This window comes from Streptomyces pseudoechinosporeus (genome assembly GCF_054783935.1).
This window is the reverse complement of the sequence record NZ_BAAGPS010000056.1, coordinates 1-57,671: the sequence shown is the minus strand read 5'-3', so window position 1 is coordinate 57,671 and position 57,671 is coordinate 1. Positions and strand designations below refer to the sequence as shown.

Sequence of the window (57,671 nt, the reverse complement as noted above, 5' to 3'; positions counted from 1 at the left end):
AGGTCGCCGCGGCGGCCGGTGAACGTCCGCAGGTCGTGCGGCAGTTGAGTGGGAACCGGCGCGGGGGCCGCCCACGGGGCGGAGGGCGCCGCCGCGGTCGGCGGGGTGTCCTGCAGCGCGGTACGGCGGGCCTCGCGCAGTTCCGCCCCCGGGTCGAGGCCCAACTCGTCGGCGAGCCGGGAGCACGCGGCTTCGTACGTGCTCAGCGCCTCGGGCCGACGTCCTGTTGCCGTCAGCGTGAGGATCAGCCTGGCCAGCAGAGGTTCGTCGAGCGGGTTGCCGACGGCGGCTTCCCGGAGCGCGGGCAGCATCGCGTCCGGTACACCGGCACGGAGCGCGGCGTCCGCCGCCTCCCGCACGGCCGCGAGACGTTCGCGGTCGACCGAAGCGAACCTCGCGCGCTCGCGGACTTCCAGGGGGAGCCCGGAGGCCACCGGCCCTCGCCACAAGGACAGCGCCTCGGTGAAGAGTTCGACGGCCCGCGCGGGGGAGTCGTCGACGGGCGCCTGCCGGGCCTCGTCACACAGCCGGCGGAAACGCAGGAGGTCCAGGGAGTTGTCGTCGGCCGCCCACCGATAGCCGCCCGCGTCCCGTGTCAGCCAGCGGCCGACGGCCCGGGTGGGGAGGCCGGGCTCCACGAGGCGGCGCAGCGCCCCGACATGACGGCGGATCACATTGGCGGCGCTGTGGGGTGGACGCGGGCCCCAGAGGACTCCGACGATCTCGCTCAGGGCGACGGGCTGCCCCGCCCGAACCAACAGCAGTGCCAGCAAGGCCCGTTCCTGCGGACTCCCGAGCGTCAGTTCCGCTCCCGCCCGTCGCACCGCGACCGGACCCAGGACCGCGAACCGCACCGGCTCCAGCTCCACCCCGTCTCCCTCAGATCTCTCCATCGTCACCATGACCTTACGTGACCGATCGAGTTACCCACCGTTACAGGCCGGCCGGGCTCGGCTTCGCCGCTGGGCGCTGCGGGCGTTCGGAGAGCCAGTAGAGGAGAGCGGCCAGGGGAAGGGCGGCACCGAGGACGCTGAGGCCGGTCCAGCCTCCCGCGTGGTAGACGACCGACCCCAGCTGGGAGCCTGCCGCGCCACCGAGGAAGAACGTGGCGATGAAGGCGCTGTTGAGGCGGGCACGGGCGTCGGGGTCGAGCTGGTAGACCGTGTGCTGGCCGAGGATGAGCGTGGTCTGTACGGCCATGTCGATCAGGATCGCGGCCAGGGCGAGGAGTACGACGCTGTGCCCGCCGAACCCCGCGAGCGCGAAGGCGACGGCGGCGACCACGAAGGCGACACCGGTCACGGGACGTACGAGTCCTCGGTCGGCCCAGCGCCCGGCGAACGGGGCGACGGCCGCACCGGCCGCGCCCACGAGGGCGAAGACACCGACGGCGAGCGGCGAGTAGTGGAAGCGGGGACCGGTCAGGACGAAGGAGACGGTGGTCCAGAAGGCACTGAACGCGCCGAACATCGCCGCCTGGTAGAGGCCGCGGCGCACCAGTACGGGGTGGGTGCGCACCAGCCGGACCGTGGAGCGCAGTACGTGGTGGTACGGCATGTCCGTGGTCGGAGCGTGCCGCGGCAGGGCCGCGCGCAGCAGCAGCGCGAGGACGGCCATCAGGGTGGCGGAGCCGAGGAAGACGACACGCCAGCCGGCGAGGTCGGAGACCAGGCTGCTGAGCGTGCGGGAGAGCAGGATCCCGGTGAGCAGTCCGCTCATCACCTGGCCGACGACGCGGCCCCGGGCGTGGTCGGGGGCGAGGCTCGCGGAGAAGGGCACCAGGATCTGGGCGACGACCGAGGTGGCGCCGCTGACCAGCGAGGCGATCAGCAGGACGGGGAAGTTGGGGGCGAGCCCGGCCGCCACAAGGGCGAGGGTCGTGACCGCCAGCAGGGCGGTGATCAGGTTGCGCTTCTCCAGCCGGTCGCCGAGCGGGACCAGGAAGAGCATGCCGATCACATAGCCGACCTGGGTGAGGGTGATCAGGGTTCCGGCGGTGGCCGCGCTGGTGTGGAAGACGTCGCTCAGTGAGGACAGCAGGGGCTGGGCGTAGTAGAGGTTGGCGACCGTCATGCCGGAGGCGACGGCCAGGAGTGCGACCAGTCGGCCCGGTACGCCATGAGACGCGTCCTGGGTGATGGACGGGCTCTTGGTCTGGGGTGTCGCGGACATGTGCACCTTCTTTCGTCACGCACGTCAGCACCGGCCCGACTCTCTTCCTTCCTCACCGGATGCGATGGTTCGGGATGTCAGTCATCTCGATCGGAGATGAGCACACTGTCCGGTATGTGCCGGCAGCGCACGGCTTCCGTTCCCACAGCGCACAGCCTTCCGCCAGGGCCCCGCACCCGCTCATTACGCGGTTAGCGTCGAATCCGTTGTAGGCGCCACCCGCAATGACACGAACGTCGAGGTGTGTTTGTGGAGCAATGGAAAAGGCGTGAGGACGAACGGCTTCTCACCGGCCGAGGACGCTATGTCGCCGACATGAAAGTCCCGGGATGTCTGGACGCGGCATTCGTGAGGAGCAAAGTCGCTCACGGTGTACTGCGCGAAGTGAATTGCGCCGCCGCTCGTGATGTTCCCGGCGTGGTGGGGGCCTGGTCGGCGGAGGATCTGCCGGATCTCCCCCTGGTTCCGTACACCCTGCTGGCCGGGCTGTCCACGGAGGAGGCCGTGGCCGGCCGGGAGTGGCCCGCGCTCGTGAAGGACCGGGTGCGGTACCCGGGTGAGGCGCTGGCGGTCGTCCTGGGGGAGGACCGCTACCGCGCGGAGGACGGCGCCGCCGAGGTCACCTTCTCCGTCGATCCGCTGCCCGCGGTGGTCACGCCGACTGACGCGGCGGACGACTCCGTTCGCCTCTTCGATGGCCTCGGCAACGTCGCCCTGCGCGGCGAGGCCGGGCAGCCGATCGACGACTCCGTGTGGCAGGAGGCGGCCGCAGTGGTGGAGGGCCGGTACCGCCAGCAACTGCTGATGCCGAGCCCGATGGAGTGCCGGACGATCCTCGCCGTGCCCGAGGAGGGCGGGCTGACCGTGTGGTCCGGGCATCAGATGCCCCACCGGCTGCGCCGTGAACTGGCCGCTCTGCTGGGCTGGTCCACCGACCGCGTACGGGTCGTCGTACCGGACACCGGCGGCGCCTTCGGGTCGAAGAGCGCGGCCTTCCCGGAGTTCGTCGTGGTCGCCTTTCTCGCCGTGAAACTCGGCCGGCCCGTCCGCTGGATCGAGGACCGTCTGGAGTCGATGCTCGTCGCGACCCGGGGCCGGGGCCAGGACCAGCGGGTCCGGCTCGCGTCCGACGCCGAAGGACGGCTGCTCGCCTACGAGTTGACCATCGACGCCGACATCGGCGCCTACCCGCACCTCGGTGCCGGACTGCCGATGCAGACCGCCTGGATGGCGACCGGCCCGTACACGACCCCCCAGGTCCACGCGACCCTGCGCTCGGTACTGACCAACACGATGATGACGTACCCCTATCGGGGAGCGGGCCGGCCCGAGGCGGCGATCGCCCTGGAGCGGGCGATGGACGCCCTGGCCCGCCGCCTGGAGACGGACCCCGCCGAACTGCGGCGCCGCAACTTCATTCCGCCCGAGGACTTCCCGTACGACACCCCCACCGGCCGGCGCTACGACAGCGGGAACTACACCGCGGCCCTCGACCTGGCCCTCGACACCCTCGACTACGACAAGTGGCGTGCCGAACAGGCCCGGCGCCGCGACGACCCGAACGCCCTGCCCCTGGGGATCGGGCTCTCCTGCTACGTGGAGCGCTCCGGCGGCGAGCCGGGCGGTCTGCACGAGTTCGGCGGCGTCGAGGCACACGCGGACGGCACGGTCACCGCCCGCTGCGGGACCGCCCCCAGCGGCCAGAGCCACGAGACGGTCTTCCCCGCACTGGTCGCCAAGACCCTCGGCATCGAGGAGTCACGGGTCCGGCTCGTCGAGGGCGACACCCGTGAGCAGCCCGAAGGGCTGGGCTCCTTCGCCAGCCGCTCGGCGCAGGTGGCCGGCGCGATGCTTCAGCACGCCTCCCGGCTGCTCGTCGACGAGGCCCGGGACCGGGCGGCGAAGCTGTGGCGGGTGCCCGTCGACGAGGTCGAGTGGTCGGACGGCACGGTGCACGCGGTCCACGACGGTCCGGGGTCCATGAGCATGAGCCTCGCCGAACTGGTCGAGGCCACCGGGCCGCTGCGCGTCGACGACCGTTTCGAGGCAGGCGTGGCCTTCCCGTTCGGCGCCCACGCCGCCGTGACCGAGGTCGATCCGGAACTGGGCACCGTGCGCGTCCTCCAACTGGTCGCGGTGGACGACTGCGGAGTCGTGCTCGACCCCGCTGTCGTGCACGGGCAGGCGTTCGGCTCGGCCGTGCAGGGCATCGGGCAGGCGCTGTACGAGGGCATGTCCTTCGACGAGAACGGGATGCCCGCGCTGTCCAGGGGCTTCCTCGACTATCTGCTGCCGACGGCCACCGAGATCCCGCCCATCGAGATCAAGGACACCTGTACGCCGAGCCCCGTCACGCCCCTCGGCGCCAAGGGTGCGGGCGAGTCAGGCTGCATCGGCACCCCGGCCGCCGTCGTCAACGCGGTCGCCGACGCGCTGGACCTCGCCGACCCCGACCTGCTCCAGATGCCGCTCACCCCGGACGTGGTGTGGCGAGCGGCCCGAACTCCGAAGCGAGAGAAGGAAGTCCGGTGAAACCCGCCCCCTTCGACTACGTCGTGCCGCGCACCGTCCGCGAGGCCGTGGACGCCCTCGGTGACACGGGACGCAAGGCCCAGGTGCTCGCCGGCGGACAGAGCCTCATCCTGGAGATGCATCTCCAGCGCATCAGCCCGGAGCTGGTCGTCGACATCAACCGCATCCCGGAGCTCGGTCACCTGAGCGTCGCGGACAGCACCCTGCGCGTGGGCGCCCTGGTACGCCACGCCGTCTTCGAATCGCCGGGGGCCGTTCCCGGCCCGCTCGGCACGCTGCTCGCCCGCGCCGTCGTCAACATCGCCCATCCCCCCATCCGCTCCCGCGGGACCATGGCCGGCAGTTTCGCCTGGGCACATCCCGCCTCCGAGTGGTGCGCGATCGGCGTCGCCCTGGATGCCGTGGTCGAGCTGCGAGGTCCTGACGGGGCGCGCGAGGTCGCCGCCGCCGACTACTTCCAGGGCCCCTATCGGACCGCGCGTCGCCCGCAGGAGCTGATCACCGCCGTACGTCTCCCCCTCCTCGGTGAGGACACGGGCGTGAGCTTCGTCGAGCACCGGCGCACCCACTTCACCTTCGCCCAGGTGGCCGTGGCGGCGGCGCTGACCGTGCGGGACGGAGTGATCGACGAGGCCCGCATAGGGCTGGTCAACTCGGCCGACAGGCCGGTGCGGGCACGCGCCGCCGAGCAGGCGCTGATCGGCGCGCAGGCCGACGCGCCCCCGGCCGGCCACCGTCTCCCGGAGGACCATCCGTTCGCCCTCGCGGGCCGGATCGCCGCGACGGAGGACGCCGCGCCCGTGGCCGAGCCGTACGCCGATGTCGAGTACAAGCGGCAGGCCGTCGCGGTCCTGGTCGCCAGAACGCTGCGCGAGGCGGCGGCGGACCAGCGGGCACGCGGCGCCGCACACCAGGGAGACCACCGATGAAGATCACCCTCAACGTGAACGGCGACGCCCACCCGCTCGACGTCGAACCGCGGCGCATACTCGCCGACGTACTGCGGGAGGACTGCGGCCTCACCGGTACGCATCTGGGCTGCGAGCACGGAATCTGCGGGGCCTGCACTGTCCTGGTCGACGGCCGGGCCGTACGTTCCTGCCTCATGTTCGCCGTGCAGTGCGACGGCAGCTCGGTGCGCACGGTGGAAGGCCTCGCCGGACCCGACGGAGAGCCGCACCCCCTCCAACGGGCCTTCTCCGCCGAACGCGCCCTGCAGTGCGGCTTCTGCACACCGGGCTTCCTCATGGTGGCCGCCGGCGCGCTGGAGGACGATCCCGGCCTCGGCGACGACCCGGAGGCCGTCGCCGGCCTGGTCGGCTCCAACATCTGCAGGTGCACCGGCTACGAGCCCATCAAGCGCGCCATCACGCGCGCGGCACAGGAGCAGGCACAGGCGCAAGGAGGCAGCCATGGCTCTCACCGGTGACATCCGTGCGGGCGTCATCGACGTCCACGCCCACTGGCTGCCGCGCGAACTACTCGCCCTTCCGCCCGGGAATCCCTACGGAGGCATGAACGACCGCGACGGCGAACTCTTTCTCGGCGACACCCCGTTGTCGTTCGCGACCGCGGCGATGACCGACATCGACACCGTCGCCGCCGACACCGTGAAGGCCGGCCTCGGCACCCGGGTCGTCTCGGCGCCGCCGTTCGCCTTCCCGGTCCACGCGCCGTCCGATGCCGACGCCTACGTCGCCGCGTACAACGAACAGCTCTCCCAGGCCGTGGCCGGCACCGACGGAACGCTCGTCGGACTCGGCCTGGTCCGGCTGGACGACGTGACCGCCGCCCGTCGGGAGCTGACGCGACTGGCGAGGGCCGACGGCATCGCGGGCGTCGCCGTGCCTCCCCTCGCGCAGGGACGTTCCTACGCCGACGGCACCATGCGCGAAGTCCTCGGCGTGGCCGCCGAATTGGGCCTCGCCGTGCTCGTCCACCCCATGCAACTGCCACGCCCCGAGTGGGACCACCACTACCTGGTCAACCTGATCGGCAACCCGGTGGAAACCACGACCGCCGTGGCCTCCGTGCTCCTGGGCGGCGTACTGGAGGAACTCCCGGACCTGCGGATCTGCTTCGTCCACGGCGGTGGCTGCGCGCCATCCCTGGTGGGCCGGTGGGACCACGGATGGCGTACGCGCGACGACGTACGCCGAGGAAGCAGCCGCCCGCCGAGCGAATCCTTCACCCGGCTCTACTTCGACACGGTCACCCAAGACCCGGCGGTGCTCCGGCTGCTCCGCGCCCACGCCGCACCGGACCGCATCCTGTGCGGCAGCGACTACCCCTTCGACATGGCCCAGCCGGATCCCGCCGGCTTCCCCCAGGACCACGGAATCGACGCGGCGACGCTCGAAGTGAACGGCCGCGTGTTCCTCGGCCTGACACCCTGACAGCCATTCGGAGAGACCCATGCGACAACTGGCACGCCACCTGCTCGATTGGCACGCCTCCGATGCGACGTACGCCGTCGTGAGTGTCGTGGCGGTACGGGGCAGCGCCCCGCTGCAGCCGGGATCGGCCCTGTGCGTACGCGCCGACGGCACCGCTCTGGGGAGCGTGTCGGGAGGCTGCGTCGAGGGAGCGGTGTACGAACTGGCGCGAGAGACGCTGCTCTCGGGCCGGTCGCGGCGCGCGAGCTTCGGATACTCCGACGACGACGCTTTCGCCGTCGGGCTTACCTGCGGGGGCGAGATCGACGTCTTCGTCCAGACCGTGGACGGAGAAGCGGCTCGCACCCTTGCCACCGCTCACAAGGCGGTGACCGCAGGGCGGCCGGTCGTCGTGGCCCGGGTGATCTCGGGTCACGACGACCGGGCGGGGCGAGTGATCGCCGTACGGGAGGACCGGCGCCGGGGAAGCACCGGCCGGGCGGATCTGGACGCCGCCGTCCTGGCCGACGCCCGCCTGATGCTGGGCCTCGACGGCACCCGGGTGCAGGCGTACGACACCGGGGAGGGCACCGGGACAGACGTGCTTCTGGAGGCGTGGGCACCGAGACCCCGGCTACTCGTCTTCGGAGCCAACGACCACGCCGCCGCGACGGCCGAACTCGGAGCCTTTCTCGGGTACCGGGTCACAGTCTGCGACGCCCGCCCGACCTTCACCACACCCGAACGTTTCCCCGCCGCCCACGAGGTGGTGGTCGACTGGCCGCACCGCTACCTGGCGGATACGGAAACCGATCGCCGCACGGTGGTGTGCGTGATGACGCACGACCCCAGATTCGACGTACCCCTGCTCACCGAGGCCCTGCGCAGACCCTTGGCGTACGTGGGCGCACTCGGCTCCCGTCGCACCCACGCGGCCCGTACCCAGGAACTCCGGAACGCCGGCGTATCACCGGCCGCGCTGGCCGGACTGCGCTCGCCCGTCGGCCTCGACCTCGGCGCCTCCACACCCCAGGAGACCGCCGTGTCGATCGCCGCGGAACTCATCGCCCTGCGCAACGGCCGCAGCGGACAGGCGCTCTCGGTGACCGGCGGACCGATTCGCGCCCGGCGGGAGAGCGACGCCGGGGCCGACGACGAGCGGTGCACTGTCGGGCTCCCACCGGTGCGCTGACGAGTAACTCCGCACTCCCACTCCTGCCTAGCCTGATCATCGCCCCACGCCGGACCACCCTGGAGGACCGCCATGGCCAAGCAGACCGTTGCCGAGCAGTACGTCGACCTCCTGGCCCGCGCCGGTGTGCGCCGCATGTACGGCGTGGTCGGCGACAGCCTGAACCCCGTCGTCGACGCGATCAGACGGCACGACGCCCTCGAGTGGGTCCAGGTCCGGCACGAGGAGGTCGCCGCCTTCGCCGCCGGTGCCGAAGCGCAGCTCACCGGCAGGCTGGCTGCCTGCGCGGGCTCCTGCGGACCCGGCAATCTGCACCTGATCAACGGCCTTTACGACGCCCACCGCTCGATGGCCCCCGTCCTCGCTCTGGCTGCTCAGATCCCCAGCAGTCAGATCGGCACCGGGTACTTCCAGGAGACCCATCCCGACCGGCTGTTCGCGGAGTGCAGTCACTACTCGGAACTGATCTCCTCGCCCCGGCAGATGCCCCGGGTGGTGCAGACGGCGATCCAGCACGCGGTCGGCCGACGAGGCGTGTCGGTGGTGGCCCTGTCCGGCGACATCGCCGCGGAGCGCTCCCCGGACGGCGGGGCCGACCTCGCGATACCGCTGGACCGGCCCGCCGTCCGTCCGAGCGACCACGAACTGGCCCGGCTGACGGACCTGGTGGACGCCGCAGAGAAGGTCACGGTGTTCTGCGGCCGGGGTGTCGAAGGCGCCCACGCGGAGGTGATGGCGTTCGCCGAGAAGGTCAAGGCTCCCGTGGGGCACGCGTTGCGCGGCAAGGAGCACATCCAGTACGACAACCCGTTCGATGTGGGCATGTCCGGCCTGCTGGGCTACGGCGCCGCGTACGAGGCGATGCACGAGTGCGACCTGCTGATTCTCCTCGGCACCGACTTCCCGTACACGGACTTCCTGCCCCGCGACGTCAGGACGGTGCAGATCGACATCCAGCCCGAACGGCTGGGCCGGCGCACGCAGTTGGACTTCGCCGTCTGGGGAGACGTCCGCGAGACCCTGAAGTGCCTGACGCCGGAGGTGCGCGAGAAGCCGTCCCGCCGGTTCCTCGACCGGATGCTGGACCGGCACGTCCACGCACTCGAAGGCGCGGTCGGCGCCTACACGCGCAACGTCGAGAAGCACACTCCGATCCACCCCGAGTACGTGGCATCAGTGCTCGACGAAGAGGCGGCCGACGACGCGGTCTTCACCGTCGACACGGGGATGTGCTGCGTCTGGGCCGCCCGCTACCTGACCCCGAACGGCCGTCGCCGCATCCTCGGCTCCTTCGTGCACGGCTCGATGGCCAACGCGCTGCCCCAGGCCATCGGCGCGCAATTCCTGGACCGCGGCCGACAGGTGGTCTCCCTCTCGGGCGACGGCGGATTCTCCATGCTGATGGGCGACTTCCTGACGCTTGTGCAGTACGGCCTGCCGGTGAAGGTGGTCCTCTTCAACAACTCCTCTCTGGGCATGGTCGACCTGGAGATGATGGTCGACGGTCTGCCTCCGCACGGAACCGCATACCCGCACACCGACTACGCAGCCATCGCCACCGCGGCCGGAGCGCACGGCATCCGGGTCGAGAAGCCCGGGGAGGTGCGCGACGCCCTGCGCGAAGCCTTCTCCCACGACGGGCCGGCACTGATCGACGTGGTCACCGACCCCAACGCGCTCGCCGTCCCGCCCAAGATCACCTCCGAACAGGTCACTGGCTTCGCCTTGTCCGCGAGCCGTGCCGTCCTCACCGGCGGCGTCGGGCGCATGATCCAGCTGGCCCGGGCCAACCTGCGGAATGTTCCGCGCCCTGAGCGCCCCATGCATGGATGAAGGTGTCGCGACTCCCGATCGCCCCGAGGGAGGACCCGTGCGTTCATTGCCATGGTTTTCCTCGGCGCGGCACCCGTCATCAACACGCCCCAACCTCTCGGGCTTCGGAGCCTACAACTCCTTCACTACGCGCTCACCTGCTCCTCCGTAGCTGACAAGTCGAATCCTTCCTCAGGCTGGCCGAGGCTCTTGAGGTTCCCGTCGCACCTGGCGTGTCCGACGAGCTCGATGACCTCGTGCATCGGCTTGGCCAGGCATCGGGCCATGCCCTTCTCCACGGGGACCCATGTCCCGGCAATGACCTGCACACCACCAGCGGGATCAGGTTCATCGACTTCGCACAGGCCTCATTGGGCAGCGGACTGGTGGAGCTCGCCTACCTGCGCATCGGCTTCCCGACGTGCTGGTGTGTCACCGCGGCATCCGCTCCGCTGCTGGACTGGGCGGAGACCGCCTACCGCACGGCATGGCTCACCGCGACCGGTACCGACCTCCACGGCGATCTCGCCGACGCGTGCGCCGGCTGGCTGCTACGAGGCGACGCGCTGGTCGAGAGGGCCCACCGCGGAACCACTGACCACCTGGCCCGGATCCCGGACCGGGACTGGAAGTGGGGCACCGCGACCGCCCGGCAACGGCTCGTCCACCGGCTCGGTGTCGGCCGTCGTCGCGTGGTCGGCTGGGCAACCACCGACCTTCCGCGGACCGAGCTGGTAGCCGACGCCCTGCGGGCCGCCTGCAGGCCCGCTGGCCATGAGGCTGCGATGGTGTCGGTCAAAGCGGAACAAGCTCAGCGGCCCGAGGCGTCGACCCGGAGCAGGGCGCTCCTGATACGTTCCGTCGCGCAAGAAGGACCAGTACCCCGCAAAGGGCTGCGAGGAGTTGAGAAGGACCTCGTTGCAGAGCGTGTCCCAATGCTTGCTGTAGTTCAACCCCGGGCTCGAACCTGCGGGACGTGCAGAGTTCCCGAAATCCATATCTGCCTGGGGCGATGCTCAGCAGAGCGGCGGAGGTCGTCTCCGGCCCGGTGTGCAGCGAGCTGCCATTGGAAGGGCCACCGGTAGGCCGTTTAGCCTATCTGACCTGCAGAAACACCGAGTGTAGCGGAGCGCCCCCGGCGGGGCCACCTGCAGATGGTTGCAGGGCTGACCAGCGGTTTCTTGTTGGGCGGCTGGTGGTGGAGGGGCGGTTTCGTCCTGCGGCGTGGGATGGGTCGGTGTGATGGGCGACTCAGACGTGAGGTCGGTCCCGAGCGAAGGGCTGCGCCGGACGGCGAGGGGCGGATCACCTGATCTTGATGCGTGGCTGCGGTGTGGCTGTGCGCTGGTGGTGGCGGGGGTTGCGGCGTATGCGTCGTACGTTCATCAGCGGGATTTCGCTCTGCAGGGTGGCGCGGATGAGGTGAGTGCGTCGTTGTGGCCGCTGTCGGTTGACGGTTTGTTGCTGCTGGCGACGGTCGGTCTGCTGAAGCCGTCCGGGGGCGGTGGCCGTCGGGCACGATACGCCGTGTGGCTGGCCTTTCTGCTGGGGATCGTGGTGTCCCTGGCGGCCAATATCGCGGCCGCGCCTTCGCTGGCCTGGAAGCCGGTGCTGGTTGCCGGGTGGCCGCCGGTCGCGCTGCTGCTGTCGGTGGAATTGCTGGCGCATCGGCCCACTGTTCGAGCGAGGGTTGAGCTCGGTGCTGGAGATCATGGTGAAGGCGATGCGGGCCGTGATCGCACCCAGGATGACCGACTGCTGGAGCGTGCCCGACTCGTGGACGCGCGCCACCGGGATCTGCATCAGCGCCCGGTCTCGGCTGAGTCGTTGCGCAAGGAATTGCGGATCGGTGCGGACCGGTCGAGGCAGTTGGTGGCGCTGGTGCGTGCGAGCCGCAATGGCGGTGTCCGAGAGTGAGTGCCGACGCTTCAAGACTGCCTTGACAACCTCTGATTGCACCCGTTTGGAGCGGTTTTCTCGCAGGGCCTGCAGTGCAGTTGCAGTAGCTGATGGTCGATGGCGGGTTCCGGTTGGTGCTGGGTGAGCGGGGCGATGGATGGGTAGTCCGGAGGCGATTCAGGTATGGGTTGCCTCGCGGCGTACGGACGGAGCAGAATCGCGCCGCGGCCTTGGCGACCCCTGTTCAGCTGAGGGCTCGCGGGTGGTTTTGGTGGCGTGGGTGGGCCGGACGTCGACTTTTGATCAGCAGGATCCGACGTTGTCGCTGCCCCGGCAGCTACGGGTGTGCCAGCGAGTCCTGCCGGAGGGCGCGGTCATCACGGCCCACTTCTACGACGTGGAGTCCGGGCGCATAGAGCTTGCCGAGCGCGGTGGTGGGACGGGCCATGAGCGGATAGAGATCCCGGTGCCGCGGGATGGCGGTATCGGGGATCTGCTGCGGGAGACGAGCCGTCCGGACCGGCGGTTCGATGCGGTGATCTGTGAGTCGATCGATCGGATTGCGCGGCACACGTATCTGGCGACGGAGTTCGAATACCGGCTGGAGCAGGCGGGGGTGGTGCTGTGGGCGGCGGATGAGCCGATCCGGGCAGCAGCTGGCCGGAGCCGACGGGGCCGCAGTGCGACGGAGGTGTTGATCCGCCGGGTGAAGCAGGGGGTGGCCGAGTGGTACGTCACCGAGTTGCTGGAGAAGTCCTGGGCGGGCTTCGAGACCCATGCCGAGCAGGGTTACAACGTCGGCAAGCCCTGCTATGGCTACCGTGCCCGGCGGGTGCCGCACCCGGTGCCGGCGCGCCGGGCCAAGGGCATGAAGAAGACGCTGCTCAAGGCCCATCCGGTCGAGGGCCCTGTGGTGTCCAGGTGCTTTGCCTGGCGGGTGGCGGAGGAGCTCAGCTACCGGCAGATCGCCGAGCAGCTGAACGCTGATCTGCTCACCCATCCGCCGCCGACCCCGGTGGACGCCGCGAGGGCGGCGGGGCGCTGGACCACCTCCAGTGTCCGGGAGGTGCTGACGAATCCGAAGTACACCGGGCACATGGTGTGGAACCGGCGGGCGCGCAAGGGCACCGGCCGCAACCGCCTCAACCCGGTGGAGGAGTGGGTGTGGTCCACCGCACCGGCGCACGAGGCGCTGGTCGGTCTGGAGACGTTCGTGCGGGCGCAGCAGGTCGCCGAGCGCCGTCGGCGCTCGCGCGGCGCCGCGGGCGTGAACCGGCACCCGCAGACCAACCGCATCTACCGGCTGCGCGGATACGTGTTCTGTGTCCTGTGTGGCCGCCGTATACAGGGCAAGCCCAGCGGACGGACCGTCTACTACGTGTGCGCGCCGAAGGCGGAATACCGGCCCGAAGGGCATCCGCCCAGTATCTGGATGCGTGAGGACGCGCTCCTCGGTCACCTCGCCGCCTTTCTGTGCGTCCACGTCTTCGGCACGGCACGGCATCAACTGCTCAAAGCTCACACGGGAGTGGTCGATGCGGAGCAGCGGGAGCGGCAGCAGCGGCTGTCGTCCCTGCGGACGGCCGCCGCGGACTGCGCGGCCAGGAGCCGCCGTCTGCTGCAGAACATGGAACTTCTGGACTGGCCCGACCTGGGCCTTGTCCACGAGATTGCGGCGCGCCATGCCGTTCTGCGTGCGCAGCGGCAGAACCTCCAGCAACAACTCGCCGCCGCGTTGAAAGACGTCGACGACCACGAGCGGCATCGGGCGGGGATGGTCAAGCCGCTCAGCCAGGTTCCCGTGGCACCCGCCCAGCTGTCCTGTCTGCCGGACGAGCTGTCCCGCCCGCTCTTCGACACCCTGCGCCTGGCGGTTCGCTATGACGGCCGAACCGGCGAAGCCGTGTGCAGGATCGTCCTCCCCTTCGGTGTCACGAAGGAGGCGCTGCACCAGCTCACGGGGAGCGAGGCTCTCACCGTCCGGTGTGAAGTCGCTGTCGCGGACCGGGCGGATGCTGAAGTGGTGCAGAAGCAGCAGGCCCAGGCGATGGTGAGGGTACTGGCCTGGCTGGCGGGCCAAGGGTGCGACGCGGCATAGGAGCGGGCACGACATATTTTAGGGATTCCCGGCGTACAGCCCGACTCGTCTGCCATTAGGGCTCTGACTTGGTCTTTTGGCCTGGTCGGGGCCCTTTGTCGTGTCTGGGCACATCCGCCCTGCACGCGGCCCGCAACCGCAGACTGCGCGTCGCCGAGGGCCTGGCGTTCGTGGGCTTCGACGGCATCGAGGACGCCCCGTACGCCAACTCGGCCCTGACGTCCGTCGTGCCCGACAAGCGGCAGCTCGCCGACCGAGCCCTGCAGTGCCTGGCGGACCGCATCTACAGCCCCGGCGCGGGCGTGTCGCCGCTCGATATCGTCGTGCCCACCATCTGGAGGTGCGCGCGAGTACGCGTCCCGCGGAGGACGCCCAGTTGGACGGCGCGGCCTCGTGGGGCCGGAGCGCCGTGCCGGAACGTCAGTCGGGCTCGCCGTCCAGGATCACGTGCATCGCCGCCTCCTCCGCCGACGCACCGGCTCCGTCAAGCCCCCAGTCGGACGCGAACAGGCCCGACTCGGTGTTCTCGTGACTGCCTTCGTCCGGCGCCACGAGCCGTCCCGCCCGCACGTCACCGACCTCGTCGTCGATCAGCTCGCCGTCCGTGCCGCCGATGTCGCCGATCCCGTCGCCCTCCGGGATCCCGACGTCGGGCAACTCCTCCGAGAGGCGCTCGTCCAGGCTCTCCCCTCGCCGCCGCTCCGCCGCCGTGACACCCGTGTGCTCCACGCCCCACGGCTTCTCCGGAGGCGAGTAGCCCTCGTCCAACACCTCGTCGCCGCCCCGGTAGTCCAGAGTGTCCGACGCGTCCAGCAGGCCGGCGTCGTCCTGCACCTCGGACCCGTCCGGCTGGTACACGTCGTCACCCGTCATCTCATCAGTCATCCGTGCTCCATCGTCGTCCTGGAAGAAAAGGAACCGTCATCCGCGCCATCACCGGATCAGCCGCCGTCGCCCGGTCTGAGCGGGCTCACCCGCGGCACTGACGCCTTGCCCGTGTTGGAGACCTCGCCACCGGTCCAGCGGACCGAGAGCGGGGCCGTCTCGTCGGGTGGCGTGAGGAGAACAGCCGCCGGGGTCACGGTGGTGACGCCGGTGAGGGCCGGGTTGGTGTAGGTCATCGCCGACCAGGCGCTGGCTCCGGGCGTGAGCGTCACGGTCTGCCGCGTCTCGCCGGTGACCCGCTCGGGATCGGGGGTGACCGCCTCGCCTTCGCCGTTGACGAACGCCACTCCGGGGAAACCGCGCACCGTGCAGGTGCGGCGGGAACCGTTGGTCAGAACGAGGGCGACATTCGACTGACCGGCTCCCGGATGGTTGGCACCTATGGACGCCCTCAGTTCCGAGGTGTGGCAGCGGCGCCGCATCGCCGGTACGGCGGGCTCCGGTGACGCCGTGCCGGTGCCGAGGGAGGGTGCCGGTGTCGGGTTCTGCTCGCTGGACGGGCCGGAGGTGCCGCCACCACTGGTCACTGTGACCGTGGCGGTCCCCGTGGGCGACGAGGCGCCAGGCGCGACAGGGCTGTCTCCCGCGGTGTCGTCCGTGCTCCCGCTCGTGCACCCGGCCAACACAGCGCAGAAGACGAGAAGGCCGGGCAGGAGTACGCGGTGCGTCACGTTGCTTCCCGAGGTCACTGGCGCCGCAGCAAGTACTTGTGCTGACCGGACAGCACGAGTTCGCCGCGCTGGTTGTGGATGGTCGCGGCCGTGACCACGACGCCGTTGTCCCCCTGGGGTTCGAGGCCGGTGATGGTGAGCGCCGGGTACAGGGTGTCCCCGGAGTGCACTTCCGCCAGGAAGGTGCAGGACAGTTCGAGGAAACTGATGAACACCTCGCCGATGAAGTGCGGGAACAACGTGGCGCCGGGGGCGGTGAAGGCGAGCACCTGAAGGCCGTGGACGACCGGCGCGGGGTGGCCGTGCCTGCGCGCCCACTCGGCGTCGTAGTGCACCGGATGGTTGTCCGCGGAGACCGTCTGGAAGGCCGCCGCGTGGGCGTCCGTCAGGGTGCGGCTGGGCGCTCGGAAGACCTCGCCGACGCGCAGGTCCTCGAAGGTCCTGGCCGGCACGACCTGGAAGGCGTCGGGGTCGAACGCCGCCGGTGTCACCGCATCGGTGGGGGGCTGTGTCATCACGCTGTCCTCTCGTGGGGTGTGGTGTCGCTGCCGGCCGGGGCAGGCCGGTTACCTGCCCGGGGTGACGCGGGCGGCCAGGAGGTTGGGGTCGTCGTTGGTGAAGTAGGCGCCGCTGGCGATGTAGGCGGTGCCGCCCCGGACGGCGAGCGAGGTCGGGTTCTCCAGTCCGTCGGCGCCGGTGAGCACGACCTCGTGCTGGCCGTCGGGCTTGACCAGGGCGATCTCGTTGTCAGCGTTGATCGCGGCCAGGAGCGTGTCGCCGTGGCCGGTGAACGCGAAGTCGTCGATGTCGACCAGGCCGGTTGCCCGGGTCTCGACGGGGTCGGCCTTCTCCTGCCGGGTGACCGGGATACGGAGCACGGTTCCCTTGTCCAGGTTGGACACCCACACCCCGCCGTCGTGGACCTTGATGCCGTTGGCGCCGAGGAACCCGGTGGCGGCCAACTCGGGCGAGGTGGCCCACCGCGTGGGCGTGCCCCCGGTGACGGGCACCCGCCAGACGGTGCCGAGCACCGAGTCGGCGACGTACAGCCGGCGTTCGTGCCGATCGAGGGCGAGGCCGTTGGGCAGGCCGTCGGCCGGGAGTGCGGCGATGCGCTGCGGGGTGCCGCCGGGGCGCAGGCGCCACAGGCCGGTCAGATCGCTGCTGCCGGTGGCGTACAGGAAGTACAGGGTGCCGTCGTGGGTGCGGACGATGCCGCCGAGAAACGGGGACGAGAGGGCGGGGGTGGTGGAACCGGCCGGCGGTTCGGGCAGGGTGGCGAGCACGCGCACCGTGCCGTCGGGGCTGATGCGGGCGACTTGGCGGCTGTAGGCGAAGGTGACGACGGCGCTGCCGCCGGGTTCCAGGGTGATGTTCTCGGGCCGCTGCCCGCCGGCGAGGTCCAGGTGTGCCACGAAGCGCACGTCCGGTCCGGGGGCGGCGGACGCGGTGGCCGTGGCGCTGGCAGCGGTCACGGCGAGGGCGGCCGCCACGGCGGAGGCCAGCAGGCCGATGCGCGTCCTGGTCAGGAGTCTGGTCATGTGCGTGGTGTCTTCTTTCTTTTGGGGCGTACGGGGAAGGAACCGGGCGGTTCGAGGAGGGGAAGCAGCCGACGGTTGCCTGCCGTCGGGTCAGCCGTTCCAGTCGGCGAGGAAGTCCACGAGTTCGCGGTTGACGACGTCCGGTCGCTCCTCCTGGCACAGGTGGCCGCACCGGGGGATGGGAACTCCGCGGACGTCGCGGGCCATGGCCTTCCACACGTCGAGGACGTCGTAGGCCTTTCCGACGGCGCTGAAGTCCTCGCCCCACAGGGTCAGTACGGGGCAGTTGATGAGCCGGTCGGCGTCTTCCTCGTCCTGGGCGACGTCCTGGGGCGCAGCGCGGTAGTCCATGCAGGACCCCCGCACGGCACGGGGCTGCTGGTAGGCGCGTACGTAGACCGCGATCTCCTCGGGGGAGAGCATTTCCGGGTCGTAGGACCAACTGCGGTAGAAGTGGGTGAGCCAGGTCTCCTCACGGCCGGCGATCAACGCCTCGGGAAGGTCGGGCACGCCGAGGAAGGTGAAGAACCAGTAGCCCTGCCGGGCGAGGCGTACGTCGTAGGTCTCGGCGATGATCCGGGTGGGGATGTTGTCCATGGCCACGAACCGGTGGATGCGGTCCGGGTGATCCTTGGCGAACCGGGTGCCGACGCGGGCTCCGCGGTCATGGCCGACCAGGGCGATCCGCCCGTGCCCGAGATGGTCCATCAGCGCGACGACGTCGCCCGCCATGGTCCGCTTGTCATAGCCGGAGGCGGGCTTGTCCGTGTCGCCGTAGCCGCGCAGATCCGGTGCGATCACGGTGAACCGCTCCGCCAGCACGGGTATCTGCTTGCGCCAGCCGTACCAGGTCTCGGGGAAACCGTGCAGCAGGTAGACCGGCGGCCCCTGACCCGCGCTCACCCAGTGCTGCTTGATCCCGTTGAGTACGGCGGTGTGGTGCGTGATGCCTGTCAGGTCTGACATGAGGGCGCCTGTTCGGTGTGCGGGGAGTTGACGCAGGGGCTGCAGCCGGGAAGGGAACGGCACCAGGCCGTCGGCGTTCAGGGGCGCGGAAGGTTCCGGATGTTCGTCCGGGCCAGGTGGACCATGCGTCCGACGCCTCCCGTGAGGACTGCGCGGCTCGCGGACAGCGCGAAGCCGGTGACCTGCTCGGTGGTGATCCTGGGCGGGATCGCGAGGGCGTCGGGGTCGGTGACCACGTCGACCAGTGCCGGCCCGTCATGGGCGAAGGCGGCACGCAGGGCCCCGCGCACGTCCGCGGGCTTCTCTACGCAGATACCCCGTGCGCCGGCCGCGGTCGCGATGGCCGCGAAGTCGGTGTGCGGGTAACCGGTGCCGTGCGGTGGCAGTCCGTCGACCATCATCTCCAGGTCGACCATGCCCAGCGAGGAGTTGTTGAAGACGACGACCTTCACGGGCAGGCCGTGGTGGACCAGAGTCAGGAAATCCCCCATCAGCATCGAGAAGCCACCGTCGCCCGAGAGCGACACGACCTGCCGCGAGCGGTCGAGGAACTGCGCGCCGATGGCCTGCGGCAGCGCGTTGGCCATGGAACCGTGGACGAAGGAGCCGAGGATGCGGCGCCGGCCGTTCGGCGTCAGATAGCGGGCCGCCCACACGCAGCACATACCGGTGTCCACGGTGAACACCGCGTCGTCGGCGGCCTCCTCGTCGAGTACGGACGCCACGTACTCGGGATGGATGGGGGTGTGCCGGTCGACGTCGCGGGTGTAGGCGCCAACGGCGCCCTCCAGAGCGTGGACGTGCCGGTGCAGCATGCGGTCGAGGAACCGGCGGGACGGCTTCTCCCGCACGGCAGGGGTCAGGCACCGAAGCGTCTCGCGGACATCTCCCCACACGGCGAAGTCCAACTGCGTGCGCCGTCCCAGCCGTTCGGGCTGCACATCGACCTGTACGGTCCGCACGTGGCGGGGCAGGAAGTCCGTGTACGGGAAGTCCGTACCGAGGAGCAGGAGCAGATCGCACTCGTGCATCGCCTCGTAGGCCGCGCCGTAGCCCAGCAGGCCGGACATGCCCACATCGAACGGGTTGTCGTACTGGATGTGCTCCTTGCCGCGCAACGCGTGCCCCACGGGAGCCTTGACCTTCTCGGCGAACGCCATCACCTCCGCGTGGGCGCCTTCGACACCCCGGCCGCAGAACACGGTCACCTTTTCGGCGGCGTTCACCAGTTCGGTCAGCCGGGCCAGTTCCTCCTCGGCCGGCCGGATGGCGGGCCGGTCCAGCGGCATGGTGAGTTCCGCCCCGCCGGCCGGGGAGTTCTCGGCGGCCACGTTCCCGGGCAGTGCCACCACGGAGACACCGCGCCGGCCGACCGCGTGCTGGATCGCCGTCTGCACCACCCGTGGCATCTGCCGGGGCGAGGAGATCAGCTCCGAGTAGTGACTGCACTCCTCGAACAGCCGGTCCGGATGGGTCTCCTGGAAGTACCCGGTGCCGATCTCGCCACTCGGGATCTGTGCCGCCAGGGCCAGGACAGGGGCCATCGAGCGGTGCGCGTCGAACAGGCCGTTGATCAGATGCAGGTTGCCCGGCCCGCACGATCCCGCGCAAGCGGCGAGCTTCCCGGTCAACTGGGCCTCGGCGCCGGCGGCGAAGGCCGCGACCTCCTCGTGCCGGACCTGGACCCACTCCAGGGAGTCATGCCGTCTGATCGCGTCGACGACGGGGTTCAGACTGTCGCCCACCACCCCGTACATGCGGCGGACGCCGGCGCGTGCCAGGAGGCCGACATACTGCTCGGCCACGGACTGTCCGGCCATGGTGCTCCTCAGGTGGTCGCTCAGGGGTGTGCGGCCAGGCTAGGGAGACGCCGAGGGGGTCAGTTGCTTCTCCGTGCACCGTGCGGAGCCCGGCAGCGCACCGGTCGTGGCCCGGAGCGGCGGGTGCGGCCCCCGGGGTTGATGAGGGCTTCGAGGGCTCCGCGGTGGTGGGGGCTGAGGATCAGGAGGTCGGCCTGCCATTCCTCGGCGGCGGAGGAGATGGTGGTCGCTATCTGGGTCGTCAGGGCGTTGGCGATGGCGCTCTCCGCGTCGACGCCCGCGCCACGCAGCGAGATGACGGCTTCGTCGAGGACGGCCTTGGCCTCCGCGGGGTCCTCCAGGGAGGCCGCGGCCGCGAGCGTCGCCGTGGACGGGGCGACGTGCAGCACGCTGACCTTGGCTCCGGTCAGCCGGGCCATGTCACCGGCCAGGCGTGCGGCGGTGTGGCGGGCAGGGCTGGGATCGATGGCGACGAGAATGCGCTGGAAGGAAGTTCGACAGTCACCGTGACGGGTGGCGGGTGCAAGCCAGGCAGAAGTGCTTCCGTGGGCAAAACTCTGTGCGTTCCTCGGCAAGCCGCCCGGCGGGCGGATCTTAGGGTCAGGGACAGGAATTACGCCTCTGTACTCTTTCGAGGGCCACCATGGAACAGCGTCTCAGCACAGTCACGTGCGCAATGACGGCACACATCAGTGCCCTGAAAGGGCCGCAGTTGCCGTTGCCGGCGGAATTGCGTTACGGGATCGACGACCCCTATGCCGTCCGGCTTTCCCTCGGATCGTCCACCGGGCCGCCCGTCACCTGGGTCTTCGCCCGTGACCTCCTGGCTGAGGGGGCTCGGCGCCCTGCCGGCCTCAGCGATGTGCTCGTGATTCCGAGGTACTGCCATCACCCGCACGCCCTGCGCGTCGTTCTCAGCAATTCCGCCGGCACGGCCCTGGTCGAGCTGGCGGCCGCGGAGGTGGCCGCATTCCTTCAGCAGACTTTCGCGCTGGTGCCTGACGGGGCCGAAAGCGCACATCTGGATCTCGACGGCGCTCTTTCCGCGCTCATGGGAAGAAGCCGTTGACACGGAACGACCATCCGCTCCACGCACTTCGAAAGGAATTCCCCGTGCCCCTGAAGGACATAGCGCCGAGGACACAGTTCGGGATCTTCACGGTCGGCGATGTGACGCCGGACTCCACCACGGGGCGTACGCCGACCGAGCGCGAGCGGATCAAGGCCATGGTCGCCATCGCGTTGAAGGCGGAGGAGGTCGGCCTGGACGTCTTCGCCACGGGTGAGCATCACAACCCGCCGTTCGTGCCGTCGTCCCCGACGACGATGCTCGGCTACATCGCCGCGCGGACCGAGAAACTGATCCTGTCCACCTCGACCACGCTGATCACCACGAACGACCCGGTGAAGATCGCCGAGGACTTCGCGATGCTCCAGCACCTGGCCGACGGGCGCGTCGACCTGATGATGGGCCGCGGCAACACCGGACCGGTCTACCCCTGGTTCGGCCAGGACATCCGCGAGGGCATCAACCTCGCCATCGAGAACTACAACTTGGTGCACCGGCTGTGGCGCGAGGACGTCGTGAACTGGGAGGGCAAGTTCCGCACCCCGCTCCAGGGCTTCACCTCGACGCCCCGGCCGCTGGACGGCGTCGCGCCGTTCGTCTGGCACGGCTCGATCCGCTCCCCGGAGATTGCCGAGCAGGCCGCGTTCTACGGCGACGGCTTCTTCCACAACAACATCTTCTGGCCGGCCGACCACACCAAGCAGATGGTCGAGCTGTACCGGGCCCGCTACGCCCACTACGGGCACGGCACGCCGGAGCAGGCGATCGTCGGCCTCGGCGGGCAGGTGTTCATGCGGAAGAACTCGCAGGACGCGGTGCGCGAGTTCCGGCCGTACTTCGACAACGCGCCGGTCTACGGGCACGGGCCGTCCCTGGAGGACTTCACCGACCAGACCCCGCTGACCGTCGGCTCCCCGCAGCAGGTCATCGACAAGACGCTGTCCTTCCGCGAGTACGCCGGTGACTACCAGCGCCAGCTGTTCCTGATGGACCACGCCGGACTCCCGTTGAAGACTGTTCTGGAGCAGCTCGACATGCTCGGCGAGGAGGTCGTGCCGGTGCTGCGCGAGGAGTTCGCCAAGGGCCGCCCGGCCGACGTGCCGGACGCGCCGACCCACCGGTCGCTGCTGGCCCAGAAGGAGACCGAGAGCGCCAAGGAAGAGGTGGCCGCGGCATGAAGCTCGTCATTGTCTCCGCGGGACTCAGCGTCCCGTCCTCCACCCGGCTGCTCGGCGACCGGATCGCCGCCATCGCCGCTCCGGCGGCCACGGCTCCCGAGCCCGAGCCGGCCCATGTCCAGGTGATCGAGCTGCGCGACCTCGCCGTGAGGATCGCGCACACCTTCACCAATGGCTTCCCCGAGGAGGGCCTGGCCGACGCGTTCGACACGGTGGCGGCGGCCGACGGCCTGATCGTCGTCACGCCGGTGTTCTCCGCCTCGTACAGCGGACTGTTCAAGTCGTTCTTCGACGCGCTGAGCGTCACCGACGAGGACGCCCTGGCGGGCAAGCCGGTGCTGATCGCCGCCACCGGCGGCACCGCCCGGCACTCCCTCGTCCTGGACCACGGGCTGCGCCCGCTCTTCTCCTACCTGAAGGCCGTCGTCGTCCCCACCGGGGTCTTCGCCGCCTCCGAGGACTGGGGCGCCGAAGGACTCGACCGGCGTATCGAGCGCGCGGCGGGGGAGCTGGCGGGGCTCATGGCAGGGCTGTCCACCGGACGTCCGCTGCCCCCGCGTGACTCCTTCGACCACGTCACCCCGTTCGAGGAACGGCTCGCCGCGCTGAGCCCGGTCCGCAGGCGTACCGAGGCACATCCGGCCACAGGACTGTGACGCCTTCGGGTCAGGGAAGGAGAGGTCGTTGAAAACTCGGACGCAGCCGCTTCTGCGGGTATGAGAATGGCAAACCGACGCCGCATGCCGAGGCATGGACAGCTCGGTCTTCTTCTCACCTGCCGGCGAACGGGGCCGAGCGCGCCGACAGCGCGAGGAGGCGGCGCGGGAAATCTGCCGTAGCTGCCCCGTGAGCGGCCCTTGCGGTCGCTTCGCTCTGGCGTCCCAGCAGTACTACGGCATCTGGGGCGGCTGCACCGAGAGCGAGCGTCGTTCCGCTGTCCGCGAGGCGAACGAGCATTAGCCGAAGGCGAGGGCATCGTCGTCCGCTCGCAGGTCGTCATCTCTCTTTCGCGATGCCTGATATCCCAAACCATCGCCGCGGGTGTGGGGAAGCACTTCGCGAGCGCGGAGGTTCTTCCTGCGTGACGGAAAGAAGGTGCCCATGTCCGCACCTGTAGTTCCGGTACCTCGTCCTCCGCCACGACGCCGAAGTCCTCGCACGGCACACCGGGCGGGCTGGTCGTCCTCTTGGCCGTCGCCTCCGGCCTGACGGTCGCCAACCTGTACTACGCCCAGCCGCTGCTGTCTTCCCTGAGCAGCGTCTTCCACGTCAGCACGGCGACTGCCGGAACGTTGATCACCCTCACACAGGTCGGCTACGTCCTCGGCAGGCTGATTCCGACGAACTTCCCCATGCTGCTGGCCGCCTCGCTGATCAGCGGAGCCGCCTCGGTCGTCGCGCAGATCCTGGTGCCCTTCGCCGCGTACCTGGCCCCCGACCATGCCAGGGGCCGCATCGTCGGCCGGGTCATGAGCGGCCTCTTCCCCGGGATTCTGCTCTCCCGCGCGCTGAGCAGCCTGGTTTACGACGTCGTCGGTCGGCGTGCTGTCTTCCTCGGCTCCGCCGCTCTGACCGCCGTCCTCATCGTGGTCCTGCCAGTGAGCCTGCCCCCGGCACGCGCCGACCACGTTCCTTCCGTACCACCAGGTGTTGCGTTCCACGGCCCGACTGGCACGCACCCACCCCGCCCTGATGCGCCGCGGCCTCTACCGGGCCGCGATGTTCGCCGCGTTCAGAGCCTTCCGGACCACAGTCTTCTTCGTACTGAGCGGCCCGCACTTCCACTACTCACAGGTCGGGGTCGGCATCTTCGCCTCGTCGGCGCGGCCGGAGCCGCCGTCGCGCCGCTCGCCGGGCGCTGTGCCGACGGGGGTCTGGTACGCCCCTGACCGGTGCCTTCGTGATCACGGCACTCGCCTTCGCGGTCGCGGGGCTGGGCTCGAACGGCATCGTCCTCATCGCCCTGGCCGCGATCCTCATCAACATGGCCGTACAGACGACCCTGATGCTTGGGCAGCACACCATTCACCAGTCCTACCCCGCCGCCGGCTCCCAACTCGGGTCCGTCCTCCACCACGTCGGCGGCTGCACCGGCCCCACCGTCCTGGGCGCCGCTATGCCCCTGGCCGCCCTCCTCTACTGGGCTTCCGAACGCCGGTCGCGCTGACGGAAAGGCGGGGGCTCAGTCAGCGTCCCGCTCCCCGGCGGCGACCACGGGGCCGGTTGCCGCGTCGAAAGCATGCGTCACCTCCGGTGCGGTGCCCGCCACGAGCAGTGCGCGGGCCTGTTCCTCGAAGCGGCGGTCGTTGGCCGTGAGCCGGCTGTGGTGCTGGGCCAGGTGCTCCGACCAGGAGGCGACGAGGTAGTTCTCGATGAACCGGCCGGGATCACCGCCGTCCTGGAACAGCCCCCAGGTCAGGGCTCCGGTGCGCAGTCGGGAACGGGCCACGTGCCGCATGCGGTCGGTGAAGGCGGCCCGGTCCCGCGGGGCGACCCGGTAGGTGACGGAGACGAGCACAGGACCGTCGGCCGGCCCGGGTTCGAACACCAGTGGCGGTACGGGCCAGTGGTCGGAGGGGCTCGGGTCGGTCCCCTCAGCGCTGTGCAGCGGCCAGCGGCGCACACTCAGGGCGCCGCCCACCAACAGCCCGGCGCCGATCAGCAGCGAGGCGGTCAGGCCCAGCCCGTCGGCCAGCGCACCCCACACCGGTGCGGTCAGCGCCTGACCGCCCTGGAACACCACGAGGTAGATGGCGAGTCCCCGGCCCCTGACCCAGCCGGGCAACCGCTGCTGGACAGCGGCGTTGAGGGTGGACAGCACGCCGATCCAGGCCAGACCCGCGGGCAGCAGCGCGGCCGCCGCGAGCCAGGGAAGCCGGACCGTGGCCAGCACCGCCAGCGTCGCGGCGAAGACCGCTGCCCCTGCCGCGAGCGTGCCGTTGGCCCCCAGCCTGCGGCGGATCACGGGCAGGGCGAAGGCACCGCCCACCGCGCCGACGCCGACGACGCCGAGCAACAGCCCGTACCCGCCCGAGCCGAGTCCCAGGGACCGGCTCGCGACGAGGGGGAGCAGCGACCACAAGGCGGCTCCGCCCGGGATGAACAGGGCCGTGCGCAGCAGGACCCGGCGGACGCCGGGAGCGTGCCAGACGTAACGGCGGCCGGCCTGCACGGCTGCCAGGAGTCCTTCGCCCTGGGTGATGGGCTGGGGCGTCACCGGCCGTCGCCACAGCAGCAGGACCGCCGCGATGCCCAGGTACGACAGGGCGTTGAAGGCGAAGACCCACCCCGCGCCCGCCGCGGCGACCACCGCGCCGCCGAGGGCCGGGCCCACGGCGCGGGCCAGGTTCATGTTCACGGCCCCCAGCGCCGCCGCCTGCCCCAGTTGCTCGCGCCCGACCAGTTCCGGCTGGATCGCTTGCCAGGCCGGGCCCATCAGCGCGGTGCCGCAGCCCAGCAGAAAGGTGAGGCCGAGCAGGAGGCCCGGGGCGAGCGTGCCCCGGAACGCGAGCACCGTCAGCACAGTGGAGACGGCGAGCATGGTGAACTGGGCGGCCAGCAGCACCTTGCGGCGGTCGTAGCGGTCGGCCAGTACACCGGAGGGGAGGGCTAGCAGGACGACCGGGAGGCTGGAGGCCGTCTGCACGAGCGTCACCAGGGCGGCGCTGTGCCCGACGAGGAGCCACTGGGCGCCGACCGTCTGCATCCAGGTGCCGGTGTTGGACACCAGTTGCGCGATCCACAGCGCCCGGAAAACACGCGCTGCGAGGGGCGCCCAGGCCGAGTTGTCCGCGAGCTTCATGCCGAGGGCCTGGTCCAGGCGGGGCCGGCGGCCGACAGGCGATGGGCGGTCACCGACGTAGCGACGAGGAACGACAGTGCCAGGCCCAGGACGAAGAGGAGTTCGGCGTGCCGCAGGAGCAGGGCACCCGCGAGCGCCCCGAGGAACATGGCGAGGACGGAGAGGACGCGCCGCCCGGGGCGGGGGGTCGTCCCGCCGGCCGGTGAGGAGTCCGCAGCCAGTCCTGTCAGGGTGAGCGTCAGGACGGTCGTGGTCAGGTCCGGCACTCCCAGGCGGCGCGCGACGGCGTTCTGCAGGCCCATGGCGATGCCGAGGAGCACGATGAGGGTGTACCGGACCGGGCCGGTCACGTCGCCGTGCGCGACCGCGGCTGCGATCACGGCCCCGGCGACGAGTACGGCCTGGACGGTCGTCGCCGCGGTCAGCAGCCGGCCGCGGTGTGCCGCGAACCGGGTGCCGAACCGCCCTCCCGCCAGCGCTCCGAGGAGGAACGACCCCATCGAGACGAGGGACGCGGGTACGGACAGACCTGGCGCGCCTGCCAGGGCGAAGCCCAGGAACACCACATTGCCGGTCATGTTGGCGACGAAGACCCGGCCGAGCGCAAGGTAGCTCACGGCGTCGATGAGACCGGTCACCACCGTCAACACCAGCATCAGCGGCGGCAGGGGTCCGTGCTGGTCGTCCTTCGGCGGGACGAGTGTGCGGGCGGCGTCACTCAGCAGCTTGCCCATGCCGTGCCCTCCTCTGTGTCGTGTCATCGGTGGCGGGCGCGTGCCGCAGCAGCGAACGGGTGATCAGTCCGCTGCCCGGACCGATGACGATTGCCGCGAGACACACCCACAGCGGCCAGGAGGCCAGACCGAGGAGGTCGTCGAGCGACCACCGGCCCGGGCCGGTGAGGGAAAGGGCGGCGGCGACGGTGACGAGGACCAGCGGGTATTCGTAGCCGTCGTTCTGCACCCACAGCCCCTTGTGCCACTTGACGGTTCCGGCCACCGTCATCACCCCCATGGCGGCCATCGCCGCCAGGGGTGTGAGGAGGCCGGCCGCCAGGAACAGGCCGGCACCGATCTGGCTGCCGCCCGCGGCGAGGGCGGTGAGCCTCCCGCCGCGGAAGCCGTCACGGCGGAACTCCTCGGTCCCCCCGGCCAGCCCGTTGCCCCCGAGCCGGAAACTGACTTTCTGCGCTCCGTGCCCGGCGATGAGGAGTCCCACCACCAGCCGGAGAACCAACAGTCCGCTGTCCATCGCGTTCGCTGCCTGTTCCTGAGGTCCGTCGTCAACCTGAAGAGCGGGTCAGCCGGCGGCGTGCTCGCCGATGACGGCCTGCGCGTAGACGACCCCGAGACCGTAGGTGCCGCCGTTCTCCTTCACGACGTCCATGACCGGGAGGTAGGTGTCCGTCCGCGCCCAGTCCCGCTGGAGTTCGAGGAGCACCTGCACCCAGGTCACCGGTACCACACCGGCCTGGACCATCCGCTGGACGGCGTGCTCGTGGGCCTGCGGGCTGACGCCGCCGGACGCGTCGGTGACGACGTAGACCTCATAGCCCTGGGCGAGCGCCGACAGCGCGGGCAGGACGACGCAGACCTCGGTCCACAGACCGGCGACGACGAGCTTCTTGCGGCCGGTCGCCTTGACCGCCTCGACGAAGGCGACGTCCTCCCAGGCGTTCATCGTGGTGCGGTCGATGATCTTCTGGTCGGGGAAGACCTCCGCGAGCTGCGGCATGAGCGGGCCGGAGAAGGATTCGGCGGCCACGGTGCTCAACACGACGGGGACGTCGAAGACCTTGGCGGCCTTCGCCAGGCCGACGGTTGCGTTGATGATGGCGGTGCGGTCGCCGCTGCCCGTGCCGAAGAACATCTGGGGCTGGTGGTCCACGAACAGCACCGCGCAGTTGTCGGGGGTGAGCAGGTCGGGGCTGGCAGCAGCGGTGACCTCGGCGATGTCGATCATGGGTATGCCTTTCGGTGAAGGGTGGTGACGGTCACGGACGGTCGTCCGCGACCGGGGGGAAGGGGTCTGGAGGCCCTGGCTCAGAAGAAGCAGGGGTCGAGGACCGGGCTGTCGGTCTCGGCGGCGAGGCCGCGATGGGCCCGCCACTGGCGGTGCAGTTCCGACTCGGCGACGGCCTCACCCAGCAGCTCCGCCTGCCGGGCGCCCCGGCGGCCCGGACCGGGCGTGGCCTGATAGCCGCCGTAGTGCGCTACCGGGCTCCACTCGGGGGTCACCGCGGGCAGCAGTTCGTCGACGCCCTCGTACTCGCCGGCGGCGTAGACGATGCGGCCGCCGACGACCGTCAGCAGCGCCTCGATGTGCAGGATCTCCGGATCGGGAACGGCGAAGTAGTCCTGCGACAGAACCGTGAGGTCACCGAGGAATCCCGGACGCAGCACGCCCTTGCGGTCCTGCTCACCGGTGAGCGCAGCACCGGCCGTGGTGAACATCTCGAGCGCCGTCTCCCGGTCGACGCGGTTGTGCGGCGGGTGGAGGGTGAGGTCGCCGACCGTGCGGCCGGTGACCAGCCAGTGCAGCGCGATCCACGGGTTGTACGAGGAGACGCGGGTGGCGTCGGTGCCGGCGCCGACGGTCAGGCCCCGGCCCAGCATCGCGCGGATCGGCGGGGCGTCCGCGGCGGCTCCGATACCGTAGCGGCGCACGAACGCCTCGCCCTGGAAGGACAGCCGGTTCTGCACCGACATGGCGCCGCCGAGGGCGGCGATGCGGTCGAGGCTGTCGGCCGACACGGTCTCCGCGTGGTCGAACAGCCAGCGGTTCCCGCCCGGGAAGAGGCCCTCCGCGGCGAGCTTCTCGAAGACGGCCAGGTCACGGCGGATGGTCTCGTCGTAGGTGGCGTGCAGGCGGAAGCCCCAGCCGTTCTCCATGAGGAGACGCACGGCCTTCTCGAACTCCACCTCGTAGTCGGGGGCGTGCTCCGGGCGCGGCTCGGCGAAGTTCTCGAAGTCCGCCGCCGCCCAGGTGAGGTTCTCCCCGGCGCCGTTGAGGCGCAGCCATTCGTCGCCGTCCTCGGGCCGGACCATGCCGATCCAGCGGGTGAGGTCGTCGATCTCCTGACCCGCGGTCTGCGGGAAGAGGTGGTAGGCGATGCGCAGGGACAGCTCGCCCTCCCTGGCCAGCTCCGTGACCGTCTCGTAGTTGTCGGGGAAGTTCTGGAAACCGCCCGCCGCGTCGATCGCCGAGGTGAGCCCGAACCGGTTCAGCTCTCGCAGGAAGTGGCGGGTGGACGTCTTGCGGTGCTCCTCGTCCAGCACCGGCGCCTTGGCCAGCGTCGAGTAGAGAATCAGGGCGCTGGGGGCGGCCAGCAGCATGCCCGTGGGCTCGCCGTCGCGGCCTCGCATGATCTGCCCGCCGCGCGGGTCGGGGGTGTGCTTGTCGTAGCCCACCGCCTTGAGTGCGGCGCGGTTGAGGATCGCGGCCTGGTACAGGTGGAGGACGAAGACCGGGGTGTCGGGCGCGGCGGCGTTCAGCTCTGCGACGGTGGGCAGCCGCCGTTCGGCGAACTGCTCGGCCGACCAGCCGCCGACCACGCGCACCCACTGGCCCCTTGGCGTGCGGGCCGCCTGCTCGCGCAGCATGGCCAGGCCCTGACGCAGGGAGCGCACCCCGTCCCAGCGCAGTTCCAGCACATAGTTCAGACCGCCGCGGATCACGTGCAGGTGGGCGTCGTTGAGCCCGGGGATCATCCGCCGGCCCAGCGCGTCGACCACGCGCGTGGCGGGCCCGACCTGGCCGGCCACGTCCTTGTCGTCGCCGACGGCGGTGATGACGCCGTCGCGGATGGCGATCGCCTCGGCCTGCGGCAGGCGGGGATCACCGGTATGGATCTTGGCGTTGCGGACGACGAGGTCCGCCGCGTCGTCGGTGGCGCGGGGAATCAGCCCGCCGACCGGCATCGTGGACACCTTTCGACAACCTCCTGCGGGGTGTACAGCGTGGGATTTCCGTCGGGCCGCGTCCGAGTCGTGCCGGGATTCCGGCGAGGTGCACGAGGGACCGTGCCGCGGCTGCTTCGCCGATCACGCTAGGCCGCGCCGCCCCGGTCGGGTTTCCGGCCAGCGCACTGAAACTTGCCCGGCAGCGCACTGCGCGTCCGGCCGTGCACCGTGAGGCAAGAGCCGGTGCGCAGGTGTGCAACGACCGTTGCCGGCACCGTCCCGGACCGGCGGATCTCCGCGTCAGGTGAGGGCCGCCTCGCCGGAAACACCGGCACGCACAGGAGACTTGAGAAACCCGCCGTACTCCTGCCGCTGCCTGACGAGGCACTCAACGCGTCAGTGCGCGACGGCACGATGGACCGCGCCGTCGTGGCACTCGACCGGCAGCAGCAACGCGGACTGACCACATGCTTGTCCCGCGAGGACATGGTGCTCGTGGCGTCGTCCGACCGGGTTCTCCCCGCACGACGCCGGACGGCGAAGTCGACCTCGCCGCGTTGACGGTGGTGGACTTCTCACCGGGCTGGGCCATCCGCTATACGGTCGACCGGACCTTCTGCGCCGTCGACGTCGAACGCACCACGACGTTCGAGGTGAACGACATCGTCGCGGCGGCCGAACCGGTGCGCCACGAGCTCGGCTTCTGAATCATGCCCCGGTCGATCGCGGCCCGGTTCCCCCATCTGCGCCGGCACCCCTTCCAACTCGGCACGCACCGAGCTGGTAGGTCATGGTGGTACGGCCCCCGGCGAGGCGCCCCCTCCCGCACTCGCCTCGCTGCTGAAACACATCACCTGATTCTCTCGGAGCCCCAGGCCGCAGGCTCCCGTGTACGTCGCCTACCGTGGCCCACCGATCCGTGTCCCCGGTCCCTCGCGCGCTCCCGCGCCATAGGGTTGTCCCTACATCGCCCCTGAGGTGTGCCCCCCCACCACGTCTCAGGCGTCCTCGACAGCCACCGGGGCCGCGGGGACCACATGATGTGTCAGGACCTGAGAACACCTCATGCGCTGGGGCTGAAGACACCTCGTGCGCCGGCCCCGTGACGAGGCGCGCACCTGGCTGGCCGCTCCCGGCACGGCTCTCCCCGCGGCCGGCACCGCGCGGGGCGGCCCTCGTCCCACCGCGCGGAACACGGACACTGGAGGCTGCCTTGACCCGGGCCACTGACACCCCGCCGACGACGACCGGCGCCGTCCGCCCCGTCCCCTCGCCGGTTCTGCGAGGTCACGGGGCGGAACGAAGGCAGGTACTCCAGGCGGTGCGCCGCCTCGTCCACCGTCACGAGGGCGGAATGCTCTGGGTCGAGGGCCCACCGGACGCCGGCAAGTCCGACCTCCTGGCCTTCGCCGTCCAGGAGACGTCCCTCGCCGGGGCTCGGGTTCTGACCGGCAGCGGGATCACCGACGGGGACACCGCGAGCGGCATGGCGCCCCTGGCCTGGCTGCTGGACGCCCTCGCACTCGCGCCCGGCAACCCGGCCGGCGAGCCCGGCACGGCGTACCCGTCGCTGCGGCGGACCGAGGACGGCCTGCGGGAACTCACTCGCGACCGGCCGCTCGCCGTCGTCCTCGACGACGCCCACCGCTGCGACGGCCCCACCCTGCGTGCGGTGCACACGCTCACCGCGCGGCTCACCGGGCTGCCGCTGCTGTGGGTGTTCGCCGCGCGGTCCCACCCCGACGTGCCGGGCGTGGAGTCGCTGCGCCGCGACCTGCTCACCGGGCACGCGACCCGCCTGGAACTCGGCGCCCTGGACCCGGAATCCGTACGGCTGCTGATCCGCGACCTGCTCGGGCCGCGGGCCGGGGAGGCGGAACCGTACCTGCACCTGCTCGGCGGCCTGCCGGGCGCCGTACGGCATCTGTGCGCGCTGCTCGCCCGGGAGACCGGCCCGGCCGACCCGACCAGGACCGGCGGGCACCCGGTGGCCGGTCCCGTCATCACCCGTCGGCTCGACCAGTTGACCCGCCAGGCGGAGGAGCTGGTGCTGACCGCCTCCGTGACGGGCGACAGCCTCGGGGTCAGGCATCTGTCCCGCATGCTCGGCCGCCGTGAGTCCGCCCTGCTCAGGCCCCTGCGAGAGGTCCTGGTGACGGGGCTGCTCCACGTCGAGCGGGAACGTCTGGCGTTCCCGCACCCCTCGGTGCGCGACGCCGTGGCCGCCACCCTGCCCCGGCCCGTGCGAGTGTCGGTGCGCCGGCGCTCCATCGACCTGCGGCTGGCGGAGGGGACGTCCCCGGCGGCCGTCGCGGCCGAGCTGGGCGAGATCGCCGAAGCCGGGGACGAGCCCGCGCTGCGCGTCCTGGAAGCCGCCGCCCAAGAGCTGGCTGCGGTGTCGCCGGCCTCGGCCGCGGCACATCTGCGCCGTGCGCTGGAACTGACCGGGCGGGCGGAACCCCGCCGGATGCGGCTGGCGGCGCGACTGGTCCCGCTGCTGTGGGAGACCGGCGAGGCCGACGAGGCCCACGCCCTGGCCCGCGAGGTCGTGCAGGCGCCGCCGGACCCGGTCACGCACGCCCGGATGTGCCTGGAACTGACCCGCACGGGCGGCCGGTTCCCGGGGGCCCGGGCCGAGGCACATCTGCGCCGGGCCCTGTCCAGCCGCGACGTCCCGCGGTCGGTGAAGGACCAGCTCGTGTCGACGACCCAGCTGTACCGTCTGCTGGCGGGTGCGGCCGAGGAAGCGGGCTGCACCGCACCGAGCCCTCGGCGAGCGCACCCCTTGAGCGAACTGACGTACTGCACGCTGCGGTCGATGAGCCTTGGCCACCGGCAGCGCTGGACCGAGGCGCTCAAGGCCGGCGCGTCCTTACCGGCGAGGGCCACCGAGCTGGACACGGCGTACGGACCCGTCGTGCCGGAAGTGATCCTGTCGATGGCCTGGAGGGCCGCCGTGCTCGGGGTGACCGGCGACAGCCGGGCTGCCGCGGACCTGGTGGACGAGGGGCTGGCCGAGGCGGAACAGCGGGGCCGGCACGCGTTCCTGCCGCTGTGGCGCACGGCGCGGGCCCGGCTGGCGCTGGACGGCGGTCGGCTCCCGGAGGCGGTACGAGAGCTGACGGCTGTCGGGACCGGACCCCGTCGGCCGGGAGTGTCCCCGGCGAGCGAGGCCGCCCTGCTGTGCACCCGGGCACGCGTCGCCTTCCACACCGGGGACGACACGGAGCTTCAGTCGTGCGCGACCCTGGCCGACGAGTACCTCGCGGGCGACGATCCGCGGCTGCGCGAGGCCGGGGCGTGGATCGTGCTTCTCACCTCTGCCTGCCGGAGTGAGGCCGTGCCCCGCCCTCAGCAGCGTCTGGCCACCGCCCACCTGTGGCGCGGCTTCCTCCACACCACCTGCGTCGACGCCGGTGACGTGGTGCTGCTGATCAGGGTCGCGCTCGGCTCGGATCGGCGCGAGGCCGCCGTCGCGGCGGTGGAGTTCTCCGAGGAACGGGCCCAGGCCAACCCCGGCCTCCCGCTCTTCGCTGCCGCCGCCGCCCACGCGCGGGGCCTGCTGGAGGGGAACGCGGACCTGCTCACGCAGGCGTCGGATCAGTACGCGGACGCCCGCCCCCTGCTGCGGGCCCGGGCCCTGGAGGACGCCGGCGAGGTCGCGGCCTCGGCCGGCCTCCCCGATGCCCTGCCCCGCTTCGAGGAGGCACGCGACCTGTACGCCGCGTGCGGGGCCGAGCGCGACGGACAACGGGTGCGCGGCAGTCTCCGCAAGCTCGGCGTCCGGGACCTCGCCCCGGCGGGCGCCGCCCCGGACGCCGGATGGCGCGGGCTGACCCGGTCGGAACTCGGCGTGGTGCGCCTGGTCGCCCTGGGTGCCACCAACCGTGAGGCGGCCCAGCGGTTGTTCCTCTCGCCGCACACCGTGGACACCCATCTGCGGCACGCCTTCGAGAAGGTGGGGGTCCGCTCCCGCGTCCAACTGGCCCGCCTGTACGCCCAGGAGGTCGACCCCACCGGGGTCTCGGCCTGAAGCCCGGCCGGCCCGCTCACCTGCGCCAGCGCCCGTGCGACCAGCGCATTTCCGCCAGATGCGCGAGACCCGCCGGGCTAGGATGCCGACATGCGCCAACCACTGCGGGCGGTCCTCGGGGAGGATCAGCCGATCGTGCGAGAAGGCATCGCGACCATATTCCGCAGGGCCGGCATCGACGTGGTCGCGGCCGTCGACAACGCGGTTGACCTCGTGCAGGCCGCCAAGACGCACCGGCCCGAGGTGGTGGTCACCGACATCCGGATGCCGCCGGGTTTCGAGGCGGACGGGCTGCGCGCCGCCCAGGAGATCCGCGCCGCGCAGCCGGAGACCGCGGTCATCGTCCTCTCCCAGTTCCTGGACGCTTCCTACGCGCTCGATCTGGTCGGAGACGATCCGAGCGGGGTGGGCTACCTCCTCAAGGAGAAGGTGGCGAGCCCGCAGGTCCTCGTCGACGCCGTCGAACGGGTCGTGGCCCGCGGGTCGGCCCTCGATCCGGACGTGATCTCGGCGCTACTGGGCCGCAAGCGTCCCACCGACCCCCTGGCCGCGCTGACGCCGAAGGAACGGGAGGTCCTGGCGCTGATGGCCGAGGGCCACTCCAACACGGGGATCGCCGAGCGGCTGTTCGTGAGCGTCGCCGCCGTGGAACGGCACGTGACCGGCATCTTCATGAAGCTGGGACTCAGCCAGTCGGCCTCCGGCCAGCACCGGCGGGTCATGGCCGTACTGCGCTACCTCGGACAATAGCGGCAGGCCAGGCCCGCCCCGCGGTCCGCGGTCCGCGGTCCGCGGTCAGGCACCGGCGGGGGCGAAAAGGCCCTTCAGGTCGGCGTCGAACAACCGGTCCTTGGCGACGAAGGACTCGATTCCCGCCCTCTCCAGCTCCTCCGCGGACCAGAACGACTGGTCGGTGGAGGTCAGCACGACCCGCGGCGGGTGTTCCTCCCCGCTCAGCAGACGGGCCACGGCCAGACCGTCCAGGCCGGGCAGGTGCAGGTCCAGCAGCATTCCGTCGGGGCGGTGCGCACGCACCGCGGCCAGCGCCGACGTGCCGTCCCCGCACTCCGCGACCACACGCAGGCCCCGCGCTGTCAGCAGCGTCGTGGCGATGCGGCGGAATCCGGGGTCGTCGTCGACGACCACGATGTCGATGCACATGGTCCCAGCATGCCCAACGGCCTGATCGACGGACCATAGGGGGAGCCCTACGTTCCGCACCTCGCTCCGGGCCGGGAATCCCCGCACCGACGGCGCCCCCCGCCGCCTTCTCTTCGTGTTCATACACTGCACCGTCAGAATGTGTCGGTCCTGACGGTCCTCTTCATCGCAAGGCGGAGCATGAGCGCACGACGGCAGTACAGAGGCCGGCGGCTGGGGCTGACGAGCCTCACGGTCGCGGCGAGCGGCCTGCTCGCCTTGCTGATAGGTGTCGCGTTCGCCGTCCTGCTGTGGGCGATCGCCGACGCGAACAGCGCCACGTCGGCGAGACGCGCCTCCCGGTCGGCGCTCGTCGAAGCAGGCACCATGGAGCAGTTGCTCGTCGACTTAGAAACAGGCCAGCGCGGCTTCGTGATCACCAGACAGCAGACGTTCCTCCAGCCGTGGGAGGCGGCCTGCAAGGAGTTCCCGGCGGAGGCCCGGCGGTTCACCGAGTCGGCCACCACGTCAGGACAGCGACGCGCGGCCGACCAGATCACGCGGGGCATCGGCTCCTTCATCGAGGACTACTCGGTTCCCTTGATCGAGGCGGTCCGGCGGAACGACCCCGCCGCGTCCGGTCTGGCGGTGGCGACCGAAGGCAAACAGCTCGTCGACACCTTGCGGACGCAGATCGACCGGTACACGAAGAACGAACGCAAACAGCTCGCGGAACGCGAGGACGCGGCGTGGGCCAACGGACGGCGGGCGGTGCTCGCCGCGGCCGTGGGACTTACGGCGTCGACCGCGCTCGTGGCCGTGTTCACCGTGCTCCAGCACCGGGCGGTGGTCCGGCCGGTGCGCGGAGCGGCAGCCGCGGCGGAGCGGTTCGCGGGAGGTGACCTGAGCGTGCGGATCTCCCCCAGCAAGGTGGCGGAGATCGGGGCGCTGGGCACCTCCTTCAACACGATGGCGGCCTCCCTGCAGGACAGCCGCAGACGCATCATGGAGAGCGTGCAGGCGGTGCACCAGCGCACGGCCCGGGACCTGCACGACGGGGCGCAGCAGCGGCTGGTCAGCCTCATGATCGGGCTCAGGCTCGCACGGGAACTGCTTCCGGAGACCGAAGCGGACGCGATCGACCTATTGGACCAGTCGATCGACAACGCGCAGACCGCCATCAACGAGCTGAGGGAACTCGCCTCGGGGATCTACCCGCTCGTGCTGACGGTGAAGGGGCTGGTGCCGGCTGTGAAGGACCTTGCGTCCCGCTGTCCCGTACCCGCCGTCGTCGAGAGCGAGGGGGAGCGGAGGATCTCCTCGGCCGTCGAGGCGAACGCGTACTTCGTGGTGGCCGAGGCGGTGACGAACGCGGTCAAGCACGCAGAGGCGTCCCGGATTGACATCTGCCTGGAGTTCGCGGACATGCTGCGGATCAGGGTCGCGGACGACGGTGTCGGAGGCGTGGACGAGACTCCCGCCGGCAGCGGGATGACCGGGCTGGCCGACCGTGTGGCCGCCTTCGACGGCACGCTGGCCATCGAGTCCCCGCCGGGCGGTGGCACCGCCGTCCTGGTGCAGATCCCGGTACCCGCCCCGGCCGACGGGCACTGACGGGCACCGGCCGTCCGCCCCGGCACTCCTCCCTACGCGGTGCCGGCTTCTTGACGTACGTCGTCACGCCCTGCCTCCAGCCGCACGCTGCGCCACTCGCGGGGGGAGAGGCCGTAGGCGCCGCGGAACACCCGGCTGAAGTGGGTGGGGTTGACGAAGCCCCAACGCTGGGCGATGGCCGACACCGTGGGCGCGGTGCGGCCGCGGCGGGCCAGTTCCTGGGCGCACCTCTCCAGCCGGCGCCGCTGGATCAGCCGGCTGACCGTGATGCCCTCGTCCTCGAAGAGGCGGTGGAGATAGCGCACCGAGATGTGGTGTGCCCTCGCCACGGACTCCGGTGACAGCGCCGGATCGCCGAGATGCCGGTCGATGTGTTCGCGGACGCGGTGCACGAGGTGGTTCCCGGAGTGTCCGGCACCGGCCGCCGTCTCCTCGCCGCGCTCGGCCACCAGGGTCGAGAAGAGATCGATGAGGCTGTTGGCCAGCCCGCCCGCGGCGGAGGGGGAGTACGCGTGGGCGGAGGCGACCATCGTGACGAGAAAGGGCCTCAGGACCGCGGCGCACCCCCGGTCCGTGCTCATGACGTGGCCGGCCACCCTGGCGAGATCCTCGTCCGACAGGGCCAGCAGGCGGCGCGGGATGTGGACCACGCGGAGGGAGAAGCGCTCGGGGTGGTCCAGGAAGTACGGGCGTGCGGTGTCGTAGACGAACAGGTCGCCCTCGTTCGCCGTGGCCTCGTGGCCGTCCTGCACCAGTACCGTCCTGCCCTCCATCTGGACGCCCACGGCGACGAACGGCTCCGGAGAACGCGCGATGTGGGCCGCCGTCCGCCTGACCCGCTGTGCGTCGGCGTCGACGGCGCAGACCCGCAGGGCACCGAGCCCGTCGGTGGCGATCCGTTCGTCGAACGGGCCCTCGTCGCGCGGAACGACCGTCGTCGGCACCAGTGCCCGATGCACGGCGTAGCGCACGTACGAGCGCTGGTGCGAGTCGGGAACCAGGGAAGTCATCTGCACCGGACTCATCCGGCTCTCCTCTCCAACCATGTGGCAGCGGCGGAGACTGTGAGTCGCAGGCAGCGCGCACGGCCCGGGCTCGCGCCCGTCGGCTCGGCAGACACCGGTCGGTGCCTGGGCAACTGCGGCTGTCTCGTCGCGAACACCCCCGCGACGAGAGCCGGGCAGCGACTCTGCGGCCCGGATCCCCGCCTTGATCAGCCAAGCAGCCCGTCATGCGGGGCTCCAGGCACTAAGCAGGCAGAAAGGCGGCAGTACCGGGCGGGTGAGGAACCGAGGGCGGGGAGCAGCGTCACGCGCTCGCCGAAAGGTACCGACCACCCGGAGGACCGCCGCAAGACTCACCCCGGTACCGTCATCCGCTTGTGATGTCGCGGCCCGCTGCGCGCGGGACGGACCAGCGGGCGTTCACCTCAGGCTCGGCCGCATCGGAGACCATAGGACGGCGACGGGGTCGGTACGGCGTCCTCCGTCTCCGGCGGGCAGTGGTGAGGTGAAACATGACGGTCACGGATTCAATGGCCACGGGGGACGAGCCGGCCTTCGGCTCCCTCCTCAGGGAGCTGCGCCTGGCGGCCTCACTGACCATCGAGGGGCTGGCCGAGGCCTCCGGCGTGAGCGTGCGCGGCATCGGGGACCTCGAACGGGGGCGGCGCGCGGCACCGCAGCGACGTACGGTGACCGCTCTCGCCGAGGGGCTGAAGCTGCCCGCGTCCCAACGGCAGCGCCTGCTGAGCGCGGCCCGGGCCGGCCGCAGCGACGGGTACACCCCCGTCGGCGTGCAGGCCGTGCCGCGCGGGACCCCCGATTTCGTCGGCCGGGAACGGGAACTGTCCTGGTTCACCGGGCTCGCGGGCAAGGTCTCCGGCCGGCAGGCACCGGACGGCGGGGGAGCGACACCGGGCGCGGCCACCGCTCCGGTGATCGTGGCGGTGTCCGGGCCGCCGGGTGCGGGCAAGACGACGCTGGCCCTCCAGGCCGCCCGCCGGCTCGCCGGGCACTTCCCGGACGGCCAGATCGTGGTCGACATGCGAGGGCTGGACACGAAATCACCGGCACCCGCGGAACTCATGCTCGGCGTCCTGCGCGCACTGCGGGTGGCAGACCGTGAACTGATGAACGCCGGCCCCGAGGGCCATGTCCGCCTGTACCGGCAGTCGCTCGCGGAGCGGCGCTTCGTGCTCGTGCTCGACAACGCCCGTGATGAGGCACAGGTGCGCCCGCTGTTGCCCGGGGCCGGCAGCGGGCTCGTGATGGTGACGAGCCGGCGCATGCTCACCGGTCTGGAGGACGTGCACCGTCTGCCCCTGGACGGACTCGACGCACGCGAGGCCACGACGCTGCTGACGGCACTGGCCGGCGCAGAACGGGCGGACACCGACCCGGGGCAGTTCGAGAGGATCGCCCGGTACTGCGGGCACCTGCCGCTCGCCCTGCGCCTGGCGGGCCACTGGCTCGCCGCGCACAAGACGTGGCCCGTGGCCCGGCTCGCCGACCGGCTCGCCCCCGACACGGGGCGGCTGGACGCCCTGGTCGCCGGGGACGTCCGGGTGTCCGCGGCGTTCGACCTGTCCTACCGTCGGCTCAGCACCGCAGCCGCCGGCATGTTCAGGCGGCTCGCCCTGGTGCCGGGCCCCGACGTCGCCGCTGCGGGGGCCGCCCAGTTGTCCGGGCAGCATCTCTTCGACGCCGAAGACACCTTGGAGGAACTGGTCGAGGCGGGCCTGCTGGGCGTCGAACGGGACCGCTACCGGATGCACGACCTGCTGCGGATCTACGCCCTGAACAGGCTGGACGCCGAGGAGGCCCCGGCGGACGTCACCGGCGCCAGAGCCGCGTTGCACGACTGGTTGCTCGGGACCGCGATCGTGGCCGGCCGGTGGTTCGAGCCCGGCTACGGTGAGCCGCCCGCCGACTGGAACGGATACGTCGACCTGTCCACCGCGGACAAGGGACGCCTGTGGCTGCAGGAGGAGGGGGCGAACTGGCTGGCCGCGCTGCGCGCCGCCGCGGGGGCCGGCGAGCACGCCCGGGTGGTGGAGGTGGCCGAGTCCCTGCACTGGTTCTCGGACCAGTGGATCTACTGGGGGCACTGGCCCGAGGTCTTCGCCACCGCCGCCGACAGCGCGAAAGCGTGCGGCGACCCGGTACTGGAGGCGACCCACCTCAACTACCTGGCGTGGGCGCGGCTGGTGTGCGAGGGGCGGTACCGCGACAGCCTCCCCCACTCGGTCGGCGCCCTCGCCCTGGCCGAGGCCGCCGCCGACACGAGCCAGCAGGCGTGGGCCCACTTCTACCAGGCATGGGCGTACCGCAAACTCGCCGAGTACGGGACGGCGGCCGGTCACATGAGCCGGGCGGGCCACCTCTTCGAGTCCGTGGACGACCTCCAGGGGAGCCTGAATGCCCGGCACGGCCTCGCCCTGATCCTGTCGGACTTCGGCCGCAGCGAGGAAGCCCTCGACGCCTTCCGCCGCGCGCTGGAATTCCTGGACGAGGCGGGTGACGGCATCGAGCCGCACGCCGCGGACTTCGCCCGGACGGGTCTCTACGCGGGCATGGCGTACAGCTCCGAACAGCTCGGGATGATGGAGGAGGCCGTCGCCCATCTGCGCCAGGCCATCGACCTCAGCGCCCGAAGCGGCAACACCGGGCTGGAGAGCCGTGACCTCGACAAGCTGGGCCGGATCCTGCTCGGTATGGGGCGCACGGCGGAGGCGCGGGAGGTCTTCGCCCGTATCGTTTCCCTGGGCCCCTACGCGGAACCGCGGATCGCCCGGGAAGCCGCCGCGCGGCTCGGGTCCCGCGATGCCCGTGCGATACGGACGGACAGCGCGGACCGCGAGAAGGGACAGGAGGCCCCCGCGGCCGGTGCGGACCGGCCGTGACGCTCCGCTCGGACCTCAGGACTGGTAGTGCTCGACCAGAGAAGCCGGTCGGACCCGGGCGTCGTCCGGGTCCACGCCGGCCGCGACGCGCGCACGCCGCTGCCGTAGGAGGTCCCAGCACTGGTCGAGTTCCGTCTCCAGCCGCGCCAGACGGGCGTGTTCGGCCTCCTGGCCGACGCGGCCCGCGGCCAGCTCCTCGCGCAGCTCCCTCTCCTCCCCGACCAACTCCGTGATACGGCCCAGGATCTCCGCATCCGCCTCCGCCCGACGGTCTGGGTCCGGCATCGGTGCTCCTTCTTCGGTGGGTGACATCACGGGCGACACGAGTCTGACGCGGGCTCGGGTGTGCGCGCGGCCGGGCCGGCCGGATGTGCGCACAGAGGCACGAGCAGTGCGCTGACGGACAGCAGGAGAGGGACATGGCCGTGCAAAACCGGCAGAGGCTACAGTTGCCGATGAGGCAGCTGGTCGCCTCGACTGTGCACTTCGAGTCAGCGCTCCAGGTTCCACCGCGATCGTCCTTCGAAGGCCGGACCACGGCGCGACGACGAAGGGAACGGGCACGGTGAGCGGCGGGGGACAGGAGCTCGGGGCGCTGCTGCGGCAGCTCCGGCTGGATGCGTTCCTGACCATCGAAGGCCTCGCGGAGGCTTCGGGCGTGAGCGTCCGGGGCATCGGGGACCTGGAGCGGGGGCGGCGCGCGGCTCCCCAGCGGCGCACGGTGGCCGCCCTGGCCGACGGTCTCGGGCTGGACGAGAACCAGCGCGACCGGCTCCTCGAGGCCGCACGCGCGGGACGCGCCGCGCACACCGCCCCCGTCTCCGTCCGTACGTTCCCCCGCGGGACCGACGACTTCGTCGGACGCCGGCACGAGCTGGTCTCGCTGGCCGTGCTCGCGGCGGGGAAGGAGACGTCCGGGCCCGGCGGCACCGAATCCGCGAGCGATGGCTCCGGGCCCGTGGTCGTGGCCGTGTCGGGTGCGCCCGGCATGGGCAAGACCACGCTGGCCCTGCACGCGGCCCAGGAACTGGCGGACCACTTCCCCGATGGCCAGATGGTGCTGGACCTGCGCGGCATGGACGACGACCCGCCGTCCGCCGCCGAACTCATGGCAGGCGTGCTCAAGGCGTTCCACATCGCCGACCAGGAGCTTGTCAAGGTCGGCCCACAGGGGCACGCCCGGCTCTACGAGGAACTCCTCGGCGACCGACGCTGCCTGCTGGTGTTCGACAACGCACGGGACGAGGCCCAAGTGGCGCCGCTGCTGCCGCGCCGCGGCAGGACCATGGTCGTGGTGACCAGCCGGAGGGCGCTCACCGGGCTGCCGGACGTGCACCGGCTCGCACTGGGGGAACTGGCCCCCCAGGAGGCGATCGCCTTCCTCACCGGAATGATCGGGGAGGACCGTGCCTCCCGCGAGGCCGTCGCCCTCAGCGAGGTCGCCCTGCGGTGCGGCTGCCTGCCGCTGGCGCTGCGGGTGGCCGGAAGCCGGCTGGCGACCCGGACCGGCTGGACGGTGCGCCGCCTGGCTGACCGGCTCGCCGTGGACGAACGCCGCCTGGACGCCCTGACCGCCGGGGACAGGACGGTGTCGGCCGCGTTCGACCTCTCCTACCGGCAGCTCACCCCCGACGCTGCTTCCCTGTTCCGACGTCTGTCCGTGGTGCCCGGCCCGGACGCCGGAGTGGCCTGCGCCGCTCATCTGCTGGGGCAGACGCTCCAGTCCGCGGAGGACATCCTGGACGAGCTGGTCGAGGCCGGTCTTCTCGGTACCCACGGTGACCGGTTCAGGCTCCACGACCTCCTGCGCCTGTACGCGCACGGTCGCCTCGTGGCCGAGGAGGGGCGCGAGGGCGGCGAGCGAGTGCGGGCCGGCCTGTACCGCTGGCTCCTGGAGACGACCGTCGTCGCCGGCCGCTGGTTCGAGCCAGGCCACAACGCGGCGTCGGCGCCCGGGCAGTCGCTCGTGGATCTCTCCTCCGCCGAACTGGCCCGCCAGTGGCTGCGGAGCCAGGGGATCAACTGGCTGGCCGCCCTGCGTGCCGCGGCGGAGGCTGGAGACCACGCCATGGTGGCCGAGGTGGCGGAGTCCCTGCACTGGTTCTCCGACCAGTGGATCTTCTGGGGGCACTGGCCCGAGGTGTTCAGCATGGCCGCACACAGCGCCGAGGCCCTGGGAGACCCGCTGCTGGAGGCCACACACCTCAACTACTACGCCTGGACCCTCATCGTCTGCGAGAGCCGTCCCGCCGACAGCCTGCCCGTCTCCGCACAGGCGCTGGCGGCGGCGCGGCGCGCAGGCGATGCGGGGCAACAGGCGTGGGCGTACTACTACCGGGGCTGGGCCCACCGGAGCCTGGACCGGTTCGCGGAAGCGGCCGAGTACTTCGGCCGAGCCGCGTCACTGTTCGAGTCGGCGGGCGATCCGCACGGCAGCCTTCAGGCCGCGCACGGCCGGTCCCACAACCTCCTGGCGGAGGGGCGCGGCGCGGCGGCTCTCGATTCCTACCAGATGACGTTGTCGTTCCTGGAGGAGGCCGGCGACGACGTCGAGCGGCATATCGCCGAATCGGTCCGCATAGGCATCGCCTCCGGAATGGGCAGGAGCTTAGCCCTGCTGGGCAGATGGGACGAGGCGGTCGCGCACATGCGGACCGCGGTGCGCCTCTGCGACGGGCTCGCGAACCTCCCGATGAAGAGCAGGCACCTCTACTACCTGGGCGAAGTGCTCCTCACCGCCGGCCGGAAGGACGAGGCCCGCAAGGCGTTCCGTGCCTGTGCCGCGCTCAGCCCCGACGCAGACCCGCAGCGCCTCATCGACGCGCGGGCGCAACTCGTCCGCATGGATGCCGGAGAGTGACGGGCGAGCCGGCCTTTGCTGCGAGTGCAGGGATGTGTGCTGACACCGCACGGTAGGGCATTCGGCGGCGTCCAGCTTGTACGGGCGGACCTCTACTGGGTGCCTGACACCCTGAACAGGAAAGGTCCACACATGTCTACGCTGACGGTCTGGAAATTCGACGCGCCCGAGAGTGCCCAGCAGGTGGAGCAGACGCTGCTCCGCCTGCAGAAGCAGGAGCTGATCACGGTGGTCGACGCCGCCACCGTCAGTTGGCCCGCGGAGGCGAAGAAGCCCAGGACGAAGCAGCTCACCGACCTGGTGGGTGCGGGCGCTCTGTCGGGCTCCTTCTGGGGGCTGCTCTTCGGCCTGCTCTTCCTCATGCCGCTGCTGGGCGCCGCCGTCGGCGCCGCCGCCGGTGCACTGGGCGGCAAGCTGACCGACGTCGGCATCGACGACGACTTCATCGAGTCGGTGAAGTCACAGGTGACCCGGGGAACTTCCGCGCTCTTCCTGCTGACCCAGGACGAGGTGCTGGAACGTGTGAAGGAGGCATTCCCCACGGAACACGCGGAGTTGATCCGCTCGAACCTCGACCGGGAGCAGGAAAGCCGTCTGCGTGAGGTGTTCGAGGGCTGACAGGCGCCGCTCGGCCCGGACAGCGCTGACGGATAACGCCCTGGGCGCGCAGAGACAGGTCGTCCGCCCGTACGGCCGTAGGTTTTCTTCCCTACCCGCGGTTCTTGGTCCTCGGGCCCCCTCCCGGCGTCGGCCGCCGGTCCGCGGGCAGAGGCATTCGCCGGTCACCGCCCTTCACGAGCAAGAGAAACGAGCCCCATCATGTCCCGTCACGAGAAGCCGACCGTCGTTTTGGTGCACGGCGCGTTCGCCGACGCGTCCAGCTACGCGAGTGTCATCCCCGAGTTGCTCAAGCGCGGCCTGAAGGTCGTCGCGCCGGCCGTTCCCAACCGGAGTCTGATCGGGGACGCGGCGTACATCGCCTCGGTCGTCCGTCAAATCGACGGTCCGGTTGTGCTGGTCGGCCACTCCTACGGTGGCGCCGTGATCACCGTGGCCGGTGTGGAGGAGAACGTCACGGCGCTGGTCTACCTGTCCGGTTACGCGCTGGAGGTGGGGGAGAGCCTGGGCGAGCTCCAGGGCCGGTTCCCCGACTCGGATCTGGCGGCGGCGCTGGTCTACACACCGTTCCCCGTCGAGGGTTCGGACACGCCGGGTACCGACGTCTCCGTCGAGGTCGACAAGTTCCCGGCGATCTTCGCCGCAGACGTCGACCAGGATCTCGCCCAGGTGCTGGCCGTCTCACAGCGTCCGCTGGCGGCACAGGCGTTCGCCGACGCGGCTCCGGCCGCGGCGTGGAAGACCAAGCCGTCGTGGGGTCTGGTGTCGACCTCGGACCACACGATCAACCCCGACGTCGAGCGCTTCGGCTACGAGCGGGCCGGCATGAAGACGATCGAGGTCGACTCCTCCCACCTCGTGATGCTCGCCCACCCCAAGCACGTCGTGGCCCTCATCGAGGAAGCCGTCGAGGCCACCTCCAAGTAGCCCGACCCCACCGGCCCCCGGCCGGGACACACCCCGCGGAGCGCTGCCCGCAACTGCGCCCGCGGGGTGCGCGTGTCCGTGCCGCCGTGGGCCACCCCAAGGAGAAAGCCAAGAATGAACACATCGATGTCCCGCCGCACCGCGACCGTGTCCCTGCTGGCCGGTGCCGCCGCACTCGGTGCGGCCGGTGCCGCCCACTCGGTTACCGCGCCGGCCTCAGCGGACGCCGACACCTCCGGCGGCCACCGGACCCTGCCCACCATCGTGCTGATCCACGGCGCCTTCACCGACGCCTCCAGCTGGAGCGGCGTCGTCACAAGACTGCAGAAGCAGGGGCACCGTGTCGTGGCCCCGCCCGTCCCACTGCGCGGACTGGCCAGTGACGCCGCCTACGTGCGCAGCGTCCTCGACAGCATCGAGGGGCCGGTCGTGCTGGTCGGCCACTCCTACGGAGGGTCCGTCATCAGCCGGGCCGCCGTCGGCGCAGCCTCGGTCAAGGCGCTGGTCTACGTCGCCGCCTTCGTCCCGGACGTGGGCGAGAGCGCCGCGTCACTCGCCGCCAAGTACCCGGGCAGCTCGCTGGGCGACACCACAGTCACCCAGAAGTACCCGCTGCCCGGCGGTGGACAGGGCGACGAACTCGTCATCCGCCAGGACCTGTTCCCCCAGCAGTTCGCGGCCGGTGTCCCCCGCGTCACCGCGGAGACCATGGCCGTCGGACAGCGCCCGATCACCGTGGCGGCGCTGGAGGAACGCGCCACCGCGGCGGCCTGGAAGAAGCTTCCCGCCTGGTACCTCATCGCCACCGAGGACCGGAACATACCGCCGGCGGCGCAGCGGTGGATGGCCGCGCGCGCCAAGGCCCGCACGGTCGCCGCCCGCGTGCCGCACGCCGCAGCGGTGAGCGACCCGCGCGCGGTGACCGAACTGATCCTCGGCGCCGCGCGTTCCGTCCGCTCCGGTCGCTGACCGCCCGCCGCGGCAGGCGGACAGCCGAGGCCGACGCGGCCCAGGGGGCGGGCCGGCCGTTCCTGGCCCCGGCCGGTGCTGGCCGCGGCGGTCCGGCATCGCCGCCCTCCGCCGGACCCTACGGGCGGAAGGTGGCGCGCCCCCGGGGCCCCGAGAGCCCGGCCCCGGCCATGGCACCAGTGCATGACACGTGAAGAAGGGAGCACCGCATGCCGCTGCTCGATCCACAGCCGGGAACGATGCGTCCGCACACGACGAGCGGGCCGTCCGTCGACCGGGTCGCCGACAGCCGGGCGTCCGGCACACCGGAGGACCTGCGGGACGCCCTCGTCGCGGAACTGGGTCCCCACAAGGTCCTGCACACGATCTCGGATCTGGTGCGCTACGCGTCGGACGCCAGCCCGTACCGCCTGGTGCCCCGCGTGGTCGTCATCGCCGAGACCGTCGAGGACGTAGCCGCCGTGCTGCGCCACGCCCGTGACAACGGCCGGCACGTGGTCTTCCGCGCCGCCGGCACCTCGTTGAACGGACAGGCCCAGGGCGACGACATCCTGGTGGACGTACGCCGCCACTGGACCGGGCTGCACATGCTCGACGACGGCGTCAGGGCACGCATCGGACCGGGCACCACCGTGGGACGGGCCAACATCGCCCTGTCCCGGCACGGCCGGCTGATGGGCCCCGACCCCGCCAGCTCCAGCGCCTGCACCGTCGGAGGCGTCGTCGCCAACAACGCCTCCGGCATGACCGCTGGCACCACCCGTAACTCTTACCGGCTGCTGTCCTCCTTGACCGCCGTACTGCCCTCCGGCACGGTCGTCGACACTGGCGCCCCGGACGCCGAGCAACGGCTGCGGGCGGCGGAGCCGGACCTGTGCGAGACCCTGCTCGCGCTCAAGGCCGAGATCGAGGCGGACAGCGCGCTCGTGGCGCGGATCCGCGCCAAGTACGAACTGAAGAACACCAGCGGATACTGACTGGACGCGTTCCTCGACGGATCGAGTGCCGTGAAGATCCTGAGGGGCCTCATGGTCGGTTCCCAGGGCACCCTGGGATTCATCGCCGAAACGGTCTTCGACACCGTCCCCCTGGACCGCATGACCTGCACGGCACTGCTGTTCTTCCCCGACCTGCCCGCCGCTGCTGCCGCCGTGCCGTTCTTCAACCAGGCGGGCGCACGCGCCGTCGAGCTGATGGACGGCAACACGCTGCGCGCCTGCGCCGCCGTCGACGGCGTGCCCGACGACTGGCAGGACATCCCGCAGGAGAACGCCGCGCTGCTGGTCGAGTTCCGCGCCGCCACGCAGGAGGACCACCTCGCCCACCGGCAGGCCGCCGCGAACGTCCTCAAGGGGCTGCGCCTGGTTACCCCGGTGGCGTCGGTGACGAACACCTTCGTCACCGATCCAGGTGTGGCGCACACCTACTGGCATGCCCGCGAAGCGTTCATGACGGCCGTGGGCAAGGCCCGCCCCTCGGGAACGACACTGATCACCGAGGACTTCGCCGTCCCGCCCTCGCGCCTGGCGGAGGCCGGCGAGGCGCTGCTGGAGATGCAGCGGCGCCACGGCTACGACGCCGCGGTGGCCGGGCACGCGGCCCACGGCAACCTGCATTTCCTGCTCGCCTTTGACGCCTCCCGTCCCGAGGACGTCGAGCGGTACGCGGCGTTCATGGACGAGTTCTGCGCCATGGTGGTTGACCGGTTCGACGGCTCCCTCAAGGCGGAGCACGCCACCGGCCGCAACATGACCCCGTTCCTGGAGGCCGAGTGGGGCCCTGCCGCCACGGAGCTGATGTGGCGCGTCAAGCAGGCGTTCGACCCACACGGGGTGATCGCCCCGGGAGTGGTGCTGAACCGTGACGCGACGGCCCACCTGAAGCACCTGAAGACGATCCCGGTCATCGAGGCCGTCGCTGACCCCTGCATCGAGTGCGGCTTCTGCGAACCGGTCTGCCCCAGCAGGGACCTCACGACGACGCCCCGGCAGCGGATCGTGCTCCGCCGCGAGATGCTGCGCCAGCCCGCCGGCTCGCCCGTCACGGACAGCCTGCTGGCCTCGTACGGCTATGACGCCGTGGACACCTGCGCGGGCGACTCGACCTGCAAGATCGCCTGCCCGGTCGGCATCGACACCGGCGCCATGATGAAGGGGTTCCGTCACCAGCGGCACGGCGAGCGTGCCGAGCGGAACGCGGAGCGCGTCGCCGAGCACTTCGCGGCCGTGGAGAAGACCGTACGCGTTGCCCTCGGCGTCGCCGAGCATGTCGACGACCGCCTGCTCAACCGCGCCACCACCCTCGCCCGCAAGGCGGTCGCCCCCGACCTGGTGCCCGAGTGGATCAGCGCGATCCCCGGTCCCGCCTCCGCAAGGCTGCCCCGAACCCGGCGCGAGGGGGCAGCCGCCGTCTACTTCGTCGCCTGCGTCTACCGGATCTTCGCCGGCCCCCGGGGAGGGGAGGACCTGTCCCTGCCGGAGGCCGTAGTGACGCTCTCGGAGCGCGCGGGGCGCCCCGTCTGGGTGCCCTCGGACATCGCCGGCTCCTGCTGCGCCACGATCTGGCACTCCAAGGGGTATGACGACGGCAACACCTACATGGCCAATCAGACCGTCGAACGGGCCTGGAAGTGGACGGACGGCGGGCGGCTGCCGCTCGTGGTCGACGCCTCCTCGTGCACCCTCGGCATCGGACACGAGATCACCCCGTACCTGACGCCGGAGAACAAGCGCCGGCACGAGCGGCTCGACGTGGTCGACTCCCTGGTGTGGGCCGCCCGGGAACTCCTGCCGCACCTCACCGCCGTCGCTGACCTCCGGCCCGGTCCAGACGTTCTCCCAGGTGGCGCCGTCGTCCGTGCTGGCGTCCACGGTCATGTGCTGCTGGTTGGGGTTGTGCAGGTACGCGGTCTTGAAAGTGAGTTGCGCCGACTGCGAAGCGGACAGGTCGTACTCAGGGCTGACAAGCCGGCTGTCCTGATACGGGCCGATCTCGGCCCGTTGTCGCTCTCGACGACGGCGAAGGAGCCATCGCCGCCGTGGAATTGCCGCGTACCGAGTCGGCGCGGCGGCATCAACGGATCCGCCTTGGCCCTGCCCATCCGCCCGCCCCAGAACAAGGGCCACATCCCGGCGCACACGGGAAGGCAGAGTGCACCCATCCGGTCGTCCTCTGGTTCCCGCTCTTACTCGTTCGAGTTCGGTGCTTCCAGCGGCAGCCAGCCTCGTTCGGCTGCGCGGAGGGCGATCTGGAAGCGTGTTCTGGCGCCCAGTGCGCTGCCGGCCTCGCTCACGTGCTTCTGCACGGTGCGGCGGCTGATGTTGAGGACCCGGGCGATCGCGTCGTCCTTCATCCCGGTCGCCATGAGGTCGAGGATCGCCTGGGTTCGTTCGTCTATCCGTGTCGTCTGCCGGGTCCGGCGGGGGGCGGGCCAGTCCTGCCGGCTTTCCAGCGACACCGGCACCGCCTGTTTCCAGATGGCCTCGAACAGCGCGGCGAGCGCGGCGACGAGGGCAGGTGAGTGGACCACGAGTGATCCTGCCGAGGGACGGTCGTCATGCAGGGGCAGGAGGGCGGCGGTGCGGTCGAACAGGACCAGTTTGACGGGAAGTCGGGAACTGAGACGGAACTCTCCGCCGCTGGCGCTGCCCCGCAGTGCCGTCTCCAGTGACACCGTGTCCGTGAAGCCCTCGGTGTCGTAGACCGACCGCAGCCGTAGTCCCGCGCGGAACTCCGGCGGTGCGGAATCCCCTTGACCGGAGTCATCCCCGTCACCGGAGGCATCCGCGGGCCCGGTCACATAGGGCGGCTTGGCCAGGTGCAGCACTTCATGGGTGCTGCCCTTGAGGAGATGCGCATAGCGTGCGGTGACCTCCTCGTTGTCTTCCAGGACCTCCACCAGGTGCGGAGCCTGCGGGCGGGCCGCCAAGTCGTAGATCTCGTGAAGTTGCTCCATGTACAGCTCGGCCTGGGCCAGTTCGGCGCGCCTGCGGGCCAGCAGGGAGGCCAGGGACGAGCGCGGTGGGCCGGCCTTCCACCGCGGGGGCCGGCCGGCGATGGGGATGACCAGGAGTACGTCCTCCAGAGACCGCAGTGCCGTCTCGACCTCTTCGCGCGACGCGCCGACCGCGGCCGCCACGGTGAGGGAAGAGGCGGAGGCGTGACCCACCAGGTACTCCAGGACTCGGCCACTGAGCTCGTCCAGCCCGATGCCGGCCCAAGGGCCGTCCGACATCACATCCATGCAGCCTGACGCTCCCGCTGTAGTGCGCATCGGTGTTGAACGTGTCGCTGCCGCACCTCGGCGCCACCGCTCGCGGGACGCAAGCGCATGTGGGCAATTGCGCGAAGCCGCGACAGCCGGATCTTGTCGCGCATGACGCGACACCGTCAAGGTGGGCACGCTCCCACCAGTCCCGAAGGCGCGACTGGCCTGCGCATCAACTGCCAGTACACCCATTCAAGTCGAGGGAATCCTTTGACACGCCACCCCTCCGGAAGACGGCGCCGCCTGCTTGTGGTCGCGGCCGCCCTCCTGGTCACCACGGCGACCCCGCACGTGACCTCCTCCGCAGACACCTCGCCGGCCGACAGCTCGGCCGGCGCCGCCGCCGCTGACAACGTTGCCGCATCCGTAGTCACCCTGGTGACCGGCGACAAGGTCACCGTCGCCCCCGGTGCCGGCGACAGCCCCGGCACGCTCACCGTTCAGGGTCCCGACGGCGAGCCCACCGCCGCCCGCGTGCTGACCGTGGGCGGCGACACCTACGTCTATCCCGACTCCGCCCGCCCCTACCTGGCATCCGGCGCCCTGGACGACCAACTCTTCAACGTCTCCCGCCTCGTGGCCGACGGCTACGACGACGCGGCGCTCGAGCACCTGCCCCTCATCGTCACCTACGGCGGCAAGGAGGCGTCCGCCTCCGCTCTGCGCCGACGCGCCGACGCCATGCCGGGCGAGGTCACGGACGTACACCCCCTCACCAGCGTCAACGGGGTGGCCCTCGCAGCGGACCGCGAGGACACCGACGCCCTGTGGAGCGCGCTCACCGGCACCCAGGCCGCCCCCGCGAAGATGCCGGACACCGACGGGGCCTTCCGCGGCGGCGTCGCCAAGGTCTGGCTCGATGGCAAGGCCGAGGCCACCCTCAGCGACTCGGTCGCCCAGATCGGCGCCCCCGAGGTCTGGGCGGGTGGCAACACCGGGGACGGCGTCGACGTGGCCGTCCTCGACACCGGCTACGACCCGGGCCACCCCGACCTGAAGGACACGGTCGAGGACAGCGCCAGCTTCGTCCCCGGCCAGGACGTCACCGACCGCCAGGGCCACGGCACGCACGTCGCCTCCACCATCGCCGGCAGCGGCGCCGCCTCCGACGGCAAGGAGAAGGGTGTCGCACCCGGCGTCGACCTGCATGTCGGCAAGGTCCTGGCCAACGAGGGCTACGGCTACGACTCCTGGATCCTGGCGGGCATGGAGTGGGCCGCCCGCGACGTCCACGCCCGGGTCATCAGCATGAGCCTGGGCAGCAGCGAGAACGCCGACGGCGACACCGTGCTCGCCCGGGCCGTGAACGAGCTGAGCGCCGAGACCGGCGCCCTGTTCACCATCGCCGCCGGCAACGACGGTCCCGGTGCCCAGACGGTCCGGTCACCCGGCACCGCCGACGCGGCCCTGACCGTCGGCGCGGTCGACGCCTCCGACGCCCTCGCCGACTTCTCCAGCCGTGGCCCCCGCTACGGCGACGACGCCCTCAAGCCCGAGATCACCGCGCCCGGCGTCGGCATCCTGGCCGCCCGCTCGCAGTACACGGCCACCGGCTCCGGCTACTACATGACCGCCAGCGGCACCTCCATGGCGACCCCGCACGTGGCCGGCGTGGCCGCGCTGGTCGCCGCCGCGCACCCCGACTGGACCGGCAGCCGCATCAAGGACGCCCTGGTCAGCACGGTCAAGCCCACGCCCGACATCAGTGCGGACGACGGCGGCAACGGCCGGGCGGACGCCGCCGCGGCGGCCACGGCGACGCTCACCGCCACCGGTAAGATCGACGCCGGCATCCACTCGCCCGGCACGGACAACGGCACGGTGCAGTCCACGGCGACCTGGACCAACACCGGCGACAAGGCCGTCACCGTGGACCTCGCCGTGGACGCCCCCGGCGTTCCCGACGGCGTCTTCACCGTCACCCCCAGCCGCGTCGAGGTGCCCGCGCACGGCACCGCGACCGCCACGGTCACCACCGACCTGGACAAGGCGGGCGACCTCCAGCGCCGGACCGGACAGCTGACGGCGTCCGCCGGGGGCACCGCGCTGACCCGCACACTGCTCGGCGTCAGCACCCGCCAACAGCTGTTCCACGTCCGCACCAAGATCACCGGCCGCTCCGGCGAGGCCACGGACGGCGTCCTCACCTTCTACCGCAAGGGCGACGAGTACGCGGGCACCTACCTCTACGGCAACGGCCAGTCGGACGAACTGCTGCCGCCCGGCCTCTACACCGTCTACGCCGACTTCCGGGTGGAGGGCACGCACGGCACCGCCTCGGCCGGATACGCCCGCATGGTCATCCCCGAGGTGAAGGTGACCGGCACCACCGACCTCGTACTGGACGGCTCCAAGCTCAAGGAGGTCAAGACCGTCACGCCGAAGAAGACCGAGAACTTCTCCCGGCGCCTGGACTACTACCGCAAGTTCAAGGACGGCTCCTCGGTCGCCGACATGTCGCTGATCGGCGACGGCTACGACAGCGTCTGGACGGCGCCCACGGCCGCGCCCAGGGACGGCGAGCAGTACCTCACCGCCCGCTGGCGCAACCAGGAACCGCTGCTGTCGGTGACCGCCGGCGGGCAGGAGTTCGACGACCTGTGGATCATGCCCGGCTCGGCGAAACTGCCCGAGGACGACCACATCCTCGACCTGATCCACCCGGGCGACGGTCTCCCGGAGGACTACGAAGGCGTCGATGCCGCCGGCAAGGCCGCCGTGGTGCGCTGGGACTCCGGCGACGAGGACACGGCGGACGACCAGATCAGGGCCGCGCAGGCTGCGGGCGTGAAGCTGCTGCTGTTCGTCAACGACCTCGACGGGCGACTGCGCGAGCCCATCATCAAGTCCTCCATCGAGGTGGTGGGCCTGTCCCGCACGAACGGCGACAAGCTCATGGCGAGCGTCGACGCGAGCACGACGGGCAGCGTGCGTCTGCGGGCCGTCTCCCGCCCCGACACGGACTACCTGTACGACCTGGTCCACACCTGGAAGGGCCACATCCCCGCCAACCCCGTCTACGCACCCACGACCGGGCAACTGGCCCGGGTCGAGACCACCTTCCACAACCCCACCGGCCGTGAGGTGTACGAGAACCGCTACGACATCCACCCCTGGACCACATACCAGGTCGCCACCAACCGGCTGAGCACGGCCGGCGCGCACCGCACCGACTACGTCAGCACCGACAACACGTTCTCGTGGACCGAGGAGGGCGAGCTCCAGTCCCTGTCCTACAGCGCGTCCGGAGCGGTCACCTATCCGGCGGGCCGTACCACGGACGTGGAGTGGTTCGGGCCCGTGGTGCGGCCCCGCATCAACGACAGCATCCAACTGCCCGTCCGCACCGGCGACGCCGTGGACGTCATCATCCCGTCTTGGGGCGACTCCGGCGGCGGCCACGCCAACTACGCCGCCTTCGGCAGCTCCGACACCACCCAGGAGACCTCGCTGTACCGGGGCGACACCCTCCTCGCCGAGGGCGGCACCGGGGTGAGCGCGACCGTACCGGCTGCGAAGGGCACCTACCGTCTGGTGCACACGGCGACCCGTACCGCCACGGCCGCCTTCCCCTACTCGACCGACACGCGCACCGAGTGGACATTCACCTCCGCGGCGCCCAAGAACGCCGACGACAGCGAGCAACTCCCGCTCGTCCAGGTGGACTACACCCTGCCGACGTCCGACGACGGCAGGGCAGCGGCCGACGCGACCCTGCTGGTCACTCCGCTGCACCTGCGGGGCGGCTCCGAGGCGGCGCTCAACACCCGCAAGGTGGAACTGTCCTACGACGACGGCGCCACCTGGACGACGGCACGCCTCAGCGGCAGGGGCAACGGCAAGGTGAGCCTGTCGCTGCACGCGCCCGCCTCCGCGCAGTACCTCACGCTGCGCGTCCAGGCCGGTGACAGCCGCGGCAACACCGTGACGCAGACCGTCGTACGCGCCGCGGGAATCGCCGGCTGACCTCGGCGTGAGCGAAGTCGCCCGGCGGTCCCCGCACGACCGCCGGGCGTCGGCCTCGGCCGTACCCCCCAGCGGTCGCTGGGGCCCGGTGATGAGCTCGTCAGCTCGATCGCGGGCATCGGCGAGCTGCGGCGGCGCTTCTCGCCCGAGTGACGAACCCTCGGGCGTCCCGTGAACCGGCTGCCTCGCCCATCTGGCGCGTTCACGTGATGTGCGGGTCCTCGGAGAGTCGGCAAGGTGTGCGCAAGTACCCCGGCTCGGAGGGCGGAGAACATGTCAGCGGATGCAGATTCACCGGACACGACGGGACGACCGGAGGCAGCCCTCTACGCCACGGCCGCGGTACCCGCCCACCGGAGACCGGTCTACTGGCGGGACGCCCTGGCCCGCACCTTCTCGGCGCCCGACGTCTCTCTTCCGGGCGAGGACTGCTCGGGGACCATCCGGACCTCCTGGCTCGGGCCGGTGCGGGTCGCCACGGTGGAGGGCGGCCCGGTGGCGATAGGGCGGCCCGCGCAGCCGGCCGGAACACGCCTGGGCGAGGCGCTGGTCGTCATGTCCCCGGCCGAGGGCGAAGCCTCCGTCGAGCAGGACGGCAGGGAGGCGCGCGTACGCCCCGGGGAGACCGTCTTCTGCGACATGACGCGGCCGATCCGCATCGGCTTCACCTCCGCGTTCCACGTGAAGGCCCTGGTGCTCCCGCAGCGGCTTCTGGGCCTGACGGAGCTTGGCCTGCGACGGCTGACGACCACCCCCATGAGCCCCGACACGCCGTACGGCGCCCTGCTGGGGCCGGTGCTGACCAAGCTCGCGGACACAGCGCCGACGCTGTCCCGCGGCACCGGCGAGGCGCTCGCACGCCACGTCGTCGACCTGCTCTCCGTGCTGGCCGAGGAGCGACTGAATCAGGACGGAGGCGACCCGCCGGGCGCCGCGGCACATCTGCTGCCCCGCATCCAGGCGTTTATCGAGCGGCAGCTCGGCGATCCCGACCTGGCCCCGGAGTCGATAGCCCGCGCCCACGGTATCTCCGTGCGGTACCTGCACCGGCTCTTCGAGCACGAGGACACCACTGTCCGACGGTGGATCCAGCGCCGTCGACTCCAGGAGTGCCGCCGCGAGCTGGCCCGCCGCGGGTCGGCCGGCCTGACCATCTCCGGGGTGGCCCGCCGCTGGGGATTCACCAGCGCCGCTCACTTCAGTCGCGCGTTCCGGACGATGTACGGGATGTCACCGGCGGAGTGGCGGGCCTTCAGGGTCCCGGACGCCAGCACGCCCGCGCCGGTCGGCGTGGCTGTTGGTTGCCAGGCCGCAACGGAGCTGCGGCCTCGGCGCCCGATCTCAGGGGACACGGCAGCCTGAGCCGGTCGGCCGGCAGGCGACAGGCCACTGACCGCCGACGTGCCGGCGTCATCGGAACGGGCCGCTGCGGGTGCCGGAGGCCGATGGGGACGCCGCCACCTGCCCGGAGCGGCTGACCGCCCTCTTCCACGTCCACGGAACCTGGGCCTGCGCAGCAGCCACTGCCCGAACGTCCGACGCGGGGGCCGCATCACCACGCTCCCGAGGACGGTCACACGCTGTACTTCGAATCGGTACTCATAGGGGACGCGACCTATTACACGCTGAGAGCGTGGCTGTACAGGATTCCCTGGCGTGCGCGCCCAGCAGGACGAGCGTCCCAGTGGTGTGCGGAGCACATGGCCAAATACCGGAGACTGCAGGGTTGAAATAGGCACGGTTGGCCGAGCTTCTACGACCGGGAGTCCGCGAGGAAGGACACCCGTGAACTCATGACCACCGCTGACTCGGCGGACAGGACGGCCGAGAGATCGGTGAAGAGCCGCAGGAATCCGGCGGGGCTCGATTCGTCGACCCCCTCGTCGACGGCGTCGAGCACGCACAGCGCCGTCCCGGACCGGATCAGGTAGAGGAAGAGGTCGAAGGCGCGGGAGCGGTCCGACGCCGTCATGGCCGGAGCCAGCAGACGGGCCGCGTACTCGGAGAACGGTTCGTCCTTCGGTTTGAGCCCGAGGTCGAAGTAGAAGCGGAAGCGGCGGATCTCCGGGTCGGCCGCGAGTGCGCGTAGCAGCGTGCTCTTTCCGCTTCCGGGACGACCGGTGACCAGTACGTTCGCGCTGCCGCGCGCGAGGCGCGCGAGCAGCTCCGCCGCGTCCCCGAACTCCATCACCTGGGCGTCGCCGGTGCGCGGGTCGGTGGTCAGCGTCGCGGCGGCGACAGCGGCTCGCGGCTCTGCGGGATTGGCGGCGGAGGCGAGAGGAGCGAGGTGGTTGTCGAGATTGACGATGGTGTCGACGAAACCGTCGTAGCGCACGATCCTGAAGTCCAGGCCCAACAGCTGATGGAGCGTGCCGGACGCCCCGCCGTCGCCGCCGTCGTCGTCGTCCAGGACGACGAACCGGGTGAGCTTGGGCAGCCGGGTACGCAGGAGCTCGCCACCGCTGGAGGCAAGGACGGTGCTCAGATCGTCGGCGTCCCGGGAGAGCATCAGCTCCACGTACTCCAGCCGCATTCCCGACTCGCGGCAGAACAGCTGGTACACGGTGTCCGGGCTGAGGACGAAGCGCTTGGCCTGCCGATAGCCGAGGGTGACGTACAGCCCGGCGAGGAACTCGCAGCGGCGCGCCACCTCGGGGGCCACGTCGGACTCACCGCCGAGCAGCGCCGCGCTCCCGGTGTCGGTGAACCAGACCAGCACATCGACAAGCCTGCGGACCGCCAACAGCCCGTCCTCGTCGCTGATGTCGTACCCGTCGTGTGTGGACCGGTTGCGCAGCCGCCGGATGTCGTCGAGCGCGTCCAGGACCGTACTGCTGCGGATGTATGGTCGGCAGCGCTTGACGAGGTCGTTCAGGGCCTTCGTCGAAGGGTCGCCCTCGACGCCGTGGTGGCGCCACAGTTCCTTGAGGAGCTTCTCGGTCAGTTTCCCCACCAGGGCGACCGCGTTCTCCGGATATCCGTCGTTGAGGGACCGCAGCGGCCGCTCCAGATCGAGCCCTAATCGATCGGCGATCCGCGCGTGGTCGTCGAGTTCACTCCGCAGGCGCCGCAGCCGTTCATCGACCACGGTGCTCACCGATCCTCCCCTCGTCGCTGCCCGAGGACGAACGCGAACCGGTCGGGAAACACCAGGACGGGCTCCGGATGCGCGGTACGCATCTCTTCGATGCCCTTCTCGATCTCGCTGTCGCTGAACGTGGACAGCAGCGACATGTAGCGGGCGCGCACCATGCCCAGGTACTTGTCCCGGTCGATGCGCAGCTCATGCTCGACGTGGCCGAGACCGGCCTCCAACCCGGCCGCGCGCAGGTCCCTGAGCTGTACTGAGATTTGTGGAGTCCCTGATGCCAGGGTTACGGTCCTGGCGAAGGAGAACCA

General features: G+C 71.1%; 44 protein-coding genes and 5 pseudogenes (1 of these 49 running past the window's edge). 29 read left to right on the top strand and 20 right to left on the bottom strand.

Features of this window, described 5'->3' with window-relative positions:
* On the bottom strand, positions 1–893 hold the 5' portion of the coding sequence (locus tag ACYVO6_RS37120; RefSeq protein WP_461069152.1) for an AfsR/SARP family transcriptional regulator. Its footprint begins 1,975 nt before the window's first position; only the first 893 of its 2,868 coding nucleotides appear in the window; the start codon lies at positions 891–893; its stop codon lies beyond the left edge, outside the window.
* Positions 894–933: 40 nt separating this feature from the next.
* Positions 934–2,172: an MFS transporter gene (locus ACYVO6_RS37115; protein ID WP_461069150.1), complete on the bottom strand. Its 1,239-nt coding sequence runs from the start codon at positions 2,170–2,172 to the stop codon at positions 934–936.
* 243 nt (positions 2,173–2,415) lie between these two features.
* Between ACYVO6_RS37115 and ACYVO6_RS37110 the strand changes: the two genes are divergently transcribed.
* The 10 genes and pseudogenes from ACYVO6_RS37110 to ACYVO6_RS37065 all read left to right on the top strand — a co-directional run.
* Positions 2,416–4,704: a xanthine dehydrogenase family protein molybdopterin-binding subunit gene (locus ACYVO6_RS37110; RefSeq protein ID WP_461069148.1), complete on the top strand. Its 2,289-nt coding sequence runs from the start codon at positions 2,416–2,418 to the stop codon at positions 4,702–4,704.
* Entirely contained in the window at positions 4,701–5,633 is a 933-nt protein-coding gene (locus tag ACYVO6_RS37105) for an FAD binding domain-containing protein (RefSeq protein ID WP_461069146.1), read from the top strand. Before ACYVO6_RS37110 ends, ACYVO6_RS37105 begins: the two co-directional genes overlap by 4 nt.
* Complete coding sequence (locus ACYVO6_RS37100) at positions 5,630–6,133, top strand: (2Fe-2S)-binding protein (RefSeq protein ID WP_461069144.1); 504 nt, start codon at positions 5,630–5,632, stop codon at positions 6,131–6,133. The genes ACYVO6_RS37105 and ACYVO6_RS37100 overlap by 4 nt, the downstream gene beginning before the upstream one ends.
* A complete protein-coding gene (locus ACYVO6_RS37095; RefSeq protein WP_461069142.1) occupies positions 6,117–7,100 on the top strand; it encodes an amidohydrolase family protein in 984 nt (327 codons plus the stop codon). The genes ACYVO6_RS37100 and ACYVO6_RS37095 overlap by 17 nt, the downstream gene beginning before the upstream one ends.
* A 19-nt stretch (positions 7,101–7,119) precedes the next feature.
* Positions 7,120–8,271 (top strand): XdhC family protein, encoded by a 1,152-nt coding sequence (locus tag ACYVO6_RS37090; RefSeq protein ID WP_461069140.1) that lies wholly within the window; start codon positions 7,120–7,122, stop codon positions 8,269–8,271.
* Between the two features lie 72 nt (positions 8,272–8,343).
* Complete coding sequence (locus tag ACYVO6_RS37085) at positions 8,344–10,104, top strand: pyruvate dehydrogenase (RefSeq protein WP_461069138.1); 1,761 nt, start codon at positions 8,344–8,346, stop codon at positions 10,102–10,104.
* Between the two features lie 164 nt (positions 10,105–10,268).
* Positions 10,269–10,861, top strand: a pseudogene (locus ACYVO6_RS37080) (aminoglycoside phosphotransferase family protein); the annotation flags it as partial.
* Positions 10,862–11,325: 464 nt separating this feature from the next.
* Complete coding sequence (locus ACYVO6_RS37075) at positions 11,326–12,000, top strand: DUF2637 domain-containing protein (protein ID WP_461069136.1); 675 nt, start codon at positions 11,326–11,328, stop codon at positions 11,998–12,000.
* A gap of 301 nt (positions 12,001–12,301) precedes the next feature.
* Entirely contained in the window at positions 12,302–14,080 is a 1,779-nt protein-coding gene (locus ACYVO6_RS37070) for a recombinase family protein (RefSeq protein WP_461069134.1), read from the top strand.
* Positions 14,081–14,250: 170 nt separating this feature from the next.
* Positions 14,251–14,328, top strand: a pseudogene (locus ACYVO6_RS37065) (hypothetical protein); the annotation flags it as partial.
* 172 nt (positions 14,329–14,500) lie between these two features.
* On the opposite strand, the gene ACYVO6_RS37060 reads toward ACYVO6_RS37065, so the two are convergent.
* From ACYVO6_RS37060 to ACYVO6_RS37030, 7 genes are all read right to left on the bottom strand, one after another.
* Positions 14,501–14,965: a DUF5709 domain-containing protein gene (locus ACYVO6_RS37060; RefSeq protein ID WP_461069132.1), complete on the bottom strand. Its 465-nt coding sequence runs from the start codon at positions 14,963–14,965 to the stop codon at positions 14,501–14,503.
* A gap of 56 nt (positions 14,966–15,021) precedes the next feature.
* Complete coding sequence (locus ACYVO6_RS37055; RefSeq protein ID WP_461069130.1) at positions 15,022–15,696, bottom strand: DUF4232 domain-containing protein; 675 nt, start codon at positions 15,694–15,696, stop codon at positions 15,022–15,024.
* Between the two features lie 14 nt (positions 15,697–15,710).
* A complete protein-coding gene (locus tag ACYVO6_RS37050; protein WP_461069128.1) occupies positions 15,711–16,211 on the bottom strand; it encodes a MaoC family dehydratase in 501 nt (166 codons plus the stop codon).
* Positions 16,212–16,262: 51 nt separating this feature from the next.
* Positions 16,263–17,237, bottom strand: coding sequence for an SMP-30/gluconolactonase/LRE family protein (locus tag ACYVO6_RS37045; RefSeq protein WP_461069126.1), 975 nt, complete (start codon positions 17,235–17,237; stop codon positions 16,263–16,265).
* Positions 17,238–17,327: 90 nt separating this feature from the next.
* The gene (locus tag ACYVO6_RS37040; RefSeq protein WP_461069124.1) at positions 17,328–18,203 is read right to left on the bottom strand and encodes an alpha/beta fold hydrolase; all 876 of its coding nucleotides are present in this window, start codon (positions 18,201–18,203) and stop codon (positions 17,328–17,330) included.
* A gap of 77 nt (positions 18,204–18,280) precedes the next feature.
* Positions 18,281–20,023: a pyruvate dehydrogenase gene (locus tag ACYVO6_RS37035; protein WP_461069122.1), complete on the bottom strand. Its 1,743-nt coding sequence runs from the start codon at positions 20,021–20,023 to the stop codon at positions 18,281–18,283.
* Positions 20,024–20,082: 59 nt separating this feature from the next.
* The gene (locus ACYVO6_RS37030) at positions 20,083–20,502 is read right to left on the bottom strand and encodes a universal stress protein (RefSeq protein WP_461069177.1); all 420 of its coding nucleotides are present in this window, start codon (positions 20,500–20,502) and stop codon (positions 20,083–20,085) included.
* 197 nt (positions 20,503–20,699) lie between these two features.
* Between ACYVO6_RS37030 and ACYVO6_RS37025 the strand changes: the two genes are divergently transcribed.
* The 6 genes and pseudogenes from ACYVO6_RS37025 (at position 20,700) to ACYVO6_RS37000 (ending at position 24,437) form a co-directional block, all read left to right on the top strand.
* Complete coding sequence (locus ACYVO6_RS37025; RefSeq protein ID WP_461069120.1) at positions 20,700–21,092, top strand: SsgA family sporulation/cell division regulator; 393 nt, start codon at positions 20,700–20,702, stop codon at positions 21,090–21,092.
* Between the two features lie 44 nt (positions 21,093–21,136).
* The gene (locus tag ACYVO6_RS37020) at positions 21,137–22,270 is read left to right on the top strand and encodes an LLM class flavin-dependent oxidoreductase (RefSeq protein ID WP_461069118.1); all 1,134 of its coding nucleotides are present in this window, start codon (positions 21,137–21,139) and stop codon (positions 22,268–22,270) included.
* Positions 22,267–22,926 (top strand): FMN reductase, encoded by a 660-nt coding sequence (locus ACYVO6_RS37015; RefSeq protein ID WP_461069116.1) that lies wholly within the window; start codon positions 22,267–22,269, stop codon positions 22,924–22,926. The genes ACYVO6_RS37020 and ACYVO6_RS37015 overlap by 4 nt, the downstream gene beginning before the upstream one ends.
* A 79-nt stretch (positions 22,927–23,005) precedes the next feature.
* Positions 23,006–23,230 (top strand): annotated as a pseudogene (locus tag ACYVO6_RS37010) (WhiB family transcriptional regulator); the annotation flags it as partial.
* A 227-nt stretch (positions 23,231–23,457) separates the two neighbouring features.
* Complete coding sequence (locus ACYVO6_RS37005) at positions 23,458–24,159, top strand: MFS transporter (RefSeq protein ID WP_461069114.1); 702 nt, start codon at positions 23,458–23,460, stop codon at positions 24,157–24,159.
* An 11-nt stretch (positions 24,160–24,170) separates the two neighbouring features.
* Positions 24,171–24,437 carry a hypothetical protein gene (locus tag ACYVO6_RS37000; protein ID WP_461069112.1) on the top strand — a complete coding sequence of 89 codons (267 nt, stop codon included), beginning with the start codon at positions 24,171–24,173 and terminating at the stop codon, positions 24,435–24,437.
* A gap of 15 nt (positions 24,438–24,452) precedes the next feature.
* Here the strand turns inward: ACYVO6_RS37000 and ACYVO6_RS36995 are convergent, their stop codons facing one another.
* The 5 genes from ACYVO6_RS36995 to ACYVO6_RS36975 all read right to left on the bottom strand — a co-directional run bounded on the left by ACYVO6_RS36995 (position 24,453) and on the right by ACYVO6_RS36975 (position 29,992).
* Positions 24,453–26,072 carry an MFS transporter gene (locus ACYVO6_RS36995; protein WP_461069110.1) on the bottom strand — a complete coding sequence of 540 codons (1,620 nt, stop codon included), beginning with the start codon at positions 26,070–26,072 and terminating at the stop codon, positions 24,453–24,455.
* Positions 26,069–26,806, bottom strand: a complete 738-nt coding sequence (locus tag ACYVO6_RS36990; RefSeq protein WP_461069108.1) for a YoaK family protein — start codon at positions 26,804–26,806, stop codon at positions 26,069–26,071. The genes ACYVO6_RS36995 and ACYVO6_RS36990 overlap by 4 nt, the downstream gene beginning before the upstream one ends.
* Entirely contained in the window at positions 26,787–27,323 is a 537-nt protein-coding gene (locus ACYVO6_RS36985; RefSeq protein ID WP_461069106.1) for a DoxX family protein, read from the bottom strand. Before ACYVO6_RS36985 ends, ACYVO6_RS36990 begins: the two co-directional genes overlap by 20 nt.
* 48 nt (positions 27,324–27,371) lie before the next feature.
* Complete coding sequence (locus ACYVO6_RS36980; RefSeq protein WP_461069104.1) at positions 27,372–28,034, bottom strand: hydrolase; 663 nt, start codon at positions 28,032–28,034, stop codon at positions 27,372–27,374.
* Between the two features lie 80 nt (positions 28,035–28,114).
* Positions 28,115–29,992, bottom strand: a complete 1,878-nt coding sequence (locus ACYVO6_RS36975; protein WP_461069175.1) for an amidohydrolase — start codon at positions 29,990–29,992, stop codon at positions 28,115–28,117.
* Positions 29,993–30,217: 225 nt separating this feature from the next.
* Between ACYVO6_RS36975 and ACYVO6_RS36970 the strand changes: the two genes are divergently transcribed.
* The 4 genes from ACYVO6_RS36970 (at position 30,218) to ACYVO6_RS36955 (ending at position 34,757) form a co-directional block, all read left to right on the top strand.
* Positions 30,218–30,535: a hypothetical protein gene (locus tag ACYVO6_RS36970; RefSeq protein ID WP_461069102.1), complete on the top strand. Its 318-nt coding sequence runs from the start codon at positions 30,218–30,220 to the stop codon at positions 30,533–30,535.
* A gap of 5 nt (positions 30,536–30,540) precedes the next feature.
* Positions 30,541–30,681 carry a hypothetical protein gene (locus ACYVO6_RS36965; RefSeq protein WP_461069100.1) on the top strand — a complete coding sequence of 47 codons (141 nt, stop codon included), beginning with the start codon at positions 30,541–30,543 and terminating at the stop codon, positions 30,679–30,681.
* A gap of 506 nt (positions 30,682–31,187) precedes the next feature.
* On the top strand, positions 31,188–34,007 hold the full coding sequence (locus tag ACYVO6_RS36960) for a helix-turn-helix transcriptional regulator (protein WP_461069098.1): 2,820 nt from the start codon (positions 31,188–31,190) through the stop codon (positions 34,005–34,007).
* Between the two features lie 90 nt (positions 34,008–34,097).
* The gene (locus tag ACYVO6_RS36955; RefSeq protein ID WP_461069096.1) at positions 34,098–34,757 is read left to right on the top strand and encodes a response regulator transcription factor; all 660 of its coding nucleotides are present in this window, start codon (positions 34,098–34,100) and stop codon (positions 34,755–34,757) included.
* A 45-nt stretch (positions 34,758–34,802) separates the two neighbouring features.
* On the opposite strand, the gene ACYVO6_RS36950 is transcribed toward ACYVO6_RS36955, so the two are convergent.
* A complete protein-coding gene (locus ACYVO6_RS36950) occupies positions 34,803–35,168 on the bottom strand; it encodes a response regulator (RefSeq protein WP_461069094.1) in 366 nt (121 codons plus the stop codon).
* A 180-nt stretch (positions 35,169–35,348) separates the two neighbouring features.
* Between ACYVO6_RS36950 and ACYVO6_RS36945 the strand changes: the two genes are divergently transcribed.
* Positions 35,349–36,761: a sensor histidine kinase gene (locus ACYVO6_RS36945; RefSeq protein ID WP_461069092.1), complete on the top strand. Its 1,413-nt coding sequence runs from the start codon at positions 35,349–35,351 to the stop codon at positions 36,759–36,761.
* 32 nt (positions 36,762–36,793) lie between these two features.
* On the opposite strand, the gene ACYVO6_RS36940 is transcribed toward ACYVO6_RS36945, so the two are convergent.
* On the bottom strand, positions 36,794–37,786 hold the full coding sequence (locus ACYVO6_RS36940; RefSeq protein ID WP_461069090.1) for an AraC-like ligand-binding domain-containing protein: 993 nt from the start codon (positions 37,784–37,786) through the stop codon (positions 36,794–36,796).
* A 491-nt stretch (positions 37,787–38,277) separates the two neighbouring features.
* On the opposite strand from ACYVO6_RS36940, the gene ACYVO6_RS36935 reads away from it, so the two are divergent.
* Positions 38,278–40,665, top strand: a complete 2,388-nt coding sequence (locus tag ACYVO6_RS36935; protein WP_461069088.1) for an ATP-binding protein — start codon at positions 38,278–38,280, stop codon at positions 40,663–40,665.
* Positions 40,666–40,680: 15 nt separating this feature from the next.
* Here ACYVO6_RS36935 and ACYVO6_RS36930 read toward each other — a convergent pair whose 3' ends face one another.
* Positions 40,681–40,950 carry a DUF2630 family protein gene (locus ACYVO6_RS36930; RefSeq protein WP_461069086.1) on the bottom strand — a complete coding sequence of 90 codons (270 nt, stop codon included), beginning with the start codon at positions 40,948–40,950 and terminating at the stop codon, positions 40,681–40,683.
* A gap of 280 nt (positions 40,951–41,230) precedes the next feature.
* Here ACYVO6_RS36930 and ACYVO6_RS36925 point away from each other — a divergent pair, with 280 nt between their 5' ends.
* The 5 genes and pseudogenes from ACYVO6_RS36925 to ACYVO6_RS36905 all read left to right on the top strand — a co-directional run.
* Positions 41,231–43,525, top strand: a complete 2,295-nt coding sequence (locus tag ACYVO6_RS36925) for an ATP-binding protein (protein WP_461069084.1) — start codon at positions 41,231–41,233, stop codon at positions 43,523–43,525.
* 132 nt (positions 43,526–43,657) lie between these two features.
* Entirely contained in the window at positions 43,658–44,143 is a 486-nt protein-coding gene (locus ACYVO6_RS36920) for a DUF1269 domain-containing protein (protein WP_461069082.1), read from the top strand.
* A 201-nt stretch (positions 44,144–44,344) separates the two neighbouring features.
* On the top strand, positions 44,345–45,070 hold the full coding sequence (locus tag ACYVO6_RS36915; protein WP_461069080.1) for an alpha/beta fold hydrolase: 726 nt from the start codon (positions 44,345–44,347) through the stop codon (positions 45,068–45,070).
* Positions 45,071–45,184: 114 nt separating this feature from the next.
* Positions 45,185–46,039, top strand: coding sequence for an alpha/beta fold hydrolase (locus ACYVO6_RS36910; protein ID WP_461069078.1), 855 nt, complete (start codon positions 45,185–45,187; stop codon positions 46,037–46,039).
* Between the two features lie 209 nt (positions 46,040–46,248).
* A pseudogene (locus tag ACYVO6_RS36905) lies at positions 46,249–48,840 on the top strand (FAD-binding and (Fe-S)-binding domain-containing protein); the annotation flags it as partial.
* A gap of 383 nt (positions 48,841–49,223) precedes the next feature.
* Here ACYVO6_RS36905 and ACYVO6_RS36900 read toward each other — a convergent pair.
* Positions 49,224–49,391 carry a hypothetical protein gene (locus ACYVO6_RS36900; protein WP_461069173.1) on the bottom strand — a complete coding sequence of 56 codons (168 nt, stop codon included), beginning with the start codon at positions 49,389–49,391 and terminating at the stop codon, positions 49,224–49,226.
* A 1,125-nt stretch (positions 49,392–50,516) separates the two neighbouring features.
* Here ACYVO6_RS36900 and ACYVO6_RS36895 point away from each other — a divergent pair.
* Positions 50,517–54,272 carry a S8 family serine peptidase gene (locus ACYVO6_RS36895; RefSeq protein ID WP_461069076.1) on the top strand — a complete coding sequence of 1,252 codons (3,756 nt, stop codon included), beginning with the start codon at positions 50,517–50,519 and terminating at the stop codon, positions 54,270–54,272.
* Between the two features lie 273 nt (positions 54,273–54,545).
* Positions 54,546–55,634, top strand: a complete 1,089-nt coding sequence (locus ACYVO6_RS36890) for a helix-turn-helix domain-containing protein (RefSeq protein ID WP_461069074.1) — start codon at positions 54,546–54,548, stop codon at positions 55,632–55,634.
* A 391-nt stretch (positions 55,635–56,025) separates the two neighbouring features.
* On the opposite strand, the gene ACYVO6_RS36885 is transcribed toward ACYVO6_RS36890, so the two are convergent.
* Both ACYVO6_RS36885 and ACYVO6_RS36880 read right to left on the bottom strand, forming a co-directional pair.
* Complete coding sequence (locus ACYVO6_RS36885; RefSeq protein WP_461069072.1) at positions 56,026–57,369, bottom strand: hypothetical protein; 1,344 nt, start codon at positions 57,367–57,369, stop codon at positions 56,026–56,028.
* A pseudogene (locus ACYVO6_RS36880) lies at positions 57,366–57,671 on the bottom strand (hypothetical protein); the annotation flags it as partial. The gene ACYVO6_RS36885 and the pseudogene ACYVO6_RS36880, both read right to left, overlap by 4 nt.

Excerpts from the sequence above, each read along its gene's own strand:
- ACYVO6_RS36955 (WP_461069096.1), top strand. The coding sequence starts at position 34,098 with ATGCGCCAACCACTGCGGGCGGTCCTCGGGGAGGATCAGCCGATCGTG.
- ACYVO6_RS36940 (WP_461069090.1), bottom strand. The coding sequence starts at position 37,786 with ATGAGTCCGGTGCAGATGACTTCCCTGGTTCCCGACTCGCACCAGCGC.
- ACYVO6_RS36910 (WP_461069078.1), top strand. The coding sequence starts at position 45,185 with ATGAACACATCGATGTCCCGCCGCACCGCGACCGTGTCCCTGCTGGCC.
- ACYVO6_RS37035 (WP_461069122.1), bottom strand. The coding sequence starts at position 20,023 with ATGGCCGGACAGTCCGTGGCCGAGCAGTATGTCGGCCTCCTGGCACGC.
- ACYVO6_RS36975 (WP_461069175.1), bottom strand. The coding sequence starts at position 29,992 with ATGCCGGTCGGCGGGCTGATTCCCCGCGCCACCGACGACGCGGCGGAC.
- ACYVO6_RS37015 (WP_461069116.1), top strand. The coding sequence starts at position 22,267 with ATGAAGCTCGTCATTGTCTCCGCGGGACTCAGCGTCCCGTCCTCCACC.
- ACYVO6_RS37060 (WP_461069132.1), bottom strand. The coding sequence starts at position 14,965 with ATGACTGATGAGATGACGGGTGACGACGTGTACCAGCCGGACGGGTCC.
- ACYVO6_RS37100 (WP_461069144.1), top strand. The coding sequence starts at position 5,630 with ATGAAGATCACCCTCAACGTGAACGGCGACGCCCACCCGCTCGACGTC.
- ACYVO6_RS36930 (WP_461069086.1), bottom strand. The coding sequence starts at position 40,950 with ATGCCGGACCCAGACCGTCGGGCGGAGGCGGATGCGGAGATCCTGGGC.
- ACYVO6_RS37050 (WP_461069128.1), bottom strand. The coding sequence starts at position 16,211 with ATGACACAGCCCCCCACCGATGCGGTGACACCGGCGGCGTTCGACCCC.
- ACYVO6_RS37075 (WP_461069136.1), top strand. The coding sequence starts at position 11,326 with ATGGGCGACTCAGACGTGAGGTCGGTCCCGAGCGAAGGGCTGCGCCGG.
- ACYVO6_RS37040 (WP_461069124.1), bottom strand. The coding sequence starts at position 18,203 with ATGTCAGACCTGACAGGCATCACGCACCACACCGCCGTACTCAACGGG.
- ACYVO6_RS37045 (WP_461069126.1), bottom strand. The coding sequence starts at position 17,237 with ATGACCAGACTCCTGACCAGGACGCGCATCGGCCTGCTGGCCTCCGCC.
- ACYVO6_RS37085 (WP_461069138.1), top strand. The coding sequence starts at position 8,344 with ATGGCCAAGCAGACCGTTGCCGAGCAGTACGTCGACCTCCTGGCCCGC.
- ACYVO6_RS36935 (WP_461069088.1), top strand. The coding sequence starts at position 38,278 with ATGACGGTCACGGATTCAATGGCCACGGGGGACGAGCCGGCCTTCGGC.
- ACYVO6_RS36945 (WP_461069092.1), top strand. The coding sequence starts at position 35,349 with ATGAGCGCACGACGGCAGTACAGAGGCCGGCGGCTGGGGCTGACGAGC.
- ACYVO6_RS37095 (WP_461069142.1), top strand. The coding sequence starts at position 6,117 with ATGGCTCTCACCGGTGACATCCGTGCGGGCGTCATCGACGTCCACGCC.
- ACYVO6_RS37090 (WP_461069140.1), top strand. The coding sequence starts at position 7,120 with ATGCGACAACTGGCACGCCACCTGCTCGATTGGCACGCCTCCGATGCG.
- ACYVO6_RS36900 (WP_461069173.1), bottom strand. The coding sequence starts at position 49,391 with ATGAAGGACGACGCGATCGCCCGGGTCCTCAACATCAGCCGCCGCACC.
- ACYVO6_RS36985 (WP_461069106.1), bottom strand. The coding sequence starts at position 27,323 with ATGGACAGCGGACTGTTGGTTCTCCGGCTGGTGGTGGGACTCCTCATC.
- ACYVO6_RS36950 (WP_461069094.1), bottom strand. The coding sequence starts at position 35,168 with ATGTGCATCGACATCGTGGTCGTCGACGACGACCCCGGATTCCGCCGC.
- ACYVO6_RS36990 (WP_461069108.1), bottom strand. The coding sequence starts at position 26,806 with ATGGGCAAGCTGCTGAGTGACGCCGCCCGCACACTCGTCCCGCCGAAG.
- ACYVO6_RS36980 (WP_461069104.1), bottom strand. The coding sequence starts at position 28,034 with ATGATCGACATCGCCGAGGTCACCGCTGCTGCCAGCCCCGACCTGCTC.
- ACYVO6_RS36890 (WP_461069074.1), top strand. The coding sequence starts at position 54,546 with ATGTCAGCGGATGCAGATTCACCGGACACGACGGGACGACCGGAGGCA.
- ACYVO6_RS37025 (WP_461069120.1), top strand. The coding sequence starts at position 20,700 with ATGACGGCACACATCAGTGCCCTGAAAGGGCCGCAGTTGCCGTTGCCG.
- ACYVO6_RS36995 (WP_461069110.1), bottom strand. The coding sequence starts at position 26,072 with ATGAAGCTCGCGGACAACTCGGCCTGGGCGCCCCTCGCAGCGCGTGTT.
- ACYVO6_RS36915 (WP_461069080.1), top strand. The coding sequence starts at position 44,345 with ATGTCCCGTCACGAGAAGCCGACCGTCGTTTTGGTGCACGGCGCGTTC.
- ACYVO6_RS37115 (WP_461069150.1), bottom strand. The coding sequence starts at position 2,172 with ATGTCCGCGACACCCCAGACCAAGAGCCCGTCCATCACCCAGGACGCG.
- ACYVO6_RS36920 (WP_461069082.1), top strand. The coding sequence starts at position 43,658 with ATGTCTACGCTGACGGTCTGGAAATTCGACGCGCCCGAGAGTGCCCAG.